Below are 57,671 nucleotides of genomic sequence, written 5' to 3'. Positions count from 1 at the left end.
TTGTCAATGTTTGATCAGATATAGTTATTTATATCTTGTTTTTATACTCTGGTTTTCAGGGAAAAGTAACTTTACGGAGAAATTATTACATAAAATAGAAGTAGGTAATTTGCCTATTCGCGTTTATTCTTTGTAATTTCTAGCTTAGTATCCCAAAGAAAATCTGCTTATGGCTGTATTGCTACAACTTGCTCCTGATTTTTGGGAGGTGGGTGACCTTACTTTTTTGGAGCCCTGGGTACCTGGAAGTATACAACGGGTTTTCTACATCTATGGCGCTGGTGACATCCAGCGCGCAGGGCATGGGCATTACGAGACCTTTCACGCCGTTGTTTGTCTACGGGGGAGTTGCCGGATTGGCATTGCCAACGGATTTCAGGAAATAGAATATTCACTTCATTCTCCGCAGCAATGCCTGGTTCTTCGGCCTGAAGACTGGCATTTTGTCGATTCTTTTTCGGAAGATGCGATTATGATTGTCTTGTCTAATACGACCTACAGCGCGGCCGATTACTTCGTAGAAAAGCCTGTATTGCAAGTGAAAGCGTCGGAGATCTGCCTAAGCTCTACCAATGAGTTAGCCGTTTGAAAAGTAAGTACTATTGCTCAAAAACTTAGTTCACAGTAATAACGTCTGCCGAAGCCTCGATTATGCGCTGAATATCTACGGGAACAGCTGAAAAGAAATCCGTAGATGTGCGGCTTTCAATTTGATCAACGGACGTCCGAAAGTTGGTCCAGGAGGTATTCCCTGATGCATTGTTATTCGGAATCCAGACTGCAATCGTACGGGCTGCCGCGCTGACTCGTTTAAGATCCTGCGTACCAACAGGAAGGACAAGCACTACTTTCCATAACGCCTGGGGCACTGCAATTTTTCCTTTGGCAATTGATTGGGCCGTTCCCTGGTCGCCCGTGCCCCCCTGGCCGGAGCCGCCTGCGTAAATGTAAAGCTCATACCCGTCATTGAGTAATTTGCGGCAGTAGTTTTCAAAACCCGCCCAGGGACCCCGCACCACGGCTGGCGCAGCCGGAAGAACATTCGTCATCAGATAGGTTGGTGCAAGGTCAGCAGCCAGGCTATCGCGGTCGGAAGGCGGACAAAGCATCAGCCGCTCAAAACCGTTATTGGTGTAATCCGTAGGTAGAACGCTCGGCCAGCCACTGGGAAGGGCCGGATCGGCGGCCAGGGTTCCGTTCAGCAAATGATGTCCTTTCCAGGCTTTCGACAAATGCCAGGCTACCCAGTTTGGCGTTCCTGTACTCTTGTTGTAAGAAAGAACAAGGCTGCTTTTCTTCATCAAATAATTGCGTTCACTGCTGGGGTCAGTGCTGGCATTGGTTGGATTGCCCAGCGCCAAGACATCATCCCGACTCGGAAGGAGCGAATCTGGCGTATCGGGAATGCCGGTGGGGTCAACCTGCGTGCGTTTGCAAGCACCAAAGAAGCTAATTACCAACAAAGTCAGAACGAAAGTACGGTGGGCATTTTTCATGGATAGATTGGCATAGAAGTTACATTTCCCTAACGACAGGGGCTGTTGCAAAGTATATCCCGAAATCCGGCTGTTCTCATTTAAGTTTCTATTTTGATAAAGTGGTTACTCTTCGTAAATCATTTTTCGCGTCATTCCACCATCAACGACGAAATTCTGGCCGGTTATAAACGAGTTTTCGTCAGCGAGCAGGAAAAGGATCATGCGGGCAATATCGTCGGCCTGTCCAACGCGCCCGGCAGGGTGTTGCTGGTGATCTTTTGGGCGTAATTTTTCTGGTTCAGGATTGCCTGCTTTCTGGGCTGAAACGTCGATCCAGCCGGGGCTAATGCAGTTGGCGCGTACGTCCGGCCCCAGGCTAACGGCCAGGGCGTGCGTCAAGGCAAGCAGGCCACCTTTAGAAGCGGAATAGGCAAACGTGTCTGGCTCCGATTGAAAAGCCCGCGTGGAAGAAATATTGATGATGCTGCCTCGATTTCTGGCGAGTTCCGAAGCGGTTAGTTTAGCGCCCAGAAAAGCCCCCGTCAGGTTAATGCCGATGCTTTTGTTCCAGTCGTCAAGCGTAAACTGGTCAATGGGTTTCCGAACCATAATTCCGGCATTGTTGATCAGGTGATTGACCTGGCCAAATTGCTTCAGCGTTAATTTCAGGGCATTTTGAACCGAATTTTCGTCGGCAATATCGCATTCGATAAGGGCAACCTGGTCGGTATTGGTTGTCAGAAACGTGCGCATTTCGTCGAGGGCTGCCGAATCCGAATCCCAAACGGAAACCTGGTAGCCGTGCGTGAGCAGATAATTGGTTGTTACGCGCCCAATCCCCTGAGCGCCACCGGTAATGATTACAGTTTGCATAATTGTGTGCGTAGAAGCTGAAAAAGATGGAACATCGACGCGAATGTTTTGTTAGGTTTTTAGTTCATCCACTCAAGCACTAGGATCGAAAATCCTTTTTATTGTGCATGCTTAAAATTGCCTTTGACCCCATTTACAAGCATCCTTTACCCGATGGCCCTAACGGAGAGCCCCATCGGTTTCCCATGATCAAATACGAGCTGATTCCCGAGCAGTTGCTCTACGAAGGAACCTGCACGCCCGCCAACTTTTTCAGCCCTGCGCCGGTAGAGGATCGTTGGGTTTTAGGGGTACATACCGCCGACTATGTGCATCAGCTTAAAACCTTGACTGCCTCGCCTCGAATGATGCGAAAAGTGGGCTTTCCCCTGTCGGAGGGGCTGGTTCAGCGCGAGTGGATCATCACCCAGGGCACCATCGATTGCAGCTTGCTGGCGATGCAGCACGGGGTTGCGCTGAATGTGGCGGGCGGGACCCATCACGCTTATTCCGATCGGGGAGAAGGTTTTTGCCTGCTGAATGATGTAGCCGTTGCGTCGTATTACCTGCTGGAAAATAAATTGGTCCGGAAGATCATGATTGTGGATCTGGACGTACACCAAGGCAATGGCACCGCCGTTATTTTTCAGGACGAGCCGAGGGTGTTTACATTTAGTATGCACGGGAAAGACAACTACCCACTGCACAAAGAGCACTCGGATTTAGACGTCGAAATACCGACTGGTACGACTGATTCTGTTTACCTGGAAACCTTGTATGAAACACTGCCCCGTCTGTTGAAAGAGCAAAAGCCCGATTTTCTGTTTTATATTTCCGGCGTTGATATTTTGGAAACCGATAAACTAGGCAAGTTGAAAGTGTCTATGGAAGGTTGTAAACAGCGTGATCAGTTTGTATTTGAGCAAGCGAAACAACATGGGCTACCCATTGCGGTATCGATGGGCGGGGGGTATTCTACCCGCATTGCCGACATTGTGGAAGCGCATTGCAACACATACCGTCTGGCAGAACAGCTTTTTTTCTAATAAACATTTTGGGAGATAATCGATTGATCATAAACGATCTTCCTGCTTACTTATGAAAACTTCCTTTTTTCTGGCAAGCCTGTTTTTATGGGCCACTATTACGCAAGCGCAAACACCTGAAACACAGCGTCGCCTGCGCCGCGTCGAAACCCGTACCACCACAACTGCGCTTTATAAACAGCGAGACACGGTGGTCGCCATGCTTAAAAACAGAATGGCCCTGCTGAACCGGGACAGTGCTTTGCTACCCGGAATTTCGACAGATTTTAACCGATATTTTGCCGATAGCGCTAAAATCATTAACAACGGCACGGCGCTATCGCCCGCTGACTACCAACGAATAGCGAGTGCGGTAAAAGCCCAGAATTATAAGTTGAAAAACCTGCGTATTGAGGAAAAAAAGGCGACAGCCACGGAGCAGTATGAGTATGCCGAAACAGTTCCGGCGGGTAGTACCGCAAACCGAAAAACGGTTACGCTTAACTCTGACCTGAGCATGGCTTCTGATAGCAGCTGGCGCATTACTCAAATGCGCGTTACCACCAAATAAACATTATCGATAGGCCACTATGAGCCGCTACCATTTTAGCATTGATTGGGGAGAAACATTTACTGATTTTGTATTAGTTAATGAAGAAGGACAGCTTTCCATCAAAAAAGTGGCCGCTACCTTTCGGGATTCTACCGCTACCCTAACGGAAGAAATCACTCATTTTCTGGAACAGTACAGCATCGCGATGGCGGATATTGAAGCCGTAGTGATGGGCTTGAATGTCCAAATTCCTGCCGAAGAGGCGCTGGAATGCCTGCAACACCTCCATGAGCAATTGCAAGAGCTGGGTTGGCCGTTTCCCATGCAGTTTGTTACCAACGACGGCGAAATCGTTGACCTGGAAGGGGCGCTCAAAGACATCAAGCGAATCATAAAACCCGGTCGGGTAGGTTGCCTAGCGGTCGGTAAGTTCTATGGCTCGCTGGTCAACGAAAAGAAACTGATTCTTCTGAAAATGGGGGGCTCCTACACGCACCTTACGTTGCTGGATGGCGAAACCCAAATGCGCACGCTGGGCGTTGGGGGCAACAATTTTGTGGGCGTTGATGTAGATGGCTCGCTAGCCGTGATGATGGAGCATGCCGACCACGAGACCGGTCCCGCCTGCTTCGGACGGGGCGGCTCGCGACCAACCCTAACTGACGTGGACCTGATTCTGGGCTTTCTCAACAAAAGCTATTTTCTGAATGGCCGCATTCGGCTGGATATTGACGCGGCGCGGCAAGCCATGGAAGAACACATTGGCAAGCCGCTGGGCATGAAGGTAGAAGAAGCAGCCATGCGCCTAAGCCAGGGAATTGATCGGTACGTTGCTAAGAACATTCGGAAGTTAGTCTCTGATCGGGCCTTTGACTGGTCGGCTTATGGTCTGGTGGCTTTCGGCGGCGCTGGCCCCGTACACGCGCTGGATATTGCCAGCCAGCTAGGCGTCCAGAAAGTAATTATTCCGGGGGCGGCGGGCGTTTCGACGGCTTTGGGGTATTTACTGATCTATTTCGATAAAACGTCAAAGAAAGAAGTCATCAACACGCTGCAACGCTCCAATCCGGCAACGCGTTCCAATGATCAGGATTTTGTGGCTTTGAAGGGCTATCGGTCGGTGTATTACGAAGAAGACCTGACCCCTTGTTCGTGTCCTATTTACGACCGGGCTCGCATTCAACCCGACGACCGGCTGTCTGGACCAGGCATCATCGAAGAACCCGATACAACCATTGTCATTCGCGAAAAAAGTTACGTTCAGATGGACCAGTACCGGAATTTACTGGTTGAAATGCGGGCGTAGAGCCTTTACCGTCAATCGTTACAAACTATTGACGGTAAAGGACGCGATGCATTCATAATGCTTGGAACGACTTTGCGTAACCGGAGCCGCAAAAACGCGCAACGTGCCGCGCCCCTGAGCGGAGACGTTCAGACGAATCAGGTGCAGATCATCCGTGCGGGTAACCGAAATAGGAATATCGACACCTTTGGTTTGACCAAATCGGCTAATTGTGCAGAGGTAGTCAATCGCATTCGGGTTCTGAAACGTCAATTGCGTCTGACGATTGATCGTAATCTGGCCATTTTTGGGAAAATCGGGGCTGTAACCCATGGCAAAATAAGGGGCGTACAGCTTGGGAAAGCGATCAAATTCGGGCTTACTGACGGGCTGGGCAAGAAGCTGCCAACGCGGATCGGTCGGGAAATGCTGCGAAACAAACTGATCGGGAGGCGTCAGAAAATAAAAATCATTGCTGGATTGGCCTTCTTCAGCCGTTGACACGGCCCAGGCCAAATCAAGGAGGTACCATTCGTTATCAATGCGTACGGCATTCCATTCGTGATCAACCACGGCAACGGGTAAGCCCGACTCCTTGTCATCCGTTCGCGCATAGCCGCGGATGCTGGCTGCATCGACGCCTGCTCGTTTAAGTAAATACTTGAATAAGAGTGCGTAACCAGTGCAAAGCCCTTTGCGCTTTTGCAGGACCCGGGTCGCGTATTCTTTCTCGGAATAATATTTTTGGCGGTAAGCGCTGTTGGCAGCCGCTAGGTCATATTGAATATGGGAAACCATCCAGGCGTAAATAACCCGAACTTTATCCATATCCGTCCGGGCGGGAGCGGTCAGGTAATCAGACAAGGTATTGATGCTTCGGGCATACGAATCCGGCGTGGTTCGGGCGTAGGCATCAATGCGGCTGTACTCATCGTTAGTACGTCCTTCCGGGCGCATTCCGACGGTTGAAATCAGCACAAGTACGAGGGTGAAAAATCGGCGGCACATAGTCGTAAACACTCGACCATAAAACTGAAATAAAAGCCGATTTATTGCTTACTGCCTGTATTTTATACCACGCGTGCTTCGTAACACACCCGATGGATGAAGCTAAGTTTCTGCATGACGAGGGGAGGAATAACAAACGGATACAAGTCCGAATGCCCCATGCTGCGGTTCAGGCTGTTCATGGCAAAACACAGGGGTAACCACAAGCTGATGAGCATCTCGAAATTTTCGGGATCATAAGGGTCAATCTTAACCTCTGAGCTCAAAATGGTCCGTTCTTCAATAATTCGGGGATGAACGCTCAAGCCAAAGTCGTAGGCCGTTTCGAGGGTGTCCAGGATGTGCATGTAGTGCGCCCAGGTTTCCGCCCAGTCTTCCCAGGGGTGCGCACTGGCGTAGGCACTGATAAAATGCTGATTCCAGCCTCTAGCTGGCCCTTTTCGGTAATGCTGTTTCAGCGCCTCGGCGTAATTTTGCCGCTCGTCCCCAAACAATTCCCGACAGGCAGTCAAATGGTCGGAATGGTCAATGAGCTGATCCCAGTAATAATGTCCTACCTCGTGGCGGAAGTGCCCCAGTACGGTGCGATAAGGTTCGTCCATGGCCCGACGAGCCATTTCCCGCTCAATATCGTCCGCTTCGGCAATGTTAATGGTTATCAAACCTCGGCTATGACCGGTCAGGATGCGGGGCGAATGTCCGGGATTTTCGTCGGCCAGAAAATCAAACGAGAGCCCTTTGTCGGGATCGGTGGTTTTACTCACCAAAGGCAGTTTCATGCGCCTTAAGGTGTAAACCAGCCGGTGTTTTGCGACTTCGATAACGCGCCAGCGTTGCAGGTATTCCGCCTTGCTTAGGTTCGGAATGGTGCGGTTTAGCGTGCAGGCTTTACAATAGGGCGTCTGGCTGCCATCGGCAACCAGCCAGTTGCAGACACCGTATTGATGATTGGCGCAGTAGCGGTAAAGAAAGGGACCTTGGTTGTAGATGCGAAACGTATCCGGTCCTGCTACCTCAAGCGGGAGCAACTGCAATTGCTGGGACACGAAGCCCAACGGATACTTGCACCGCTCGCAAAAACCATTCTCGAAAAAGAGCAGTTGTCCGCAGTGCGTGCATTTGAAGAGTTTCATAGAAAGGTTCAGGAGTAACTCGGCTTTAAGCAGATGATAACCCCTAAAAAGTGTGTTCTATTTAACGATTAACGAGTAAAATAGTTCCGGTTTTCTTGCTCGTGGAACAAAAGGAAAGGTAGACTTGGATTGCAATTTAGTTGGGAGATCGGTCGCAAACTGCGTAACTTTAGGGCTCTGTAAGCAACAGTTACTTGTCTGATTTTTTGAATGACTGAGCACCAATATCGTTCGCATCCAGCCTACGCTAATTCTGATTTAACGGAGTTATTAAATCTGCATACGTTTAAGCCCCTTCGGAAAGCATCGCCCAAAATTATGCAGTACGGGACGACCTTTCACCAGCTTTTGCTAGAGCCGCACCGGCCAGTCAACTGGCAGTTGCACACGGCAACGGAAGGCAAAAACCTGCGGGCACTGGCTGAGTCGGTGCGTGAGCGAACCACGGATTTATTGACGGATCTGACCGTCGAAAAGCCCCTTTTCTGGGAATGCACGCTAACAGGCTTACCCCTCAAGGCAAAGCCCGACGGGGTGCGCCCCGGTTTAATTGTGGATGTAAAAACAACTTCCTCAAGGTCCAGCGAGGAGTTTTTTCATAAATTTCAGTTCTATGGCTACGACCGGCAGGCTGCCTTTTACTTCCTAGCCGAACCTACCGCCGAAACCTTTCTGTTTTTGGGCGTGCAAAAGTCCAAGCCGCACAACGTTTATGAGATGTGGTTTAAAAAGAATGATCCATTTATTGAAACGGGAACCCGAAAGATTGAGCGACTGCTAAAATTAGCGCATCAGGAGAGCCAGCGGGTGGAAGGCTGGCGCCCGTCGTCGTGGCAGAGAACCAATCAGTAGAGATACAGTAAATATTTTTAAGAATCTCACGCGAGCTTTGTAGTTTTGGTTTCGTATTACTGTTTATAAGCAGATTTCTATGGTACAAAATGATGAATTAATCCGCATCATCGATCTATTGAATACAACCTACGAGGGAGAAGAGGCATGGCATGGTCCTTCGCTGGTAGAAGCCATTCGGGGCGTAACTCCAGATATGGCTGGCCGACGGATTACGCCCAACACGCACTCCATCGCCGAATTGGTGTTTCACATAACTAGCTGGCGGATTTTCTGCGTCAAAAAGATGCAGGGCGATAAAGATTTTGACATCAAATCGCCGGAGAAAAATTTCGGTTCATTTCAGCAGATTGACGACTTCGAATGGGAAGCCCTGCAAATGGAATTAAGCCTTAGTCAGGAAGAATTAGTTAACGAGCTGGATAAACGCGACGACGACGAGTTTCTGGAAGACATCGTGCCAGGCCGGGATTATACGTATTACGACATGCTGCACGGCCTGATCAACCACGATACGTATCACAGCGGACAAATCTCGATTCTTAAAAAAGCCCTGTTTTACAAAGGCGTTGACCGTCATTCCGACGAGGACGATGAGTACGGCTCTCGCTACGGCAGTAGCCTGGGTTTGGATGATTATTGATGTAAATGCAGAATGCGTGAATGATAGCGTGAGCAAATTTAGTGGGCTGCGCTAGGATTCACGCATTCAAATTTCTTTTATTGGATTGAATCACTGGCTTGTAAAATCAGAACCAGACGCCTATTCCTGGAATAAATTTGTGCAGGAAGGCAAAGCCGTTTGGGATGGCGTCCGCAATTACCAGGCGCGTAACAACCTGATGGCCATGAAAACAGGCGATCAGGTATTGTTTTACCATAGTGTTATAGGAAAAGAAGTAGTAGGCGTCGCTAAAGTGTGCCGGGAAGCCTACCCGGACCCAACGGCGGGTGCAAACTCAGGTACAGCGCCAACACCTTGGGTCGTGGTAGAGCTGGAACCCCTTATGCCTTTGCCGCGACCGGTAACACTGGCTCAGCTAAAAGCGGAACCTTTGCTGGCCAATCTGGCGTTGCTTCGGCAATCGCGCTTGTCGGTCATGCCCATTCGTCCCGACGAATTTGAATGCATTCTGGCGTTAGGCTGTTAATATCGTTTCCGAGTTGAGCCTTCACAGAACGGCTCGAATCCACCAAAAAATCTACGTTCATTGCAACTACTAACTCCGGCCCCCTGGCCTGAATACGAATTAATTGATACCGGCGGCTTCGAAAAGCTAGAACGTTTCGGACCGTATATTCTGAGTCGTCCGGAGCCCCAGGCGATCTGGGAAAAATCATTGCCGGATGAAGAATGGCAACGACGGGCTAAGGCCGTTTTTAAGCGCGATAAAGGCTCACAGGAAAAAGGAGAGTGGCTGACTAAGCCCGACATGAACGACCGCTGGTTTGTTCCGTACCGCCGTGAAAACCTTGAGTTGTCTTTTAAACTGTCGCTGTCTTCGTTTAAGCACGTTGGTATTTTTCCGGAACAGGCGGTTAACTGGCCGTATATTCACCAAAAAGTAAAGGCATTGCCGATGCAGACGGAGCGGCCCCGAGTGCTCAATCTGTTTGCGTATACCGGAGCAGCCTCTCTGGCGGCTCGGCAGGCGGGTGCCGACGTAACCCACGTTGACTCCGTTCGGCAGGTCATTTCCTGGTCGCGGGAGAACATGGAAGCCAGCGGACTGGATAATATTCGTTGGGTAATAGAGGATGCCATGAAGTTTGTGCGACGGGAAGCCCGGCGGGGAAACACCTACCACGGGATTATTCTGGATCCTCCCGCCTATGGACGCGGACCCGATGGAGAGAAATGGCTTCTGGAAGAGCACCTGAATGAATTGCTGAAGCTTTGCGCGGACCTACTCGAAAAAGAGCATTACTTTCTGATTATCAATTTATATTCGCTGGGTTTTTCGGCCCTTATTGTCGAGAATCTGATGCTTTCCCACTTCGGGAAACGTCCCAGCACAGAGTACGGCGAACTCTATCTGCCCGATTCCTTCGGGAAAAGATTACCGTTGGGGGTATTCTATCGGTTTTCTTCGGTATAGACCGTATATTTGAGCGGTTTTTAAAAGGGATAATGCGGTACAAAGTTTCGTTCGTAAGTGGGTTATTGATCGCCGGGATTTTATGGGGTTGTGGGGAAGATGACCGTCGTCAGGCCCGCATTCCGACTGTGCCGCAGAACTCCGCCGAAATCCGCAACCAGAAAGCACTGGAAGCCTTGACCCGGGCCATTAATCAAAGTGCACCAGCGTCGGCGTATGCGCGTCGGGCGGCGCTATATCTGGAAAATGGGCGTTTGGATGAGGCCTTGGCTGATATCAACGAAGCGCTTGATGCAGACGACGATGTAGGGCGTTATTACCTGATTCGGGCCAAAATTTTGCGTGGCCAGCGGAAAATCGCGCAGGCGTTGGAAAGTGCCCAGCGGGCGGAAGGGCTTGGCATTGAAACGCCGGATTTGTATATTGTTATGGGCGATTTGTTTCAAGAAAATCGCCAATTTGAACAAGCGCGTTTATACCTAGCAAAAGTATTGCAAATGGCTCCGTATGAGGGGGAAGCCTTCTATTTCAACGGATTAATTGCTGCTAAATACGGAGATACAACCCGCGCGCTGGCTTATTATGAGCGTGCCCTGGCGCTGAAACCCCGCTATCTGGACACCTACAGCCAGCTAACGTCGATTTACACGGCACAGGGAAATTACGAGACAGCCTTGGTTTATAACAAACGAGCATTGGCGTATTTCCCTAAAAATGCCCAGCTGTTTTATGGGCGGGGGTTAACGTTTCAACGGGCTTACCGACCTGATAGCGCCTACCAGTATTATCAACAGGCGATTCGGTTGCAACCGAACCTGTATCAGGCTCATTTTCAGGCGGGCCAAATCTGCTTGCGCTGGCGGGCTTTCGGGCAGGCTGTACGGCATTTTGAAGAAGTGCAAAACGTGAAGGCTGATTTTCCGCGTATCCGGTATTTTCTGGCAACGGCCCTGGAGTATAACAACCAACTCGATCAGGCGCTGGCGCTGTATGCGAAGGAGCAGGCCGCCAATCCGGGCGACTGGCAGGCCAGAAGCGGTGCCTGGCGAGTGCAACGAAAGCTGGCGGGAACGTATAACGTAGCGCCAGCGGGGGAGGTTGCGCTGGATGATGAACCAGCCCGGCCAGGTTCGGTCCTGGATACAACCCGCGTAAAAATTATGACCATCAAACCCCGATCCCGCTTCGGCGAGTTAGGCGATTCAACTAGAAATTAACGATTAAGATGGGGTTTGCTGTCTAAGCTTTGTATGCCTTAAAACAGTGAACTTTGTTTATTAAACTATAAAAATGATGAGTGACCAAATTCGCATTACGCTACCGGATGGCAGCGTACGAGAGTACCCCAGCGGTGTAACCAGTCTGGAGGTTGCCGCCAGTATCAGTGAGGGGCTGGCCCGGAATGTACTGGCTGCTAAAATAAACGGCACGGTGCAGGATGCCACGCGCCCCATAACAACCGATGCAACGGTAACCCTTCTCACGTGGAATGATCCGGAAGGGAAATCTACTTTCTGGCACTCGTCGGCTCACTTGATGGCCGAGGCAATGGAAGCGCTGTATCCCGGCATCAAATTTGCCATCGGGCCACCGGTCGAAAATGGATTTTATTACGATGTCGATCTGAACGGTCAGCATTTTTCGCAGGAAGACTTCAAGAAAGTCGAAACGAAAATGCTGGAACTAGCCCGGCAGAAAAACGAGTATGTACGGAAAGCCGTTCCAAAAACCGAAGCCATCGCATACTTCGAGGAAAAAGGGGACCCTTACAAAATCGAGCTTCTGGAAGGTCTGGAAGATGGCAGCATTACGTTCTATACCCAGGGTGGATTTACCGACCTTTGCCGGGGACCGCATATTCCCAATACGGGTTTCATTAAGGCGGCCAAGCTGATGAACGTGGCCGGCGCTTATTGGCGTGGTGACGAAAAAAACAAGATGCTGACCCGCATTTATGCCGTTACTTATCCAAAGCAAAAAGAGTTGGATGAGTACCTGTACCTGTTGGAGGAAGCCAAGAAACGGGATCACCGGAAATTGGGCAAAGAGCTGGAAATCTTCACGTTCTCGGAGCGCGTTGGTCAAGGTTTACCGCTTTGGTTACCCAAAGGAGCTATTCTGCGTGAGCGGCTGGAGAATTTCCTGCGTCGGGCTCAGGTCCGGGCTGGTTATCAGCCTGTTGTGACGCCACATATCGGTAGCAAGCAACTGTATGTAACTTCGGGACACTGGGAAAAATACGGTGAAGATTCGTTTAAACCCATTCATACTCCGGAAGAAGGCGAAGAGTTTTTGCTGAAGCCGATGAACTGTCCGCACCACTGCGAAATCTACAAAGCAAAACCACGTTCGTACCGGGATTTGCCACTGCGTCTGGCGGAATTTGGTACAGTTTACCGCTACGAACAATCGGGTGAGTTGCACGGCTTGACGCGGGTGCGGGGCTTTACGCAGGACGATGCGCATATTTTCTGCCGCCCGGATCAGGTAAAAGACGAGTTCAAGAAAGTAATTGACCTGGTTTTGTACGTATTCAAGTCGCTGGGTTTTGATAATTACAGTGCGCAAATCTCCCTCCGGGATCCGAATAAAGAAGGGAAATACATCGGGTCGGATGACCTTTGGGAAAAAGCCGAATCTGCCATTATCGAAGCGGCTCAGGAAAAGGGCCTGCCAACGGTAACGGAACTGGGTGAGGCCGCCTTCTACGGTCCAAAATTGGATTTTATGGTGAAGGATGCCCTGGGGCGTAAATGGCAGTTAGGCACCATCCAGGTGGATTATAACCTGCCTAACCGCTTCGAACTCGAATACACCGGTTCTGATAACCAGAAGTACCGGCCCGTGATGATTCACCGGGCACCCTTCGGGTCGCTGGAGCGTTTCATTGCTATCCTGATCGAAAATACGGCGGGTAATTTCCCGCTTTGGCTCTCACCCGACCAGATTGCGATTTTGCCAATTTCCGAGAAGTACGAGGATTACGCCAACGATGTGTTCCTAACCTTGCAGGAGCGGGACATTCGCGGGTACGTTGACTTACGCGACGAGAAAATTGGCCGCAAAATCCGGGATGCTGAAGTAGCTAAGGTACCTTTTATGCTTATTGTAGGGGAGAAGGAACAGGCCGAAGGGAAACTGTCCGTTCGCCGCAAAGGAGAAGGAGATCTTGGGGCTATGGACATTGAAGCCTTTATCGAATTATTTCAGGAACAGGTAAAGCCAATCGCTGACAGAACCGCCTGATTTTGGGTTAAAAGTGGCAACAGGGCCAAATGGAGTAGCTTTCATTTCGCCACTTGCCGCTTTTGATTTTTACCACTTAAAAAAGTTTAACGGCCTCTTTTGCGTGAAAAGAATAGATTTTTTATTTTCCCGGAAACTTTCGAAAACTTGCTGCGTTATAGGCTCGTACCCTTATTTACAACTCTAAACACAATCTATGGCATTACAGCGTAGACCAATGCGCCCACCGCGCGTGGTCGAAGAACCTTACCGGATTAACGAACGTATCCAGGCTAAACAAGTCCGCGTGGTCGGGGAAAACGTAGAGCAAGGCGTCTACGAGATCCAGCAGGCGCGTGCCTTAGCGCAGGGACAAGGACTTGATCTTGTTGAAATCTCTCCCAATGCAGTTCCTCCTGTCTGTCGAATCGTCGATTATTCGAAATTCAAATACGAGCAGAAGAAGAAACAGAAAGAGATTAAATCGAAAGCTCAGAAAGTCGTTATCAAAGAAATCCGGTTCGGCCCTAATACCGATGATCATGACTTTGATTTTAAACTGAAACACGCCATTAGCTTCCTGAAAGAAGGAGCTAAAGTAAAAGCGTATGTTCAGTTTGTCGGTCGTGCTATTGTCTTCAAAGAGCGTGGCGTTGATATTTTGCAGCGCTTCTCGAAAGGACTGGAAGAGCACGGAAAAATAGAATCAGAACCAAAGCTAGAAGGAAAGCGCATGACCATGTTTATTGCGCCCAAAGTAGTTGTGGTTAAGAAATAACAGTGCAAAATAGAAAGAGTTAGGCCGGTTGAGTAAAGAGTCTGATTTAAAAACTCTTGCTTATCCTGCTTAACTCTTGACTTTTTTGTATCTTTGCGGCCTGTTTCACGATTTTTTCAACAATTCTGTTTTACACCAATGCCTAAAGTTAAAACCAACTCAGGTGCCAAAAAGCGCTTCAAGCTAACAGGCACCGGTAAAATCAAGCGGAAGCACGCTTTCCACAGCCACATCCTGACCAAGAAGTCAACCAAGCGCAAGCGGAACCTGGTTCACAACACGCTGGTAGCTCCTGGGGATGAGCGTCGTGTTAAAGTAATGCTTAACCTGGCTTAATGGCCAGACCATCTTTGGTTACCTTGTTTCACCCGACACCTGGCTCCAAGTATAGGAAATTGATAAATATCCTGTCGCCAGCGTCAAAAAACACATTTATTTACAATGCCACGTTCAGTAAATCATGTCGCCTCACGGGCACGTCGTAAAAAAATCCTAAAACTGGCCAAAGGTTACTATGGCCGTCGTAAAAACGTTTGGACGGTAGCTAAAAACGCCGTCGAAAAAGGTCTTGGTTATTCATTCCGTGACCGTCGCCAGAAAAAACGCGATTTCCGTGGTCTATGGATTCAGCGGATCAATGCGGGTGCGCGTCAGCACGGTATTTCCTACTCAGCTTTGCTGGGAAAAATTCATGCCGCAGGTATTGAGTTAAACAGAAAAGTTTTGGCTGACTTAGCCATGAACCATCCTGAGGCTTTCAAAGCCGTTGTTGAAAAAGTGAAATAAACAGTAATTAGCAGTGGGTGATCATCAAAGCGTAGGCTTCGGTGGCTGCTCACTGCTAATTTTTTATCCCTAGCTATCCCGCCGCTACGTTTCTACTACTCTTGTTTTCAGGCCTGCCCAGCTGCCATCGGGCTTGCGGCCTAACAAAAAAACATCGATTTCAATCCGCCCGCTTCGAAATACCTGCCGGTCTGCTAGCTGACGATTCACTTCTTCCTGAAGGATTTTAAACCGGTTTAGAACGGCTTTCTCCTCTTCACCGTACCAATCCTGTTCCGTTAGAACAGGTTCCCAAAATTCATTTTCGGCGACTTCTTCCATAAAAATATCAGCTGGAATCAGCACAAGATTTTTAACCTGACTCACCGTTAAAGGAGGAGCGGCCTGGTAAGTAAATTCAATATACTCAATGGGTTCGTCGGATTCGCTGGGGTAATACAGCCCATTTGTCAATTCTTCCCAGGGCATTTTTTTGTCAGATGTCTCCAGATTCATGTGTTACAATTTAAGAAATGCGGCGTCTTACTACTATTTAACAATATGGCAATCCTGTAGTTATCAAAGTAACTGACAAATGTAATTCGGTCAAGTGAATAGCTAATTCTCATTTTTAACTAAACAATCTTATGCTTGATATATTGATGAATCTGGTACGCCAGAATACGGGTGGTTCAGGGCTAACCGGGTCTGCGATTCCAAATGGACAGAGTGAGGATGCAGTAAAGACGGTCTCCAATGGCATTTTGGGTGGTTTGCAACAGCAAGTGACGAGTGGAAACCTGGGCGGCCTGATTAGCATGTTTACCGGAAAAGGAGGGAGCGTCGAGCAAAATCCGGTAACCGGGCAAGTATCAAACCACGTTGGCGACCAGCTTCAGCAGCGCTTTGGCATCTCGACCCAGCAGGCAATGTCCATTGCTGCTGCAATTGTGCCGATTGTACTAAGTAAACTTGTACATAAATCCAATGATCCACAGGATTCCAGCGTAAGCACAGGAGATATAATGGGTAACCTGACAGGTAAGCAAGGCGTCGACTGGGCAAGCATGGCCGGTTCGGTAATGGCCGATGGAAAATTAGACATGAATGACCTAACCCGCTTGGCGGGCAACTTCATGGGCGGTGGCAGCAGCTCATCCAAAGAACCAGAGAAACAAAGTGGCGGCTTAGGCGGCTTATTGGGCGGTATGTTTGGTCGCTAAATCACTGCAAATTTATTGATAATCAGAAGACGGAGGAATCCGTCTTTTTTTATGCCCAATCGAATGGAGTTTTAAAACATTTTGGAGAACAGTTTGTAATATAGGGATATTCGTTACAAATAAACTACTCGAAACATGGCTGAAAAATCAGAACTCAATGGCTCCCGGGAGACCCTTGTCAATACAACCCGTAAAACAGGTGTTGCTAAATTCCCCTTCTGGTGTGGGCTGGGAATCATGAGTTTGGGGTTGATAACAGGTTGTACAGACCACCAGTCAAATCCACCGACAACCGCCACCGTAACAATCGTTAATACAGCGGGAACGACCATTGGAACAGCACGTCTGTCCGAAGCAAACAACGGCGAAGTAACCATTGTGGTTGAGGCGAGTGGGTTGCCCGTTGGGGCACACGGTATGCATTTTCACCAGTTTGGCGTAGCCGATCCTAAAGCTTCGCCTCCTTTCTCAACGTCGGGTGAGCACTACAATCCAACGAGTAAACAACACGGTCTTCACAACCCGAATGGCCCCCATGCGGCTGATTTACCGAATCTGGTAGCGGATGCCCAGGGGAACGCAAAGATGACCACCAAGACAAAGCTAATTTCGTTATCACCGGGACCAACCACCTTATTTGACGCCGATGGAAGTTCACTGATTATTCATGCTAATGGTGATGATCAGACTACGGATCCTTCTGGAAACAGCGGTGGACGCATTGCCGGGGGCGTTATTGAACGGTAGACATACCTAGTTGATTACAAAAAGAGCAGTCAAACCTGCTCTTTTTTGCGTTAGTGACAGTTCAAGCAGCAAGCTGATAGCCATTTGGTCAGCTTTTCCTGTCAATCTGTCACAGAAAAAGGCTTTTTAAGTGGCTGGCACATCCCTTGCTAAACTAGAAGTATTGTCAGCATAACCCTTTAAAAAGCATTTAGCAAATAAATATAGTATGGGAAAGATTATTGGAATTGACTTAGGAACAACCAACTCGTGTGTGGCCGTAATGGAAGGAAACGAGCCAGTGGTAATTCCAAACAGTGAAGGTCGTCGGACTACCCCCTCAGTCGTTGCGTTTATGGATAATGGTAACGGCGAACGTAAGGTGGGTGACCCGGCTAAACGGCAAGCGATCACGAACCCAACGAACACGATCTCCTCGATCAAACGGTTCATGGGGAAGCGATTCAATGAAGTACAAAATGAAATCAAAACGATTTCTTATTCGGTAGAACGTGGCCCAAATGATACGCCGCGCGTCCGGATTGGAGATCGCCAATATACACCCCAGGAACTTTCGGCGCTGGTTCTACAAAAAATGAAGCAGACCGCTGAAGACTACCTGGGACAAACCGTCACGGAAGCAGTTATCACCGTTCCGGCTTACTTTAACGATGCAGAACGTCAGGCAACCAAAGAAGCCGGACAAATTGCGGGTCTGGATGTAAAACGGATCATCAACGAGCCAACCGCCGCCGCGCTGGCTTATGGTCTGGACAAAACACACCAGGACATGAAAATTGCCGTCTTTGACTTAGGCGGTGGTACATTTGATATTTCTATTCTTGAATTAGGTGATGGCGTGTTCGAAGTTAAATCAACCGACGGTGATACGCACTTAGGTGGTGATGACTTTGACCAGGTAATCATTAACTGGCTCGCTCAGGAATTCAAGAACGACGAAAACATTGACCTGCGTCAGGATCCGATGGCGTTGCAACGCCTGAAAGAAGCGGCCGAAAAAGCGAAGATCGAGTTATCAAGCTCGTCGTCAACGGAAATCAACTTACCGTATATCATGCCGGTAAATGGGATTCCGAAGCACTTGGTTCGGACATTAAGCCGCGCTAAATTTGAGCAACTGGCTGATTCACTGATTCAACGCAGCTTGGAACCTTGCCGCCGGGCCCTGAAAAATTCTGGATTGTCGGCAAGCCAGATTGACGAAATCATTCTGGTTGGTGGTTCAACCCGGATTCCAAAAGTACAGGAAGAAGTAGAAAAACTGTTTGGTAAAAAGCCTTCTAAAAACGTAAACCCGGATGAGGCAGTAGCCGTAGGTGCTGCGGTTCAGGGTGGTGTCTTAACGGGTGAAGTAAAAGACGTTCTTCTGCTAGACGTTATTCCGCTGTCACTGGGTATTGAAACCATGGGCGGTGTGTTTACGAAGCTGATCGACGCAAACACGACAATTCCAACCAAGAAATCGGAAGTATTCTCAACGGCATCGGATAGCCAGCCAAGCGTGGAAATTCATATCCTGCAAGGCGAACGTCCAATGGCTACGCAGAACCGTTCACTAGGCCGCTTCCACCTGGATGGTATTCCACCAGCTCCGCGGGGCGTACCGCAAGTCGAGGTAACGTTCGACATTGATGCAAACGGTATCCTGCACGTAACGGCTCGTGACAAAGGCACAAACAAAGAGCAGAAAATTCGGATTGAGGCTTCCAGCGGATTAAGCGATGCTGAAATCAACCGGATGCGTGAAGAAGCAAAAGCCAACGAAGAAGCTGACAAAGCGGAAAAAGAAAAAATTGAGAAGGTGAATCAGGCTGACTCGATGATTTTCCAAACCGAAAAGCAGCTAAAAGAATACGGCGACAAACTGTCTGATGCAAATAAGTCCGCTATCGAAAGTGCGCTGACTGGCTTGCGCTCAGCCCACGCTTCCCGCGACGTTGCGGCCATCGAGTCGGCCATGGCAACGATCACTGAAGCCTGGAACGCTGCTTCGCAAGATATTTACAACACAGGTGCTCAAGGTGCCGCTCCGGGTGGTGATCCCTTTACGGGTGGACAGCCGAACGGTGGCGGTCAGACTAACAGCAGCCAGGATGGCAATGTGTCAGACGTACCTTACGAAGAAGTAAAATAAGTAACCTGAATGATAGTAGGCCCCGGCAGCAATGTCGGGGCTTTTTTTGTGCGTTTACGAATAAGACGAGTCGGGCCAATTACAGGAAAGGATAAATTCAGCCGTAAGACAAGGAAAGAAAAGAAAGAACGTTTAATTTCGTGGCTGAGTAGACGTTGAATTTATTGATTTCATGCTTGAAAGAGTAATAAATTCCGCCGTCAGCTTTCTTAACCACCGTCTGTATGAACAAAGTTTTTGCTGCTCTCGTAACACTCGCTGTTGCTGCGTCACCGTCATTGGCTCAATACGCAACTTCGGATATTCGGCAAGTGGCCTTCACAACGGGACGAACGGCGGCCGAAACGACCTTGTCAATTGGAAAGTCTTTTTTGGGGAAACCATACGTGGCCCATACACTCGATCAGGGGAATGCCGAACAATTGCTCGTTGATTTTCAGCAATTTGATTGCACAACGTACGTGGAAACGGTACTTGCCCTGGCGCTCACTGCCCAAAAACCAGCTGAACAAGTCACTTCAGAAAGCCAGGCGTTTCTTTTTCGTGACCAGCTAACGCAACTTCGCTATCGGGATGGAGTAGTCAATGGATACGCCAGTCGGCTGCATTACTTTTCGGACTGGCTGAAAAATAATGAGAAGAAAGGATTGATTCAGGATGTTACGCAAAAGATAGGAGGGATCAAGGTGTCAAAGCCAATCACGTATATGACATCCAGTACGTGGAAGTACCCGCAGCTCAGTGACCCGGAGGTTTACAAACAAATTGATCAGGTTCAACAAGATATTAGTAAACAACCTTTCTGGTTTATTCCCAAAGCAAAAATTAAAGCCATCGAAGCCAATCTTCAGGATGGTGACATCATCATGCTGACAGCGGCTCGCCCCGGTCTGGACATGAAACACGTTGGTTTTGCGATCTGGCAAACCGATGCCAAGGGAGAACGGCACGTCTATTTACTCCATGCTTCTTCCGAATACGGCGAAGTGATGATTACTGAGCAACCACTAACCAGCTACGTTTTATGGAACAAGCGACTATCGGGTATCCGGGTAGCTCGCTTAAGCCAAACCAACCAGCCGCAGGTGCTGCGGGCCATGCGTTAATTACTTCAAAATAACCAGTTGGCCTTTGTAATCCATGCCTTTAAAGCCCGTTTTGATGTGGTATTGGTAAACGCCCGGTGTGGCTTGTGAGCCTTGAGAAATACCATCCCACGGATTACTATAGCCTTTGGAAAAATAAATTACTTCACCCCAGCGGTTCAGGATGGCTATTTCGCAATCTGCATAGCTGCTTATGTTGCGAATTTCCCACGTGTCGTTGATACCGTCGCCATTGGGTGAAAACGCTTCGGGAATGAATAAACGATCCACTACTTCGACTTGTACAGTGGCGGTAGCTGTGCAACTGCCCGACGACGTTGCTACCACTTTGTAAGACGTTGAAGTAGCGGGCGATGCGATGGGAGTTGCGCTGCGCGGATCGCTCAGGTCTGTTGGTGGCGACCAGATATAATCAGCCTGCGAAACGTTTACGTTAGCTTCCAGGCGCACCTTTTCGCCTTTCATAACGACGTAAGAGGGCTGCGCGTTAAGTTCCAGCGCTGGAGATACGATAGCCCAACGCGAAACTTCGCTGCGACAGCCGTTGCTTCCCGTATAAGAATAAAAAATCTCGTGACGACCTGTACCGGCCACCGTAGGGTTAAAGTTGGTTCCTTGAACCCCTGTGCCTCGGAAGCGTCCGCCTAACGGCCAGCCCTGCAAGGCAACGAGTTCCGTGGAAGAGGCACACAAGGTCAATATGGAATCAAGCTGAACCTGCGGCTTACTGAGTTGCGTAAGACTGGCAGTAGCCGAAACCGAACAACCTTCTGGCGTAGTTACCCGCACAAAGTAAGTGCCTCCTTGCTTCACGGAAATCTGGTTAGCGGAAAGAGAAACCGGAAAAGGTGTCTCGTTAACCGACCAGTTGTATTTAAAATTAGCGCCTAAAGCGGTTGATAGCCGCACCGAATCGCCTTCACAAAACTGCGGGGAGGAAGCCTGTATGCGAATGCTAGGAGGCGATACGGTACGAACGCGTAACGTGTCGCTAGACGTGCAACTGGCCGTTGAGCTTTGAATCTGGGCGGTGTAAAGACCCGATTGGTTAATTTTGACCTGCGGTTTTGTTTCTCCAGCAATCACTTGCCCATTTAACAGCCAGCTATATCCCTGAATAGCGTTGGAAGTGCCCGTAGAAGCGGTCAGCGTAAGCGTGTCTCCGTCGCATACCGGAAACGCGCGGGAGGCTGTAATGGTTACTTTAGGACCTGCTTCCAGTTGCACCTTAACCTCTTCGGAGATTGTATCGCCCGCGCATTGGCCCGAAAAACTTTTAATAACTGTATAAGTGCCCGATTCTTTAACAACCAGAATGGCCCGGTTTTCACCCGCTATATTGGTGCCGTTTAACTGCCATTGGAAAGCCCATTCCGGGCGGTTTTCAACGGCTAACGTCAAAGGGCTACTGCTGCACCAGTTGACCTGCCGAACGGGTTTTGCATCCTGAGTGATGATGGCAGGCGGGGGCGTATTCTGGGAGCAATCGACAACGGGTAATTGAAAGTCCCGGCGAATCGAGCCAATCCGGACCCCATTTCGGTATTCATCCACTTGAACTGTAAAGACATAAAGCCCAATGTCGGATGCCCGAACGCTGATCCGTCCGGTACTGCCATCTACTCTCAGCGGCGAAGGTCCGGGAATCATGTTTGAGACGCCAATGCCTTTGGCAAAAGTGACTGGAAGGTAAGCCGGAGCCGCTGGGTTACGGGTGGTTGCCTCAGGATTGCGGGTAGACCAGGGCTCAACCAACGAATAACGAAGCTGGTCGCCGTCGGCGTCCGTGGCCTGAAAGTTCATGCTAAATGCGTCATTGATGCAGATATAAGCACCGTTTGGCTGGGAAAACTCGGGGGATGAATTTTTGAAAAAAGCCCCATTCTGCGTCATGGCCGGAAACTCAAGGTAAAAGACCATACCCGCCTGACCAGCTCCCGCCAGGTTGGAAATATCGTTATCGCGGCAACAGCGCGTCCAGGATATGTAATAGCCCTCCGGTTCGGCATAGTTGCTGATATTGAATTGATGATCCGTTCCGTAGCGATATCGAATGATGTTCAATTGCCGAAGCTTGGAGCAGGCTTCGTTGCCGTAAACCAAAGGCGTATAATCCAGCCGGTTGAGGGTGATGACTTCAATACGACGGTGATTTTTTTTGCTAAAAACCTGAAGGCTAATGTTAACATCAATCGAATCGGCGGAGTAGACGGCGCCGTTCAAAAACTGGTTGAGCTCAATTCGGAATTGGCCGGGTCGGCTCAGCGCTTTCATCGAGATATCTCCGCCATGGATATGCCGCGCCTGTGCTGAAGCGGCAAGCAGTAGCAGGAAAACGGTCAGAAGACGCGTTAATCTAGACATGTAAGTAAACGTTCAGCAAATAGATTTAATCAATCCTTCCTTCTCTGTTCTTCTTTTCTATTTTACTAAGTGTTCTTTGCCAGCTGTCAAAATTCTCGCTAATCTGACTCTGTTTTAGTACTGCAACAAGGACAAGCCCGTAACCAGTAAGCCTATCTAATTTATACTTATTTTATGACTTATTTATACGAAACTTAGCGAGAGGTTTGGCAGTATTGAGTGCATTCCGGCAGTTATAACGCCAAACCTCTCTGTTTATGCATTTTTTTAATTAAACCGACCAATTAAGGGAATTTTGGAAACTTGCTAAAATCGGGTTTGCGTTTTTCCAGAAAGGCATTTTTCCCTTCTTTGGCTTCTTCAGATAAGTAATAAAGCAGGGTGGCATCACCGGCAAGTTGCTGAATACCAGCCTGTCCATCTAGTTCTGCATTGAAGGCTGCTTTTAACATTCGCAGCGCAATCGGGCTTTTCTCCAGCATCTTCTGGCACCATTCGATGGTCGTATCTTCCAGTTGGTCAAGCGGCACGACTTTGTTAACCAAGCCCATATCCAGCGCTTCCTGGGCGTTGTATTGATCGCACAAAAACCAGATCTCGCGGGCTTTTTTCTGACCAACCACCCGGGCCAGATACGAAGCGCCAAAGCCGCCGTCGAAGCTGCCTACTTTCGGGCCAGTCTGACCAAAACGCGCATTTTCAGCGGCAATCGAGATGTCACAAATAACGTGCAGAACATGACCGCCCCCAATGGCCCAGCCAGCAACCATGGCTACCACCGGCTTCGGAATCCGCCGAATCTGCATTTGCAAATCCAGGACGTTTAAGCGCGGAACCTGGTCTTCACCGACGTAGCCACCGTGGCCCCGCACCGACTGGTCGCCGCCACTGCAAAAAGCCTCGCCACCTTCGCCCGTTAAAATCACAACGCCTACACGCTCATCCTGACGCGCCAGCTCCATGGCTTCGCTCATCTCTTTGACCGTCAGCGGTGTAAAAGCATTGTGTTTATGCGGACGGTTGATGCTGATCTTGGCAATTCCGTCGTAGTATTGAAATAAAATCTCGCGGTACTCCTTAATGGTTTCCCAAGGGTATTTACTTTGCATGGTTTTATTCTTCAGTAAAATCAGATTGGTGATAAGTAACGTCCCACGTATGATCAGCCAGCATCCTTACCGTCGCCACACAGCGGTGATACGGAAACGTGCGTCCCCATTCGAGTGGGCCGATCATGGATAAGACATCAGTGCCATTTTTCTTTTCGTATAGAAAATACGTATGGTTAATAATTGGTTCAAAATTCATCTGGGCCGAATAGATGCGCTCCGAAACTTCAACGCGGTTCCGAATTAGGCCGGCCTGTTCGGCCAGCAATTGCATCTGGCGGTGAAGCTGCGCTAATTGCAAATCCGTTTGCTCACGCATGGCGGTCACAGCCCGACCTTTAATCTTGCCTTTATCTTCCGGACGAATGATTGCGCTCCCTGCTGAATGTGCGTACTCAAGCAAACCCGGCCGGTCGGTCACTTTATCGGGAGAGATCGGATTTTCAAACGGTTCCTCTTCCATAATCTAAAAACGTCCCCGGTGGGGTTAGTGTTTATTATAACAAAAATCCATCCAAAAGTAGCTTTTAAACGCATTGGAAAGGATACCCAATCAAAATTAATAGCAGGATAAAACCTATTGGAAAAGCATTATGGCGGATCAAATAGAGCCTAATAGACTGATACTGGACTGCCAACAGCCAGCAAAATGGCCTCCGGCAAAAACAGAATATGAGCAACAGGCGTTAGCTTTTTGCCAGTCCTGGGTAGCGGGACAAGAGTCATTTGTGCTAAAAACTTCTGGATCCACCGGCACCCCAAAGCCTATCTCGCTAAATAGACAGCAGATGCGGGCGAGTGCACAGTTGACAGGACTCACCTTTGGATTGCAGGCCGGTGACGAGGCGTTGGTCTGTCTGAATGTTCAGTACATTGCCGGGATCATGATGCTGGTTCGGGGCATGGAACTTGGACTTCGGTTGACTGTGGTGGAACCCGTTGCCCAGCCATTGGAAGGGCTCCAGAACCCTGTTTTTGATTTTGCCGCTTTTGTCCCCCTTCAATTGCAAACCATATTGACTCAATCCCCGGAATCAAGGCCCATTCTGGACCGGATGAAAGCAATCCTGGTGGGTGGCGCTGCCGTGAGTCCCAGTTTGGCGGAGCAGCTACAAACGCTTAAAGTACCCGTTTACAGTACTTACGGAATGACCGAAACGGTATCGCACATTGCCATTCGGCGGGTCAATGGCCCCGAAGCCAGCGACGTTTTTTCAGTTTTGAATGGGGTGGAGGTAGGCGTAGACGAGCGATCTTGCCTGCATATAACCGCCGCCGCAACCAATTTTCAGCGCCAACAAACCAACGATGTTGTGGAGTTGCTGGAACAGAAAGAAGATCGTTTTACCGCTTTCCGTCTCATTGGCCGCGCTGATTCAATTATCAACAGCGGTGGCGTGAAAATACAGCCCGAACTGATTGAACGCGTTGTGGCTGACGCATTGACGCGCTCGGGTGATTCCCGTCGGTTGTTTATTGCGGGGCTACCGGATGAGCGGTTAGGACAGCGCGTGGTACTGGTTACAGAAGGCCCCCCGTTGGCCGAAGAAGCAATCCGTGTTATCCAGGAGCAAACCCGATCGGAGTTAGGCGCTTATTTTGTGCCTAAAGCAGTGCTGGCGGTTCCGGTTTTTGCTGAAACGCCCACCGGAAAAATAGATAAAAAAGAAATCCTGCGCATCCTATCGCAAAAGGAGCAGGAAGAGGCGTAACTTTGCAGTTTGCAATCTCAATTTATGGCAGGACATACGTTTAAATCGCTACAAATTCGTTACCAGACGGCGCAGGTATTGCCACCTCCTTTTGCGCATTTCTATACATTGACGCTGAATCCAGCGCCGGGAGAAGAGCTTTCTGCTGACTTTTCCATCACGTACACTGATCGGGAGGATCTGGATGAGGACGAAATCATTGCCGAAGGATTTACCGCTGACGATAACTTCAGTTGGGCAGGTAAATTGCCGTCAGTATGGCTGAAAACCGTGTCGAAGCTGGTCGATAAAACAGATCTTCAGACGTTTAGTGAAGAAGAGTTGGACGAAGATGAGCCTTATCTTCAATTAATTCTCAAAACCGATAAAGGCGAGAAAACCGGCGAACCAACGCATCTGGAAGAGTGGGCCTATCTGGCGCAGGAACTAATTCAGGCCATTTATGAAACATCGGGTAAAGAGCGGCCTTTCGAGCTCATTTGCGTTGATATTCGTCGGGAAGGAACTGCTGAACTGAATCTTGTGGCTTCATTTGCCCGCCGGGAAATAACGGTAAAAGTGGTTCAGGATGGTAAGAATCGGAGCCGGTCGTTGCCTTGGACGGATTTAACGCCGCTCATGGAGAAGGTTTACGCTGTTCAGTATTTATACGAGGAAGCAGTCCCCAAGCCTTCACGCCGGGAAGGACAATACCTGAATTTAGGCGAAGAGCAGTGGTTCGAGCTGGGTAAAGCAGTCGTACCTATCGACGATGACGATGCCGTGACTAAACTAAGCAAGGTTTTACGCCAACTGACGACGGCCTAGAATTGCTATTTCTGATTCAGCTTTTCCAGAATGAGGCGCAGGTATTGCTGGATCTTTTCCAGGTCCTGCTCCATCAGTAGCTGCTTTAACTGAACCACCGCCAGCGTTTCGTGCAGCGTTTCAAGCGTGATGTCAGTGGATGCTTCTTCAGACTCCGGGGCACGTTCGCCCAGACGGATGACATCGGTAGGTGGGGGTTGAATCAGCCGGGGACCTAGTGCCGGTTCTGTATCCAAATCCAGTTTGAGCGCATGAAGCGTCAGCACCACGCGGCGGGTGCTGTCCAGTGTACCCCGGTCGAGCAAAACCCGCTGAATGTCGTTTTGCCCGGAACGTGTCCGGAAAAAATCGTCCCGTTCGGCCAGGCGCTTCTTGATAGCGCGGGCACCGAGTGATTTTTTATAAGTACTGAATAAGCCACGCCAATAGGAAATATCGCCCTGGGGGTCGTAGTCGGGGGGTATTTCTTTTTCATCGATCATGGCTACCAAAGGTTATTTTTTGATTCGTTCGAGTTCAAAATGCAATTCATCGACCAAGCTTCGGAGTCGGTCGAGCGGGGGAGCTGGTTCGGGAAGTTGCTGACTAACAAAAGCTTTCACCTCCCACACTTCCTGAACATCCCGAATGGAAACTTCCCGGCTGGGAATAGCAGGTTGGTCGGCAGTGAGCAACAAGGTTCCTTTCGCCTTCACTTGATTAAACAGGCGGCGACAGATAATGCCCTGATGCTGAACGAGCAGGATGTACATTTTTCCGTCAATAATCTCATACCAGTTTCGGACAAATTGCCCAATCAGCAAAGCCCCCGGAAACGCAAATTCTTCCCCCGCCTCAAAAGCTCGGTAATGGCCAGTAGGCAACAAGGGTAACTGCAACGTTGGGAGCCGGTTCAGGAAGTCAACGTGTTGATAGCGTTGCAGGTATTCGCCAAACTGCGCATGCCGAACGAAGGGAATAGGGCTTTGCGAGAACGTTTCCTCGGGCATGGACCGCGCGTTATTTTGCCGCGAGCCTGTTGATTGGGAGCCTTCAAATGCATTGTTGAACGAAGGTGGAGCCGGCGGCGGGTAGGCTGCTGGCTGGTGCGTAAAACCAGAACCAGAAGTAACGGGGCGCGGTGTAACCCGTTGGGCCACCAGACGCACCGTTTCCGGTTCCCGGCTGGATGTACCGAACTCGGGGATCAAGTCCGGCCGTCGCGGGCTTTCTTTGGGAAGTTCATGTACCCGATTTGGTTCAGGAGCCTGATAATATTTATCCAGAACGGTAGAAAGCGGTTTGGGGCCCGAATCGGCCGTGTCGCGTAGGAGCGGAGAAGGGGTTGCGCCGTGGGAATCGGAGCCGCCCCGATCCAGCGGAAGGCTCAAGTCAGGCGTCTCCCGAATTTTCCGCAGATCGTTTTTTAGCAATAAATCAACTGTGGTATTAAAGGCACGAGCAATAGACATCAAATTGTCCAGATTCGGATTGGCGCGGGCTTCTTCATAGGCACCCAGCAACGAACGCTTGATGCCAATTCGACGGGCAAACTGCTCTTGAGTGAGGCCATTTAGCCGACGTAAGTATTTAATATTGTTGCTGACGAGACTCATGCAAAGGTGTTTTGTCAAAAATATTAGCAAAATGCCGTATTTCACAATATACGGGCTTTCCTTTTTACATACAGTACGCTAATTTTTGCATTTTTGACGTAAAATATTGACTAATGTATTGTTGCGATGGATAGCCTTTCCCAAGACAAGCTGACAAAATTTCATATTCAGGCTATTTTTAGCGCCCAACGCGACCAGGCTGCTTCGGTAGCTCAGACCACAGCGGCACAGCGGATCGAAAAGCTAAAGCAGTTACGGGCGTATATCCTCAATCATCTTGATGACATACAAAATGCATTGTACGCTGACTTCAAGAAACCGGCATCCGAAGTGCTGATCGGGGAAATCAGCGCCTTAACGGGCGAACTGAATCACACCATCAAACACCTGAAACAATGGATGAAGCCGCAACGGGTTCCAACCACCCTGAGCTTTGTGGGCACATCCAGTCAGATTTATTATGAGCCAAAAGGCGTGGTTCTGATTATCTCGCCCTGGAACTACCCGTTTGCGCTGGCCATTAAGCCCCTGATTTCGGCAATCGCTGCCGGAAACGTAGCCGTGATAAAACCGTCGGAGCTAACGCCGCATACCTCCGCCGAAATTCGAAAAATGCTCGAATTTTTGTTCCCGAAAGAAGAGGTGGCGGTGGTAGAAGGCGACGCAGAAGTGGCTCAGGTGCTGCTGGAGCTTCCGTTTAATCACATCTTTTTCACGGGTAGTACAGCTGTTGGAAAGCTGGTGATGGCGGCGGCGGCAAAACATCTGGCCTCCGTGACGCTGGAATTGGGTGGTAAATCGCCCTGCATCGTGGACCAGACCGCAGATGTGCGGGCAACAGCCCAGCGGGTAGCTTGGGGAAAGTGCATCAATAACGGCCAAACCTGCATTGCTCCTGATTATCTGCTGGTGCATCAGTCGGTAAAAGGACCCTTTATGGAGGCTTACCAACAAGCCATTCAGCAAATGTATAACCCCGATGGCAAAGGCATCGAGGCGTCGGAAAGCTACGCCCGAATTGTGAATCAGCGACACTACCAACGCCTTCGGGCTCTGCTGGACGATGCGCTTAGCAAAGGAGCGCGAATTACGCAGGGCGGAATGACCAACGAGGCCGATTGCTTTGTGGAACCCACGGTACTAGAAAATGTGAACGACTCCATGCAGCTCATGCAGGAAGAGATTTTTGGCCCGTTGTTGCCGGTAATTCCATACGAAACCAAGGAAGATGTGATTCAGCACATTAGCCAGCGGGGGAAGCCACTGGCGCTGTACATCCACAGCCGCCACGAGCCGACCATTCAGTATTTTCTGAAAAACACCACGGCAGGGGACACCGTAATCAATGAAGTGTTGATGCATTTTGCCAATCCGGAATTGCCGTTTGGAGGTGTTAACGGGAGCGGTATCGGAAAGTCAAATGGCTTTTTTGGATTCCAAGAATTCTCCAATGCCCGGGGCGTGATGCGTCGCCAGTTTGGGACGTTGAAATTCATTTATCCACCTTACACGGCCAAGGTAAAAAAATTGATTGGCTACATGACGAGGTATTTGTAAGCCAGTACATAAAAAGGATTATTTGTTAGGCAAAATGAATGTGTAGTCCTTAAAAAGGCTAAAAGTTTGTATACTGCACTTTTAAATTCTCATTGCTTCGTATGCGCCATTGGTTGACTGCCGCCTTGCTGGTCAGTGCTTTAAGTGTTCAAGCTCAGCTTTTGATGGAGTCGGAGCAAAATCCGACCCGTTTAAAATGGTATACGCTGCGGAGTCCGCATTTCAAATTGCTTTACCCCGAGGGCATGGATTCGACGGCTAACCAAACGATCAGCCGCCTCGAACACGTTTATGAGCCAGTTAGTAAATCGTTAGGTCGTCGCCCGCGCCGTTTGCCCGTACTGCTGCAAAACCAGACAACGGTCAGCAATGGATTTGTCACGCTCTTGCCCCGGCGAAGTGAGTTTTTTACCACGCCTCCCCAGGCTCCTTTTTTATCGGGTACTCTCAATTGGCTCGATCAGTTGGCTTTGCACGAATACCGCCACGTGGTTCAGTATGAAAAAGGCTTAACGGGGATTTCCGGAGTTCTGTATCACCTGTTTGGAAATGCAACGCTCGCCGGAATTTCGATTGGTATGCCCGACTGGTTTGCCGAAGGCGACGCCGTGGGCGCGGAAACCGTTTTGAGTCGAAGCGGGCGGGGGCGTATTCCAGAATTTGACATGGGTTTCCGGGCCAATTTGCTGGCTGGTCGGCGATTCAGTTACCCCAAAGCGGTGGCTGGATCGTACCGCGATAATGTGCCAAACCATTATGTATCGGGTTATTTTCTGACGACCAAGCTGAAGCGCGAACACGGAGCCGACGCCTGGAGCAAAATTCTGACCTATTACTATAACTTTCCCTTTTATCCGTTTTCTTTCTCAAACGCGGTGAAACGAACTACGGGCTACCGGGTCGAAACCTTATATCGCCGCACCATTGATGAACTGACGGAAGATTGGCAAAACCAGCAACGTGAATTAAAACTGACCGAAGCGACTCCCTACGCAACGGATCAAAACCGCAGCTTTACCAATTACCGCTACCCGCAATTTATTGACGGTAAAAAGATAATTGCCCTTAAATCTGGCTTGGGTGATATTGAGCAACTGGTATTGCTGTCGCCAGATGGTTCAGAGCAACGCCTTCATTTTCAGGGTTTGTTCAATAATCCAGATCAATTGTCGGCTGCCAATGGAAAAATCGTCTGGATTGAGTATACGCCCGATCTGCGCTGGGGGCAGCGCATTTTTTCCGACATCAAAAGGCTCGATGTGGCTACGGGAAAAGTAGACCGGCTTACCACCCGCCAACGGTACACCACCGTTTCCTTGTCGCCCGATGGCAGCAAGCTCATTGCTACTCGGAGCGAGGAAGATGGCCGGACACGGCTGGTCGTTCTGGACGCTACGTCCGGGCAGGAAATTCGGACGCTGAATAACACACTAAATGCATTTTATCAGCATCCCCGCTGGAAAGAAGATAACCGTACGATTGTCGTAGTTCGACTGGCAGCCAAGGGAAAAGCGCTGGAAGAAATCAATACCGAAACCAGTGAAAGACGGCTTTTAACGCCCGAGGGAAACGAAAACCTAAGCCATCCGCAGCCCTGGCGGGAGTGGGTATTTTATAACTCCCCGCGCTCGGGAATCGATAATATCTACGCCGTCAATACCCGCAATGGGGAACAGTTTCAGGTAACCTCCCGTCCATTGGGGGCGTTCCATGCGGCTGTTTCGTCGGACGGAACTAAGCTGGCTTTTCATGATTTTTCGGTCGATGGGCACCGGGTTGTTTCCATGCCGTTGGAGCCGAAGCAGTGGCGGCCAATTCGGGAAATACGTGACCAGTCGATTCGGTATTTTGGGCCTATTGTTAAGCAGGACGCCGGAATCGTCGATTTTGACACGGTAAATACCGGAACAGCGGTCACTAAGAAGCGCTACAATCGACTGGCCAATGTAGTCAATATTTACAGCTGGGGGCCTCTGGCCAATTCGGATGGGCAAACCTTGACGCTGGGCGTTCAATCGCTTGATTTGTTGGGGACTACCTCGCTGGCGGCGGCTTATGTGCGAAATGCTAACGAACGAACCAACGGCTTCCGGGCCGATTTGAGTTACCGGGCTCTGTATCCAATTATTGATGTTGGATTGGCGGTTGGTCAGCGTCGTACATCGGCCTACACCGACCGTCGCGAGCCGCTGGATTCGTTGCAAAGTGATCTGTGGAATTATACGCAGCTAACGGCTGGGCTGCGTTTACCGCTGCGCCTGACCCGCTCCCGTTTTCAGCAAAATGCGAGTTTGTCGGCCTATTACAATTACCAGGGTGTACGCGGCTATGAATTACCCGTTCGATTTTACAGCGAAGTGGGCGGAAGTGCGCTGCACTACATGAATTATGGAGCGAGCTATGATCTGCTGATGAAGCAAAGCAAGCGCGATGTAGCACCGCGCTGGGGCCTTGCTCTGAGTGGCTCTTTGCGCAACACGCCTTTTTCGCCGGGGCTTCGGGCGCAGAACTGGGCCGTGAACGGAAGCGTGTTTTTACCCGGCATCGGCAAGCATCACTCCCTGCGGTTCCGGGGAGGCTACCAGCAGCAATGGGGCCTGACCGACGCCAATCCGCAGCATCTTTACCGTTTTTCAGGAGCGGTATTTTATCCGCGTAGCGTTCCTTACGTGGCCTACGACCGACTGCAAACGGCCAGCGCTGAATACCGCCTCCCGCTTTTGAATCCGCATTGGGCCATTGGCCGCTGGATCTACATTCAACGCATTAAGGGGATGGTTTTTACGGATGTAGCCCGGGGAGAAAGCCGCTTACCGCTTCAGAATGGCCAGTTTCGGAACGTACTAAATAACGAGCAGGTCGTAGGCGCGGACGTATCGTTTGTGTTCAATCCGCTGCGTTTGCGGACCAATTTGGAAGCGGGGGTCCGCACGATCTACAACGTAAAGACGGCTCGCTGGAACGTGGATTTGCTGGTCGTTGATATTGGATTTTGAGTGAAGAACGAAGGGTTTGAAGCGATTCATTCTTCACTCAAACCACTTAGCTATAGATCTCTCCCTGCGCCGCTTTGATGGTATTCTGCATCAACGAACAGATCGTCATCAGGCCAACACCACCCGGAACGGGGGTAATGAAGCTGGTTTTGGGAGCCACCTCGTCAAACTTAACGTCGCCTTTCAGGGCAAAACCGCTTTTTTTCGTCGGATCGGGAACCGTCTCCAAACCCACGTCAATCACAACGGCCCCTTCTTTAACCATGTCGGCGGTGATGAATTCGGGTTTTCCCAAGGCTGCGACCAGAATGTCGGCAGTACGTGTGATTTCGGCCAGATTTTGGGTGCGGCTGTGGGTCAGGGTTACGGTGCAATTGCCGGGATACGTATTGCGTTGCATCAAAATGCTCATGGGTAAACCCACGATCTGGCTGCGGCCAACAACTACGCAATGCTTTCCGGCGGTTTCAATCTCGTAGCGCTTGAGCATTTCCAGAATACCCTGTGGCGTTGCCGAAACGTAGGCGGGCAGCCCTTTCGCCATGCGCCCAATGTTAATGGGGTGAAAACCATCCACGTCCTTGGCCGGATGAATCGTTTCCATTACTTTATCCGCCGAAATATGCGCCGGTAGCGGAAGCTGAACAATAAGTCCGTCCATGTCAGGATTGTTGTTTACTTCTTCTACTTTGGCCAGCAGCTCAGCCTCGGACACTGTGTCGTCGAAACGAATCAGCGTGGACTTCATGCCAATTTCTTCGCAATTCTTCATTTTGCTGGAAACATAGGTTTCGCTACGTCCCAGATTACCCACCAGAATAGCGACAAGGTGTGGTATTTTACCGCCTCGCTCGCGGATTTGGGCCACTTCCGTGGCAATTTCCTGCTTGATCTGCTTCGAAAGGAATTTACCGTCTAAAAGCTGCATGATATATTGAATGCCTTGTTTTTCAGTGATTTAAAAATACTCGTTGCCTGTTTTTCGAAAACGAGCACAAATATTGATAAAAAATGGGTCATTCAGGTATTCTAATCGCATTTTAACGAGCTTTGGCAATCTACCTCAATTCAATCATCGTAAATGTTGAGGTAAACAATAAAGTCTCCTGATAATGGAAATCGTGGAGCAAGTCGATGGGAAGAATTGAAGGAGTTTTATTAGTTCCAGAAGCCCTTACACATTTAATTGGCGCCAGTAATTACACCTGGGTTTACTTTTGGAACAACGAAAAGCGGATTGTGGCCCGGAATCTAGGGGCATTTGAAAAGAGCCTGCCTTTATTCATTCGAACCCATAAAACGGTATTGGTAAATCCAGCCTACATTGTCAAGGTGTGCCCACCCGGGGGCAGTAAAAAACCCGGTTCCATTATTCTGAAAAATGGGACCGAACTACCGGTTAGCAGACGACGCTGGGCTGTTCTGGCGGAGCAATTTTCAAACCTGGCTAATTCTGCGGATTCATCGTTGGTTATCTAATGGAGTTCGTACTGAACAGAATGGGCTTCCCAAATGGCAGGAGCTTCCAGCCGGGAAATCATTCGCTGGTGCGCCGCCCGAGGAACCACATATTCCCGATTGCGATTCTGATGGAGCAAGCGTTGATACGGTACTTCCAGGTAAATCAGCCGGATTCGGGCGCCGTAAGGGACAAATAAATCAATGAGTTGCTGCCGGGTCAGCCGCGTGAGGTTGGTGGCATTCCAGACAAAAGAGATTTGTTTGCGTAGCAGGGATTTTGCCTCTTCTTTGGCAAGATAGACTACATAGCTGTTGCCTTCCTGGTCGGTTGGGTCAATGTTAAGTTTACGGCGATAGCCATCCAGACTAATCATGTGCCAATCGGCCAGGTGACGATTAATGTATGTGTCCTTGCCTGCTCCGGGCAAACCCGACATCAAAATCACTTCGCAAACGGAATCGTCGGCTGGCTCGTAATTCGGGTCGGTGGTGTCTGTGTGAAAAAACCAGAAACGGCTTAATCCAGACGAAAAAGTACGGGGAACGCCCCAGCATTGATTTTCACGGCAACAAGCCTCGAAGAGGTCAATTCGGCGCAGTAGCTCGGTTTGATTGGCACTAATTCGGCCCCGCGCGTTGGCACGGGCCAGCATCGCCAGCCATTCCGTATTGACTTCCAGGCTTACCTGTAACAAGGTTTTCAAGAAGTCCTGTTTGTCAAAAATCCAGAACGGCACGTCGTGGTAGCGCACCAGGTTGGCAATTTGCTCCCGGATGGCAAACGGGGTAGGGCGATTGCGATAAAGAAGCTGCCGGACGGTTGTTTCGCCGCGTCGCGCATGGCCTCGCGAGGTGATCGAGCCATCGGCTTCAATCAGGGTCGTTGAACGCTTTTCGACATCGTGCAACAGAGCAGCTGTCCAGAGAATTTCCTGGTCTTCGGCCGCCAGATGCTGATATTCCAGAGCGTTTGTCAGCTCTTTCAGGACCAGTTGCGTATGCGTAGCCACATCGCCTTCAGCGTGGTGACGGGCGTCCTGCGGAACTCCGTGCATGTCGCGGATTTCAGGATACTGATTCGCTAACGCCTCCCATTCTTTGTGTTTTGAAAATGTCCACATCTATAACCTATGCGCTTCCTGTACGGGATAAATGGTTTAAACGTTCTTAAGCCCGACAACTACAGGGTTGTTAACCAACAAATCGAGTCTTAGTTCATTCCTGAGAATAATAGCACTAGAAGTCGGGTCCTGGTTTTCTGTGAACGGAACGGCTAATCTCTTGAAATAGTTGATCTACCTTTTACGTAACTAAAAAAACAGCGGCTGCAATGAACTTTATTGTTATTTATATTGTGTACAATATAGTTGTGTAAAATTAAATAGAAGATGTCTGAACTGCTGAAACTAGAGAACCAGGTTTGCTTCCCGGTGTATTCATTAGCCAAAGAGATCGTGAACCACTACCGACCTTTGCTTGAAGAAATGGATGTGACCTATCCGCAATATCTGGTAATGCTAGTACTCTGGGAACATCAGGAGCAGACCGTTTCCCAGATAGGCGAAAAAGTCAGTCTGGACAGCGGAACACTAACGCCGCTCCTAAAGCGTCTGGAACAGAAAGGCTTGGTAAGTAGAGTAAGAAGCTCGGAAGACGAACGAGTTGTTCAGATAAAATTAACGGAACAGGGAAAAGCTTTGCAGGAAAAAGCAGCTTTAGTTCCCGAACAATTGGCCAACAGCATGAAGGCTTCAGTTGCGGAGCTGATACAACTTAAGAAATTAATAGACCAGATATTAGCCAACATCAAATAAAGACCATGAAAACATTGTATGCCATTGAAGCCACGGCCACCGGAGGAAGAAACGGGCGCGTAAAAAGCGAAAACGGAGTTATTGATCTGGAAGTAAGACACCCTAAAGCGCTGGGTGGTGCCAATGACAATTACGCAAATCCTGAGATGCTCTTTGCGGCGGGTTATTCGGCTTGCTTCGACAGTGCGCTGAGCCGCGTGATCAAACTAGCAAAGGTGAATGCAGGAGAAACCACTGTAACGGCAAAAGTAGGAATAGGACAACTCGATAATGGCGGGTTTGGTCTGGAAGTGGCCCTGCATGCCAACATTCCCGGGGTTTCGCTGGAAGAAGCACAAGCGTTGGTTGAGAAAGCGCATGAAGTATGCCCGTATTCCAATGCTACTCGGGGAAACATAGACGTTACGCTAACCGTATCGAATAATTAACTAAGACAAATGACGTAGACGGCAGCCACTGGGCTTCCCGCCTTGGCAGTCGTCCTGTTTGTCTCTATTACCAATTAAAAAAATGTCATTAATTAAAGATTTAAACTGGAGGCATGCCGTAAAAGCGTATGACTCCACTAAAAAAGTAAGTCAGGAAAACATCGATAAAGTTATCGAATCAGCGAGACTGGCCCCGACTTCTTCAGGACTTCAGCCGTTCCGGCTTATTGTGGTGGAAGACCAGGCAATTAAAGAAAAATTGGCTGCCGGAGCTTTGAATCCCGATTGCATGCGTGACTGCTCGCATGTTCTCATTTTTGCGGCTTGGGACCGCTATACGGAGGAGCGCATCGATGAGGTGTACGATTATACAACGGAAGAAAGGGGTTTGCCGAAAGGCCGGTTCAACTCATACACCAGCCAGCTGAAATCCATCTACATGAATCAGGCTGCCGAAGAGAATTTCGCCCATACTGCCAGACAGACCTATATTGCTTTAGGTTTGGCTTTGGCTCAGGCCGCGGAACTGCGCGTGGATACGACTCCCGTAGAAGGGTTCGATAACGCCTTGGTAGACGAGGTGCTGGAACTGCGTAAACACAACTTGAAAAGCGTTTCGCTGATCTACGTTGGGTATGCCAATCCAGAAAAAGATTGGGTGGCTCCCATGAAAAAAGTACGGATTCCCAAAGAAGAATTTGTTCTGGAATTTTAAGTTAATCAATACAAAAATCCCCCTAGTTAGAAAGAGCATTCCTAACTAGGGGGATTTTAGCGTTTTTTATCGGAGTTACAGTACACAAAAGCACTGACTACGGCATCTACTCAACGTGCTCTGGAGTTAACGGTGTGGCTCTGTCGAAGGAGTCCTTTTTTATCTGTTGGTAGGTAGCTTTTCCTTGCATTTAACCAACTCAGGAAATCAGTTGCTCCACTAATCGCGTGAGCCCTGTCGTGGCGGGTTCGGGAATGAAAGTAATATTTTTCCGGCTTATTCCCTCAGGTATATTTGGATCTACCAGATAAATGGGAACACTGGTGGGTACATAATGAATCAGGCCAGCGGCGGGATAAACGGCCAGGGAGGTGCCAACGACAATGAAAATATCCGCCTCTTCAGAAATCTCCATCGCGGGTTCGATCATGGGCACCATTTCGCCAAACCAAACAATGTGGGGGCGGAGCTGAGAGCCTTTTTCGCACAGATCGCCGCGCTTGAGTTCCCAGCCATCCATCTCGTACACCAATGTTTCATCCACCGTACTCCGGGATTTGAACAATTCGCCGTGTAGATGAAGCACGTTGGATGAGCCCGCTTTTTCGTGCAGGTTATCGACGTTTTGCGTAATGATGGTTACGTCGTATTTTTCTTCCAGCTTGACCAAGGCGTAGTGACCCGCGTTGGGTTCGACGCTGAGCGCCTGCTTCCGCCGCTGGTTGTAAAATTCCAGCACCAGATCAGGATTACGCTGCCAGGCTTCGGGTGTGGCCACATCTTCAATGCGGTATTCTTCCCAAAGCCCATTGGAGTCCCGAAAGGTCCGTATTCCACTTTCTGCGCTAATGCCCGCGCCCGAAAGAACAACAATCTTTTTCATGGCCGAAAAGGTACAAAAATAAAGGATTGACCAAACGAAAAAGCCACGTCGAGTTAACTTGACGTGGCTTTTATTGATTTACGGAACGATTACTTTTTCTTGGCGGGAGCCTTTTTGGCTGCGCTGCTTGCCCGTTTGGCGGGAGCTTTCGCGGCCTTGGCTTTTTCCGGTTTTTCGCCGGAAGCTTTGTCTGCCGTTGCCGTATCGCCCCCTAACTTCAAACAATCTTCCAGCGTCAGGGAAGCCGGATCGGTATCTTTCGGAATTTTTACGTTCCGTTTACCAATGGCAATATAAGGCCCATACATACCCTTCATGACTTTCACGCTGGGGTTTTCCGGGAACTCCTTGATGTATTTATTGGCTTCGGTTTCGCGTTTCTGGAGAATCAGTTCAATCGCCCTGTCCAGGGTCAAATTATTTAGAAATTCACCCTTAGGTAAGGAAATGTATTTGTCCTCAAACTTAATGTATGGCCCGAAACGTCCCTTGCCCGTAGCCACCAATTTACCTTCAAACTCGCCTAAGGCTTCACTCGATGCCTCAGCGCGTTTCTGCTGAATAAGCTCCGTGGCCCGCTCAGCGGAAATGGTATATGGATCGTCCTCTTTGGTCAGGGAAACATATTTGTCATCGTGCTTGACGTATGGCCCGAACTTGCCAATGCCAATGGTCATGGGTTTGTCTTCGAAAAAGCCTACTTCGCGCGGCAAGGCAAACAATTCCAGCGCATCTTCCAGCGAAACCGACTCAATTAGCTGGTCTTTCCGCAGGTTGGCAAACTGGGGTTTTTCCTCGTCGTTGGCATCGCCGATCTGCACGTAAGCGCCGTAGCGACCCATGCGGGCGGAGACAGGTTTGCCTGTTTTAGGATCAATGCCCAATTCGCGCACGCCAGCGGCCTGTTTCAGAGAGACAGTTGTACCGGCAACATCCGTTACTTTGGCATGAAAGCCGCCGTAAAAATTGCCGATCATGTCTTGCCAGCTCAGTTTGCCACCCGCAATCTCGTCAAAATCCTTCTCGACCGTTGCCGTGAATTTGTAATCCACTACGTCCGTGAAAAACTCAACCAGAAAATCGTTGACCACAATTCCCATGTTGGTAGGGAAGAGCTTGGATTTTTCTGAACCGAATGTTTCTTTGCCAACGGTCTCCGAAATCTGCTTGGCCTTAAGAATGAGTTCGTTATAACTTCTTTCCTGACCAGCTTTATCCTGCTTGACAACGTATTCCCGCTTGATAATGGTAGAAATTGTCGGTGCATAGGTAGATGGCCGACCAATTCCCATTTCTTCGAGTTTCTTCACCAGACTGGCTTCAGTATAACGCGGAGCCGGGCGGGTAAACTTCTCGGTGGCTTTTAGGTTGTCCAGATTAAGCGACTGGCCGATGTTAAGCGGGGGCAACATGCTCTTGCTTTCTTCGTCTTCATCGTCGGTCGATTCCATGTATACCTTCAGGAACCCGTCGAATCGGATCACTTCACCCTGCGCAATGAGTTCTTCAGGGGTAGTCGAAATCGCGATAGTAGCCGTAGTGCGTTCCAGTTGCGCATCCGCCATTTGGGAAGCAATGGCCCGTTTCCAGATCAGTTCATAAAGCCGCTGCTCATTCCGATCACCGCTGGCCTTACGGGTCGAGAAATCGGTTGGACGAATGGCTTCGTGGGCTTCCTGTGCCGAGTCTGATTTCGTTTTGTATTGGCGGGTATGGATATATTTTTCGCCAAACTCGCTCTGAATCTCCGCTTTTGCCTTGTCGATGGCTTCCTGCGAAAGACTCGTTGAGTCCGTACGCATGTACGAAATCTTACCGGCTTCGTACAGTTTTTGCGCCAGGGTCATGGTTTGCGAAACCGAAAACGACAGTTTCCGCGACGCTTCCTGCTGAAGCGTAGAGGTTGTAAACGGCGGAGCTGGTGACTTCTTAGCCGGTTTCGTTTCGAGGTTGCGGATCGTGAAGATGGCTTCGCGACACTTTTCGAGAAAAGCGCGCGCTTCATCTTTGGTGGCAAAGTTTTTCGGCAATTCAGCCTGCAAGACCTTACCACCGTCGACGATAAACTGCGCCGCAATTTTATAGCTTGATTTGGTTTTGAACGAGTCAACGTCCCGCTCGCGCTCCACAATTAGCCGTACCGCCACCGATTGCACGCGTCCCGCTGACAGGGCGTGGCTTCCGGCTTTGATTTTACGCCATAAAACGGGAGAAAGCTCAAAACCAACGAGCCGGTCTAGGATGCGGCGGGCCTGTTGGGCATTCACCAGATCAATATCAATTTTCCGGGGCGATTGGATAGCGTTCTGGATGGCGGTTTTTGTAATTTCCCGAAAAACAATCCGTTTGGTATCGTCCCGTAAGCCTAGTGCTTCTTTCAAGTGCCAGGAAATGGCTTCTCCTTCGCGGTCGTCATCCGTGGCGAGCCAAATTTCTTCCGACTCTTTCGCTATCTTTTTTAATTCGCTAATAACCTGACGTTTTTCCGGCGAAATTTCATACACAGGACGAAAGCCATTTTTTACATCGATGGCCATATCATCCTTGGGCAAATCGCGGACGTGACCGAAGCTCGACTTAACGGTAAAATCTTTACCCAGGTAGCCTTCTATGGTTTTCGCCTTCGCTGGCGACTCCACGATTACCAGGTTTTTAGGCATAATGAGTTAGGTTGGTGTAATAAATTTATAGAGCTGAACCCCGCAGTTGGGCCAATGCCTACCGGGCGCCACACGCCAAATATAGACGCAAAAGACGCAACTTATGCAAAAAGTTTAATGTAACGGCTGGGTAATGCTCGGTAAGTATGATGGCACGGGATGTTTTTAAGTAACAGTTTATGGGGGGCTAACGTTCGCTTTTTTTGCCCGAAAATGGCGATTATCCGCTAAAATACAAAGAAACCTAGTTGACTCACGCTGACCGATGTAAGTGGCTGGCAGAGTCACTTGATTGGGCGAACAAAGTTGCCGGAATTGGTTATTCAGCGATAATACGAATGATTACTCTAAATCGATTCCAAATAAGGAAGATAAAATTTTGCGGGTTTTAATTTCGCCCGAAAAACATCTATTTTTGGCACGCCAATCGAAAGATTCGTTTGAACGAAACTCATTCTTCGATTGCCAGTGTTGTCTTTGTAGAAGCGATTTGTTTCTAACTCTATTATTACCGAAATATTTTCCAGACTGTCTATGGCTTTTGATTTAAACATGATTCAGCGCGTCTACGCCAACCTTGGCGAGCGCGTCGAAGCAGCCCGGCAGGTGGTGGGCCACCCACTGACGCTGTCGGAGAAAATTCTATATGCTCACCTGCACGAAGGCGTAGCGACCAAGGCCTATACCCGCGGTAAAGATTACGTGGATTTCGCCCCGGACCGTGTTGCGATGCAGGATGCTACGGCGCAAATGGCGTTGTTGCAGTTTATGCAGGCTGGCAAGCCACAGGTAGCTGTTCCGTCAACCGTTCACTGCGATCACCTGATCCAGGCAGAAGTGGGTGCGGCGCAGGATTTGGCAAATGCCAACAATAAAAACAAAGAGGTTTACGACTTCTTGTCGTCGATCTCCGATAAATACGGAATTGGTTTCTGGAAACCCGGTGCTGGTATCATCCACCAGGTGGTTCTGGAAAACTACGCTTTCCCCGGCGGAATGATGATTGGTACCGACTCACACACGCCTAACGCGGGTGGTCTGGGTATGATTGCCATTGGCGTTGGTGGAGCAGATGCCTGCGACGTGATGGCCGGTTTGTCCTGGGAGCTGAAAATGCCGAAACTGATCGGTGTGAAGCTGACCGGCAAACTGTCTGGCTGGGCATCGGCAAAAGACGTTATTCTGCGTGTAGCGGGTATCCTGACCGTAAAAGGGGGAACCGGCTGTATCGTTGAATACTTCGGAGAAGGGGCAGAAAGCCTGTCGGCAACGGGTAAAGCAACCATTGGTAATATGGGTGCTGAAATCGGAGCGACCACGTCGGTTTTCGCCTACGATGAGAAAATGGCTGATTACCTGAAAAGCACCGAGCGGGCTGATATCGCCACTGCAGCCGATGCCGTTAAGCAACACCTGCGCTCGGATGACGAAGTATACGCCGATCCGGCAAAATACTACGACCAACTGATCGAGATCAACCTGTCGGAACTAGAGCCGCATATCAACGGTCCTTATACGCCGGATTTGGCTTGGCCGCTCTCTAAATTTGCGCAGGCCGTTAAAGAAAATGGCTGGCCCGAAAAACTGGATGTTGGTCTGATCGGTTCTTGTACGAACTCTTCGTACGAAGACATTACTCGGGCGGCGTCGGTGGCTGAACAGGCGATCAACAAAAACCTGAAAACCCAATCGGAATATACAGTAACACCTGGTTCTGAGCTGGTTCGCTATACAACCGAACGCGACGGCCTGCTGGATACGTTCGAGAAAATCGGTGGCGTTGTATTGGCTAACGCCTGTGGTCCTTGTATCGGACAGTGGGCTCGTCACATCGACGATCCGAATCGCCAGAACTCAATCATCACCTCGTTCAACCGGAACTTCGCGAAACGGAACGACGGTCTGGCTTCGACGCACGCCTTTGTGGCTTCGCCAGAAATCGTGACGGCTTTGGCCATCGCGGGTAGCCTGACGTTCAACCCAATGACGGATACGCTCAAAAATGAGTCGGGCGAGGACGTAAAACTGGAAGAGCCTAAAGGAATCGAATTGCCAATCAAAGGATTTGCGGTAGAAGACGCAGGTTATCAGGCTCCGGCCGAAGATGGTAGCAGCGTTAACGTACTGGTTAGTCCAACGTCGGATCGCTTGCAATTGCTGGAACCGTTTGCTGCCTGGGAAGGCACAGATCTAACGGGTCTGAAGCTGTTGATCAAAGCAAAAGGAAAGTGTACGACCGACCACATTTCGATGGCGGGACCGTGGTTGAAATACCGGGGTCACCTCGACAACATTTCGAATAACATGTTGATTGGAGCGGTTAACTTCTATAACGAAAAAACCAATACCGTAAAGAACCAATTGACGGGCGAACTCGGCGAAGTTCCTGCTACACAGCGGGCTTACAAAGCGGCGGGTATTGGTTCGATTGTGGTTGGGGATGAAAACTACGGTGAAGGTTCTTCGCGTGAACACGCGGCCATGGAGCCACGCTTCCTGGGTGTTCGTGCCATTCTGGTGAAATCTTTCGCCCGGATTCACGAAACAAACCTGAAAAAGCAAGGAATGCTGGCCCTGACATTCGCTGATACGGATGATTACAATGATATTCGTGAAGACGATAGCATTGATATCCTTGGCTTGACAGAGTTTGCTCCTGGTAAGCCTCTGACGATCCGGTTAAACCACGCTGATGGCACAAGCGAAGAGTTCCTGGCGAATCATACGTATAATGAAACGCAGATCGAGTGGTTTAAAGCTGGTTCGGCCCTGAACCTGATCAAACTGCGCGAAAACGCTTAATAAGACCGTTAAGGTTTATTAATGATAAAATCCCTGATTGTGAGCTACGAAGCTGGCAGTCAGGGATTTTTATTTTGAATGACTGGAGCGAGTCAGGTTTATTTCAGTCCAATTTCGTCTACCCGCACATCGTCTTTATCCTCAACCCGCAGGCTGAGCAAGCCCGCCAGAATCATGGCAATTCCTCCAACAATCAAAGCATAAATGGGTTCCGCATTGAAAAAAACCTTGACGATAAATCCAAGTAAAGCCGCGGCTACCAGTTGCGGAATGGTAATGAAAAAGTTAAATACGCCCATATAATACCCCATTTTATGCGCTGGCAGGCTACCCGCCAGCATGGCGTACGGAACGGAAAGAATGCTGGCCCAGGCGATGCCTACGCCAACCATCGATAGCAGCAACAGGTTTGGATCGTGGATAAAATAGAAAGAAAGCATACCCAAACCGCCCGCACACAGGCAAATCAAGTGGGCTACGCGGCGGCTGGTCCAACGCGCCAGGACGGGTATTCCAAAAGCGACTAGTGCGGCAATTCCGTTGTAAATGGCGAAGCAAACGCCCACCCAGTCGGCACCGTCGTTGTAGAGCTTGGAGGTGGTATCGGTTGTTCCGTAAATATGACTGGTAACGGCGGCGGTGGTATAAATCCACATGGCGAAAAGCGAAAACCAGGAGAAAAATTGCACCACGGCCAATTGACGCATGGTGGGCGGCATATTTTCCAAATCGTTGACAATGGTAACGAAACTGTTGCGGTAATTCCCGCTCTGCTGCAATAAACCTGCGCCAATAAACAGCAACCCAACGACCGCAATCATTCCCGAAAAAATCAGTAATTGCTTGTCGAGCCCCTGGTTGAGAAACCAAAAGGTCAAGGCTGCCCCGATGAGGAAGCCAATCAAACCGTTGCGAACTTGGCGGCGACCTGTACGTTGATAAAGGTCTTGACTAATGTCGTGCTGTAATTCAACTACTTCCCCGTGTTCTTCAAATTGAGTCAACTGTTCCGGGGTGTATTCCCTGGAAGTCGCTACGGTCCAGATAACGGCCAACAGAAACACGACTCCTCCCAAGTAAAAGGACCATTTTACGGAATCGGGGATGATTCCTTGGCCCGCTTCGTTTGAGATGCCGAACCAGTTCGTGAAGATGTAAGGCAACGCGGAGGCGACAACAGCGCCAAGACCAATAAAGAAACTCTGCATGGCAAAGCCCGTTGTGCGTTGGGCCGAGGGCAGGTTGTCACCCACAAAAGCCCGAAACGGCTCCATCGAAATATTAATGGAAGCGTCCATGAGCCAGAGGGTTACCGCCGCCACCCAGAGCACGGGCGAATTGGGCATCAGAAAAAGAGCACCCGTAGCCAGAATAGCACCCGCCAGAAAGTAAGGCCGCCGGCGACCCAGGCGGGTCCAGGTGCGGTCGCTGAAATAGCCAATAATCGGCTGGACAATCAGGCCGGTCAAGGGAGCGGCTACCCATAAAACAGGAATTTCGTCCACATTGGCACCGAGGGTTTCAAAGATCCGGCTTACGTTGGCATTCTGAAGGGCAAAGCCAAATTGAATGCCTAAAAATCCGAAACTCATGTTCCAGATTTGCCAGAAGCTCAGGAGTGGCTTTTGGCCGCGCCCTTGGGCCGGGAGAGTGGTGGAAGGAGAAACTGCTTTCATGGGTTGGTTTAGGAATGAACGGTTGGGGATTGGGCAACGTGAGCGGCCCAATCCCCGGACTCATTTGATTTCCAGCACCAGTACGCTCAACGGTGGTAATTCGACCGGAACGCTTTCGCTGGCGGCGGCTTTTATCTTGGTTTTGGTTCGGAAAATATCCGTGAATGTGTACGTTTTGGTGGCGTCCAGCTTAAGAAATTCCCACACACCAGCAGGAATCTGAATCTGGGTTTTCGCCGTTTTCTCTTTGTCGAAATTGCAGACAATCAGCAATTTTTGCGAAGCCGAATGCCGCAGGTAGCTGAATAGTCGGTGCTGGTCGTAGCCCGGACTCTGGCCATTGTTCTGGAGATACTGCAAATCATAAAAACCGCCGTTCTGAATGGCGTCGCTGGTGTTCACCAATTGATTCAATTGTTGATAAAACTTCCGCAGCGCTTTTTGATCAGCAGACAGCTTTCCTCCGTCAAATTTCCCTTTGTTGACCCAAGCCTGGTAGTCAGGAATACCCCAATAATCGAAAATGGTGGTGCGCCCGTCTTCGCCCTGGAATCCTTCGGCCTGGGTGGGATTAACGCCTAATTCCTGCCCAAAATAGATCATCAGCGGTCCGGTATGCAAGGTGGCCGAGAGGGTCATCGCGGGAACGGCGGTCCAGGGGTCATTCGCAAAAAAGCGAGAGGCAATGCGTTGCTCATCGTGATTCTCGAGGAAGCGAAGCATGTGATTCGCATAATCGCCGGATTCCTGTTGCCAAACGCGCGTGATGTCTTCGGTAGTGCCTTTGCCTTCCATCAACCGCCGAAGCGCGTCGTACAAGCCAACTTTATCGTAGAGGTAATCGAATTTTCCCGTAAAGATGTAATTGCGGTACTGCGCTGGATTGTAAATCTCGGCAATAAAAATAATACCCGGCTTACTGGCTTTAATTTGCGGAATGGCCCAGCCCCAAAACTCGACCGGCACCATTTCGGCCATGTCGCAGCGGAAACCATCGACGCCTTTTTTCGCCCAGTAAAGCAAAATATCCCGCATTTTGAGCCAGGTCGAGGGAATCGGGTCAAAATGGTTTTGGCGGTTATGCTGGTAATCGACGCCGTAATTTAACTTGATGGTTTCGAACCAGTCGTTGATGCTTGGCTGGGCTGTGAAAACGTCGTTTCCCGTGGCTTTGGCCGGGTTTTCTACGTAATTCGTGTCGGCCTTAACCGGAATATCTACGCCATTAGGAACCTGAAAAGGCTCTCCCAGCAGGTAATAGAAATTGTTTTGAGCATCAAAAGCCTTGGTGGTATCATCGCCCTGGCCGAGGTCTTTCACGCCTTTGGGCTTGGCATCCGAATAATATTGCCGGGCCACGTGGTTGGGAATGAAGTCAATTAGTACTTTCAGACCGTTGTCGTGCGACCGCTTTACCAGGGCTTCAAACTCCTGCATACGCGCCTTGGCATCGACGGCCAGATCAGGATTGACATCGTAATAATCCTTGATGGCGTAAGGTGAGCCCGCCCGACCTTTCACCACGGCTGGGTGATCCTTGCGAATCCCAAAGCTGGAATAGTCGGTCATCAGCGCATGTTCGATAACACCCGTATACCAAACGTGCGAAATACCGAACGTTTTGAGGTTTTGCAGGGCTTTATCCGTGATGTCGTTGAACTTGCCAATCCCGTTTTCTTCCAGGCTTCCCCACGGTTTATTGGTTGTTTTTTGGTTGCCAAACAGGCGGGTAAAAATTTGGTAGATGACTAATTTGTCGGTCGTTGTTTCAGGTACACTCATGTTGCTAGGGGAGTCAGTAAAGTGGCTCGTCATGCCAAGCATACCAAGGGTCAATAAGCTAAACCCAAACGCACGGCGACTTATTGGAGACGAGTCAATTGCTGAAAAATCCATTTTTTCTACCAGCCTAACAAAATTAGCGGAGTGAAGTCTTAAATCTACAAGATAAATACATATAAATACTTTATTTTGCCATATTTAAAGGTCATTTATTACGTCGGCTATTTCTTATGATTCGATTTATTGGTTGGTTATGCCTGGTAAGTTATATAACAGTAGCGGGGGCCTTGGCGCAAACCGGCGCACCACCTGCGATCCAGCGTATTGAGCCAACGAACTGGTGGGTAGGCATGAAGCAAACAACTTTACAGCTGCTGGTTTACGGACCCCAGGCGGGAACAATGACCTATAGCATTAATTATCCGGGCGTTCAACTCGTAAAAACCCACCAGGTTGAAAATCCCAACTATGCTTTTCTGGATTTAACCATAGCGCCAACGACCAAAGCGGGCACCTTGCAGATTGTCGGTAAAGCAGCCGGAAAAAGCCTTTCGCGGGCTTACGAACTAAAAGCACGTTCGCGGGAGCCCAAAGGGCAGGGGGTTAACTCGGCGGATTTTATTTACCTGCTCATGCCCGACCGCTTCGCCAATGGTAACCCGTCGAACGATAAATTTGACGACATGCTCGACAAACAGGCCGATACCAAAAGTCCGTACCTGCGTCACGGAGGCGATCTGCAAGGGGTGATGGAGCATCTGGATTACCTTCAGGAACTGGGCGTTACTACCTTGTGGATGACGCCGGTAATCGAAAATGACGAAGCGCTCAAGCAAGAGGCACCCGACCGGATGCAGGCGGGCTACCACGGTTACCATTTTACGGACCATTACCGGATTGATCGTCGGTTTGGCGGAGCGGACGCCTACGTAAAACTGTCGAAAGCCTTGCACCAGCGCGGCATGAAGCTCGTTCAGGATGCGGTGTACAATCACGTAAGCAACGACCACTGGATGTTCAAAGACCAGCCCACCAAGGATTGGTTTAACCAGTGGCCGGCCTATACCAGCAGTTCGCATAAGGAGCAGTCGCTGTATGATCCGTATGCCGCTGAAAGTGATCGTAATTTGCAGTTGAACGGCTGGTTCACTCCCTTTTTACCCGATTTAAACCAGCGGAATCCGTTCCTGGCCAACTACTTGATTCAGCATGCCATCTGGTCCACGGAAACGTTTAATCTGGATGGTTGGCGCGTCGATACGTATAAATACAACGACCTGGATTTTCTGAATCGCTGCAACCAGGCCCTGCTTAGAGAGTATCCCAACATGTTTATTTTTGGAGAATCCTGGGTGGGGAATCCAGTCGCACAGGCCTTTTTCGTGAAAAACAACATCAAATTTGACTTCGCGTCGAATCAGCCCGGTGGGTTGGATTTTGTCTTTTTCGGGGCGGCTCTGGATGCGCTCAAACAGAATTTTAGCTGGGATGATGGCGTCAACCGGCTGTACAACACCTTCGCGCAGGATGCGGTGTATGCTGATCCCATGAAACTAGTAACGTTTCTGGACAACCACGACACGGATCGATATCTGTCGATGATCGGGGAGGATTTCAATAAGTACAAAATGGGTTTGACGTGGCTGCTGACGGCTCGCGGGATTCCGTCAATCTATTACGGGACGGAGGTGTTGATGAAAAATTTCAAAAATCCGTCCGATGCGGAAGTGCGGCGCGATTTTCCCGGTGGCTTTAAAGACAGTCCCGAAAACAAATTTCTGGCTTCGGGCCGGGCCGGAAAAGAAGCCGATGCCTTTAATCTGGTGAAAAAGTTGGCCATTTATCGGAAAAATACGCCGACACTACACTCCGGGAAATTAATGCAGTATGTGCCGCAGGATGGGGTGTATGTCTATTTTCGGTACGACGCGAACAAAACAATTCTGATTGCGACTAACTCAATGGATCAGGAAAAAAGCATGGAGACCAGTCGGTTTTCGGAGCGGATGAAAGGCTACAGCCAGGCCCGGAATATTTTGAATGATGAAGTACTGCGGGATCTTAAAACGATAAAGTTGCCCGCTAAAACAGTTATGGTGCTCGAACTGGCTAAATAATGGCCTGTTTTTATGAAATTACGGGTAATCTGGAGAAACATTGGTTTTTTCGCGGTTATATGAGAGATTGATCCTTATTCGTGTCCTAAATTTTAACTATGAATCAACCAAAAGCCTTTCTATTTGACCTGGATGGAGTAATTGTCGATACGGCCATTTATCATTACCAGGCCTGGCGCCGGATGGCCAATTCGCTGGGTTTTGATATTTCTGAAGAATTTAATGAAGGGCTAAAAGGAGTTAGCCGTGTCGAATCGCTGGAGCTTATTCTGGCGCATGGCAATGTCCAATTATCGGAGGAACGCAAAGCGGAACTAGCCACCCAGAAAAACGACTGGTATCTGGAACTGGTAAGTCTGATGACCCCGGCTAATGTTCTGCCGGGCGTAACGGAGTTATTCGCTGAGATAAAAGCGGCGGGCATTAAAACGGCCTTGGGTTCGGTCAGTAAAAATGCGAAATTGATTTTGGCCCGGATTTGGATGCTGGATGACTTTGATGCGATCATTGATGGGAATAAAATCCAGCGGGGAAAACCCGATCCGGAGGTGTTTCTGAAAGGGGCCGAGGAACTGGGCGTTCTACCGACGGATTGCCTGGTTTTTGAAGATGCCGTGGCCGGAATAGAAGCGGCTAAACGGGCCGGGATGCGCACGATTGGCGTGGGTACGCCAGATGTGTTGACCCAAGCTGATGTGGTTTTTCCTTCGCTGAAAGGGCTGACCATCGAGAAAATTAGGTCGAGTTTGTAATTTATAGCGGCTAAATTGATTTTAGTGGGTCGATTTAGAAAAAGTACCGCCGATCCACCTGAACTCGAACGATTTATGCATAAACTTGAGACTGCCCGTGAATTGCAGCACCGTTTACAAACTGTTCTAACCACCGTTGAGCGGGAATTTAGTCTGCTCAATGACAATCAGTTGAATTGGAAACAAGCGCCTGGTCGTTGGAGTATCACAGAATGTTTGCAGCACTTGAACCTGGCTGAGCGCTATTACATCCGGAATATCCAAAAGAAAGCCGACGACCTAGGCCTGATTCAAACGGCACCCGTTGATCAGGAATTTACGTCCGATTGGGTGGGGCGGGCAATGTTATACATCGTAGACCCCAAAACAAAGATGAAGTTTCCCGCTCCGCCCATGATGCGGCCCCGGAAGGATTTAGAACCTAGACCGGTGATGACGCAATTTGTTGAATTGCAACAACTGCTCCGTGAGCTGCTTGACCGGGCTATTTACTATGACTGGAATACCACAAAACTTCCTACCTTATTTGGCAATTGGCTAAAAGTTAGACTGGGAGATGCTTTGCTGATGTTGGTTGCTCATACCGAGCGACACATGGCGCAGGCCATGCGGGTGAAAGCCGATCCTGCGTTTCCTGGTTTTAATTAAATTTCGCACTGCATTATAAATCACCTATTGATGAAACAATACCTTCAACATGATCCGTGGTGCATCATTGAAAACGGATTTCACCGCGATTACAACGAGATTACGGAGAGTGTAATGAGCCTTGGAAATGGCCGTATGGGCCAACGAGGCAATTTTGAGGAAGGATTCTCTGGTAAAACCCTGCTTGGAAATTACGTTGCGGGCGTCTATTATCCTGACAAAACCCGCGTAGGCTGGTGGAAAAATGGCTACCCCAATTACTTCGCAAAAGTATTAAACGCCGCCAACTGGATCGGGATCGACGTTGAAATTGAATACGAAAAGCTGGATTTAAATCTGTGTGAGGTTCATGATTTCCGCCGGGTACTGAACATGCAGGAAGGCTATCTGGAACGTAACTTCGTGGCCACTCTGAAAAGTGGGCGGCAGTTGCAGGTAAGCGCCAAGCGGTTCTGCTCTATTGTCGATGATGAATCTGGTGCCATTCGGTTCAGCATTACGCCGCTGAATTTTGACGGTAAAGTTACCCTTACGCCATATATCAACGGAGATGTAAGCAACCGGGATTCCAACTACGACGAAAAGTTCTGGGACGAAGTGCGGAAAGAAACGGGTTACGGCGAGGCTTATATTGAAATGCGAACCCGGAAAACGGCGTTTCACGTCTGTACGGGCATGATGGTAGAAATTATGCAGGATGGACAGCGGATTGATTTTCAGTCGCAACCTATTCGGCAGGAAAAATACGTGGCTAACCGAATGACACTTGATTGCAAGCAGGGTCAGGAAACGGTGGTCTACAAATATGCGGCTAATCTTTCGTCGATGAATTATGATCCAGATCGTCTGGTGCCTTTAACGCGCGATTACCTTAAACGCATCGTTGGCAAAGGCTTTGATCGGATGCTCTACGAGCAAAAACAAGCCTGGGCGGACAAGTGGAAAACAAATGACATCACCATTGGCGGAGATGATGAAAGTGCTATAGCGGCGGCTCAGGGCATTCGCTTCAATATTTTCCACTTAAACCAAACCTATACAGGAGAAGACGAGCGCCTGAATATTGGACCAAAGGGTTTTACGGGTGAGAAATACGGCGGCTCAACTTACTGGGATACCGAAGCGTATTGCCTGCCTTTTTATCTGTCTACGGCTGATCAGAAGGTAGCGCGTAATCTGCTGCTTTATCGTTACAAGCAATTGGACAAGGCCATTGAAAATGCCCAAAAGCTGGGTTTTCGGGCCGGGGCGGCGCTTTATCCGATGGTGACCATGAATGGAGAAGAATGCCATAATGAATGGGAAATTACCTTTGAGGAGATTCACCGGAACGGAGCGATAGCCTACGCCATTTATGATTACGTTCGTTACACCGGCGATGAGCAATACTTGGTTGATTACGGCCTGGAGGTACTGATTGCCATCAGTCGTTTCTGGAGCCAGCGGGTCAACTGGTCGGAAGCAAAGCAGCAATATGTCATGCTGGGCGTCACGGGACCGAATGAGTACGAGAATAACGTAAATAACAACTGGTACACCAACTACATTGCGGCCTGGACGCTCCGCTACACGATGGAAAGCGTCGAGAAGGTGAAAGCGCTGAATCCGGAAAGGTTTACGGCTTTATGCGACAAGCTGCACTTTCGGGAAGAGAAAGAAGTAAGCAAGACAAAGCAGATTGTTGAAAAAATGCATTTTCCGTATGATGAACAGCGGGAGCTATTTCTTCAGCAGGACGGCTTTCTGGACAAAGAGCTGCTAACGGTCGATCAACTGCCAAGTGGCCAGCGACCCATCAACCAGCATTGGTCATGGGATCGAATTCTGCGTTCGTGCTTCATCAAACAGGCTGATGTCTTGCAGGGAATGTACTTCTTTGAGGACGATTTTGATGCGGAAACTGTGCAGCGCCATTTTGACTTTTATGAGCCAATGACAGTTCACGAGTCGTCTCTATCGCCTTGCGTGCATTCAGTGTTAGCGTCTAAATTGGGTCTGAGGGATAAAGCCTACGAAATGTACCTGCGGACGGCCCGCCTTGATCTTGACGACTACAACAACGATACCGAAGACGGATTGCATATTACATCCATGGCAGGCACCTGGTTGTCGGTTGTTAAAGGTTTTGGGGGGCTAAGGGTAAAAGAGGATTCGCTGCTCTTAGCGCCTTATTGTCCCGAGCAATGGCAGTCTTTGTCTTTCAAAGTGCGGTTTAGAAATGCACTGATTCAGGTAACCGTAACCCAGACCGAAGTGAGTATTCAGAATTTTTCGCAGCAATCCATTCGAATCGTCCTTTTTGAGGAATCTGTGACCATTGAAGGAAGCGGTCTTAAGGTTGTTGAATTGGAAAAGGAAGCTTAATTCAAAAATTACGCAAAAAAGGGAGCCTTGAAGCTCCCTTTTTTTATGAGTAGAAAGTAGATATCAATTATTGAATATAGATTTAAAGTTAGTGCGTTTTTTTAAGAAAAAATTAACTCCCAAGGCCATAGAATACCACTTGTCTTCAGAATTATTTTTGTGATATTCGCCTGATACTGAGGCTTCTCGATAGTTTTCCCGATCTAAGGTTGCATCCAGCTTGTCTGTGTAAATGTAATTATACCGGAATTCGCCAAAGATGTTCAGGCGTTGAGTAAGTGGAAAACCCAACCGAAACCCTAGCGGAATGGCTAATTCGTGGGTTTGTTTAACACCAGGATTACCCCGCACATTAACGCCATCTTTAGTGCGGTAGCTACCTGCATCATTTGAAGTACGGAGCAGTTCGTCCGTAGTAAGATCGAATGCCTGCGCCTTGAAATAGATAAGACCAGCCCCAGCATAGATGTTAAGACTTAGTGCGGTATTGACATTGAATAACCGCAAAGGATCTACCGCAATAACAGCAGCCCCTTGCTGAAAAGTGGCTTTGGAGCGGGCATTAAAAAACTCCTCCTGCTCAGCTTTGAAAGTGCCAAAATCAGCCTGAACTCCAACACTCAACCCACGGGCAAAAGGATAGAAAACTCCTACGCCACCGCTATACGTGCTAACAATTGAACCTAAGTCAGCAGATAACCAGGAAGGGCCACCATATAGCGTAATGTTGACCGGATCAACATTGCTATCTTCCAAATCTGGCTTTCTCGCTTCTCTGTTCGAGGTGGCGTTATCCTTATTGGGAGCTACTTTAATCGTTTGTCCATGAGCCAATAAGGAACTGGATAGCCCAAGGGCTATCAAAAAGGTTTTAGTTTTCATGACGGTATGGAATGGTTATCAACTATAAATAAAAATTCACCTTGTAAGAGCTTAACTAACGAGCCTTTTTTGCCCCTTTTATTAGGATGGTTTTTATTATTAGCTGTCTGTTTATTAATACAAGTATAAGCTCTTTTTGATTATACAAAGAACTTACAGAAACGAAATTTTCATCTTTTTTTTATGTACTGGTAATTTTAAGGTTTTTGTCTTGGAAATAATAGGTATATGTCTACTAAGGTTAGTGTTAAATAGTAAACAGTGGATGGTATTAGCGCCCAAAGAAGTACATTAATCCCACAGTAATGCCTAGCCATTTATCGTGTGAATTCTTTCCATAATGGTTCCCTTCTGTTTGAGCAGGGCCATTATCCATTGTCTTATTATTGCCATCTAATGTAGCATCCAACTTATCGCTTCGAACAATGTTGTACCGGATGTCCCCGATAACGTGCACCTGTTTTGACATGGGGCTACTTATGCGCAGTCCCATAGGAAAAACAAACTCATGGGTATTTTTTATGCCAGATTTACCCCGGGCTTCTATTCCATCGCGGGAACGATGGCTGCGGTGATCGTTGGTTACGCGCTGAAGCTCATGGGTTGTCAGGTCGAAAGCCGAAGCGTTAAAATAAATAAGGCCTCCGCCTGCGTATAAATTTAATGCGCTCAACCCTTGCCCTTTGCCAAAGAGACGAAGCAAATTGACGTTTCCAAGTACTGAAGTTTGGAAAAAAGAACCCTGAGAATAAGAATTATAGAAGTCCATCTGCTGCGCTTTTAACTTCCCAATGTCAAAAGCGAGGTCTGCCGATACAACTTTTGAAAAGGGTATAATCAAATTAGCGCCCCCCATCCAGGAAGAACGCAGTTCACTTAAATCTCCAATGAGAAGGGCTGGGCCACCACGAAGGCAAAAACTGGCTGGCTGATCTGTATCTTTCTTTTTGGAAGCTGGTTGAGCTAATAAAAGGCCGCTTGATAGGGCAAAAACAAGTAAAAAATTAATAAAGTAAAGTTGCTTTTTCATAGAGAAGTAATAATAAACATATGCTATTTTTGGTCGGTCTGGACAATAAGAGTCTGGCAGCGAAATGCAATTCCGCCGTAAACGAATAACTACTCTATACGATGACACCAGAGCAGTTAAAGAGAATTGAACGATTAGACTTATTTCGCCGGGAAGGTGTGTTGACCGAAGTGGAATACATCCGGCTAAAGGCAACTATTTTAGGGCGGACAACTTCCGGTAACAAAAGCCATTGTTTCCGGTCTGATCGACGTATATTGCTGTATGTTATCGCGGGATTGGTTGTACTGGGCGCTTTGATTGAAGCGGTTTATCCGACAAAGAGAGGTGCCGAAAATAAAAAGACAGTCCTCGTAAATAGGCATAAAGAATGAATAAATCATTGTATTGTTGTGTTTACGGTGGTATTATCGAATGTGAATCTACTAATAATCAGACAAAAATATACTATTATTCAGATAGAAAATAATTATCATAAAGCCGACAGTGGTTTCAATCGAGTAGCTACCTGGTACGACAAACTGGCCTCTCTGGTATTCGGTAACGTCCTCAAAACTGCCCAGACGACCTTTATACCAAAGATTCCTCAAGACGCGGTAATTGTCGTTCTTGGCGGCGGGTCAGGCTGGTTGTTATCTGTTTTATTAGACGAATGCCTTCCCCGAAAAGTCATCTATATTGATGCTTCTTTTCGAATGATTTCTTTAGCTCAACAAAGAGTAGAGAACGACCCACGCGTGGAATTTCGGGTCGGTAACGAGCAGGATGTGCGATTGGATGATAGGGCTGATGTCGTGATTACGCCCTTTATACTAGACTTGTTTACTCAAAGTCGTTTGGAAACAGCTATACTTCCTAAGCTCAATAACGCACTAAAGGTGGGGGGGCTTTGGCTTAGTACCGACTTTATGAATCCCAATTTTTTGTGGCAGCGGCTTTTGTTGCGCGCCATGTACCGCTTTTTTCGGCTAACAGCGGGCATTGAAGCTCGGCGATTAGCGAACTGGTATGAGCTATTAAACAAAGATTTTACCCGCCTTGATGAAGCCAGTTACTGGAACGGATTTATCAAGGCGGGTTTGTGGAAAAAGCCCTGATCGAGCAAGGGTCATTGTACGCTTATTTTTTTTCAGATGTATAACCAGCTTCGGTTTGAATAGCTTCCAAGGCAGCAGCCAGATACACCAAGGGCGCATTCCAATTAATGGCAATTTCGTTTGACGCGTACGAGCAGGCGGCATCAATAAACATCTCATCGGCAGAAGTCGCCGTATAACCTGCGCATTTGTCCTGGCGGGGGGCATTTCCATTAGGGCCACCTGAGAGAAGACCGGGTACGGGAGCTGTAATGCCGTCGGCCACCGACGGGCGGTGGTGCGGATTCATAATGGGTTTGCTGCCAAAGCCAGTCACGAAGGAGTAGCCGGTAGCGTTGCGACCCAGCAAATAATCCAGGTTAGACAAAGCAGATTGAAGGTATTTTTGGGCGTTAGGCGTGCGTCGGTCCACCAGTCGATAAGCCTGAATCAAGGCGATGCCCTGGTTGGCGGCTACGGAGCTACTGCCCCAGATATAATCACTGGCTGATTTACCCATGACGGTCTGATAAGCCTGCCGATCAGCGCCTTGAATGAGATTATCGGCAAAACCAACCAACCGTTTTTTTAAATCAGGAAAGTCTTTCTGAGCTAGCGGGGTAAGCGTAGTTGTTAGTCGGGCTAAGGTGTAATAGCCCAGCAAACGAACCTGGGGCCAACTGGGAAGTGGCATTTGCGTGTCAGGAAATAGATTAACGGCGGTGTAATAAGCCTCATTTTTCGTCGTGGCGTATAATTCAGCCGCTGCCCAAATCCATTCATCGCTGGCGTCCCGATCTTCGTAGCTGCCGGTAACAACATCCGGATCAAACTGCTGATTCATTTCATTCTGGCGGTAAAAAAGCGCCGGATTCTTTTTAGACCATTCCCAGGCTTTTACGGCGGCAGTCAGGCAGGAGTCAGCCAGACCCGGTAACGCTTGTTTATAGCTGCCGAAGACACGGCTGGCCTGCGCCATGACAGCGGCAAAATCAAGCGTTGCAGTAATGCTTTTCTGCACCACATACCGGTCTTTGGTTGCTTTGTCCGGCATAATCATTCCGTCGAAACTAGGATTTGTGAGCTTGTGATAAACCCCGCCATCCGTAGGGTCCTGCATGGCTAGCATCCAGCGCAGATTCCAAAGGACCTCGTCCAGCAAATCTGGAACTTGATTGCTCGATTCTGGGATATTGGTGGTAAAAGATTGAAAATAAGTCGGGAAATCCTCGTACAAAGACAAGAGGGTTCCCACAGTAATCCCCGAATTGACAATATACTTGTTGTAATCCCCGGCATCGTACCAACCTCTGGGGGCTGAGATAACGGTGCCTGCTGGACGATTCGCTGAAGCAGCTGACGGATGAATTAAAATGCGCGTATCAGGGTGGCCCGCTGGCCGGCTCCATTGACCCGCAAATTCAGGGGTTAAATCCGTAGAAACCCGTTGGTAATAATAGCTTTTTATGGCTCCTATAGCCAGCGGACGGTGTACATTTGCCTTTACGAAAAAAGGATATGAATACCCTGTTTCAGGAACGACGAGGACGTAAGTGCCAGGCGTTTGAAAGGTAGAAAAATCGGCAATGCGCGTCTTTTTGCCCGAAAGAGCCAGACGCGTTTCACTTAATTTACCCGTAAATAAAACCTTCTTCCGATCGGGCGTAGTGAGCTGGAAAGACCCTCCACTGGCATCCCCAAGTACAACAGCCATTTTAGGGCCTTTTGGGTAAAATCCAACCTGATTTAATCGAATTGCTTCCGATGCTTGCTGGCTAAATACTTGATTTGTTTTTAAGCCTAAGACCAATAAAATGACTGCAAGAAAGGCTTTTCGAGTAGCAAACATAACTAAGAAATTGAGGGAGAACGGAGGAATAAAAGAGAGCACCCACTTTTATTACTGGGTGCTCTCTTTGCCTATTTCACTACTTTAAGAATGCCCTGCATGAGCGTGTGGTGCCCTGGAAAAGTGCAGAGGTATTGATAATCACCCGGTTCTTTGGGCGCTACAAAATAGATCGCTTCGCTGGTTTCGGGTTGCAAAATATTAGTGTGGAACAGCACATTAGGCGAGTTTGGCACATACTGCATTTTAGGGCCATTGAGGTTGAGTTTCAACGCCGCTTCTCCAACTGGATTGGCAGTGGCAGGTTTCACAATAACGCAGTTATGCAG

At 49.0% G+C, this 57,671-nt stretch carries 51 protein-coding genes (1 of these 51 only partly in view); 31 read left to right on the top strand and 20 right to left on the bottom strand.

What is annotated here, in order from left to right; all coding sequences use genetic code 11:
• Nucleotides 1-169: 169 nt before the first annotated feature.
• A complete protein-coding gene (locus L0Y31_RS16135) occupies nt 170-589 on the top strand; it encodes a sugar 3,4-ketoisomerase (protein ID WP_234734113.1) in 420 nt (139 codons plus the stop codon).
• 25 nt (nt 590-614) lie between these two features.
• Here the strand turns inward: L0Y31_RS16135 and L0Y31_RS16130 are convergent, their stop codons facing one another.
• Entirely contained in the window at nt 615-1,496 is an 882-nt protein-coding gene (locus tag L0Y31_RS16130; RefSeq protein WP_234734112.1) for a DNA/RNA non-specific endonuclease, read from the bottom strand.
• Between the two features lie 105 nt (nt 1,497-1,601).
• Entirely contained in the window at nt 1,602-2,351 is a 750-nt protein-coding gene (locus L0Y31_RS16125) for an SDR family oxidoreductase (protein WP_234734111.1), read from the bottom strand.
• A gap of 107 nt (nt 2,352-2,458) precedes the next feature.
• Here L0Y31_RS16125 and L0Y31_RS16120 point away from each other — a divergent pair, with 107 nt between their 5' ends.
• Genes L0Y31_RS16120 through L0Y31_RS16110 form a run of 3 tightly spaced genes read left to right on the top strand, consistent with a single transcriptional unit; the run spans nt 2,459 to nt 5,214 of the window.
• Entirely contained in the window at nt 2,459-3,376 is a 918-nt protein-coding gene (locus L0Y31_RS16120; RefSeq protein ID WP_234734110.1) for a histone deacetylase family protein, read from the top strand.
• A 52-nt stretch (nt 3,377-3,428) separates the two neighbouring features.
• Entirely contained in the window at nt 3,429-3,926 is a 498-nt protein-coding gene (locus tag L0Y31_RS16115; protein WP_234734109.1) for a hypothetical protein, read from the top strand.
• Between the two features lie 19 nt (nt 3,927-3,945).
• Nucleotides 3,946-5,214, top strand: coding sequence for a hydantoinase/oxoprolinase family protein (locus L0Y31_RS16110; RefSeq protein WP_234734108.1), 1,269 nt, complete (start codon nt 3,946-3,948; stop codon nt 5,212-5,214).
• A gap of 18 nt (nt 5,215-5,232) precedes the next feature.
• Here L0Y31_RS16110 and L0Y31_RS16105 read toward each other — a convergent pair whose 3' ends face one another.
• Nucleotides 5,233-6,171 (bottom strand): transglutaminase domain-containing protein, encoded by a 939-nt coding sequence (locus tag L0Y31_RS16105; RefSeq protein WP_234734107.1) that lies wholly within the window; start codon nt 6,169-6,171, stop codon nt 5,233-5,235.
• A gap of 92 nt (nt 6,172-6,263) precedes the next feature.
• The gene (locus L0Y31_RS16100) at nt 6,264-7,334 is read right to left on the bottom strand and encodes a zinc-binding metallopeptidase family protein (protein ID WP_234734106.1); all 1,071 of its coding nucleotides are present in this window, start codon (nt 7,332-7,334) and stop codon (nt 6,264-6,266) included.
• A 210-nt stretch (nt 7,335-7,544) separates the two neighbouring features.
• Here L0Y31_RS16100 and L0Y31_RS16095 point away from each other — a divergent pair, with 210 nt between their 5' ends.
• The 9 genes from L0Y31_RS16095 (at nt 7,545) to rplT (ending at nt 15,074) form a co-directional block, all read left to right on the top strand.
• The gene (locus L0Y31_RS16095; protein ID WP_234734105.1) at nt 7,545-8,186 is read left to right on the top strand and encodes a PD-(D/E)XK nuclease-like domain-containing protein; all 642 of its coding nucleotides are present in this window, start codon (nt 7,545-7,547) and stop codon (nt 8,184-8,186) included.
• A 79-nt stretch (nt 8,187-8,265) separates the two neighbouring features.
• A complete protein-coding gene (locus L0Y31_RS16090; RefSeq protein WP_234734104.1) occupies nt 8,266-8,829 on the top strand; it encodes a DinB family protein in 564 nt (187 codons plus the stop codon).
• Nucleotides 8,830-8,914: 85 nt separating this feature from the next.
• Nucleotides 8,915-9,337, top strand: coding sequence for an EVE domain-containing protein (locus L0Y31_RS16085; RefSeq protein ID WP_234734103.1), 423 nt, complete (start codon nt 8,915-8,917; stop codon nt 9,335-9,337).
• A 60-nt stretch (nt 9,338-9,397) separates the two neighbouring features.
• Nucleotides 9,398-10,285, top strand: a complete 888-nt coding sequence (locus tag L0Y31_RS16080) for a class I SAM-dependent methyltransferase (RefSeq protein ID WP_234734102.1) — start codon at nt 9,398-9,400, stop codon at nt 10,283-10,285.
• A 32-nt stretch (nt 10,286-10,317) separates the two neighbouring features.
• On the top strand, nt 10,318-11,502 hold the full coding sequence (locus L0Y31_RS16075; protein WP_234734101.1) for a tetratricopeptide repeat protein: 1,185 nt from the start codon (nt 10,318-10,320) through the stop codon (nt 11,500-11,502).
• A gap of 73 nt (nt 11,503-11,575) precedes the next feature.
• Nucleotides 11,576-13,531: a threonine--tRNA ligase gene (gene thrS, locus L0Y31_RS16070; RefSeq protein WP_407084039.1), complete on the top strand. Its 1,956-nt coding sequence runs from the start codon at nt 11,576-11,578 to the stop codon at nt 13,529-13,531.
• A 196-nt stretch (nt 13,532-13,727) separates the two neighbouring features.
• Nucleotides 13,728-14,288 (top strand): translation initiation factor IF-3, encoded by a 561-nt coding sequence (infC, locus tag L0Y31_RS16065; RefSeq protein ID WP_234734100.1) that lies wholly within the window; start codon nt 13,728-13,730, stop codon nt 14,286-14,288.
• 138 nt (nt 14,289-14,426) lie between these two features.
• Nucleotides 14,427-14,624: a 50S ribosomal protein L35 gene (rpmI, locus tag L0Y31_RS16060; protein ID WP_234734099.1), complete on the top strand. Its 198-nt coding sequence runs from the start codon at nt 14,427-14,429 to the stop codon at nt 14,622-14,624.
• Between the two features lie 105 nt (nt 14,625-14,729).
• A complete protein-coding gene (gene rplT, locus L0Y31_RS16055; protein WP_234734098.1) occupies nt 14,730-15,074 on the top strand; it encodes a 50S ribosomal protein L20 in 345 nt (114 codons plus the stop codon).
• Between the two features lie 84 nt (nt 15,075-15,158).
• Here the strand turns inward: rplT and L0Y31_RS16050 are convergent, their stop codons facing one another.
• Nucleotides 15,159-15,569 (bottom strand): nuclease A inhibitor family protein, encoded by a 411-nt coding sequence (locus tag L0Y31_RS16050; protein ID WP_234734097.1) that lies wholly within the window; start codon nt 15,567-15,569, stop codon nt 15,159-15,161.
• Nucleotides 15,570-15,700: 131 nt separating this feature from the next.
• Here L0Y31_RS16050 and L0Y31_RS16045 point away from each other — a divergent pair, with 131 nt between their 5' ends.
• The 4 genes from L0Y31_RS16045 to L0Y31_RS16030 all read left to right on the top strand — a co-directional run bounded on the left by L0Y31_RS16045 (nt 15,701) and on the right by L0Y31_RS16030 (nt 20,263).
• Entirely contained in the window at nt 15,701-16,276 is a 576-nt protein-coding gene (locus tag L0Y31_RS16045) for a DUF937 domain-containing protein (protein WP_234734096.1), read from the top strand.
• Nucleotides 16,277-16,411: 135 nt separating this feature from the next.
• Nucleotides 16,412-17,023 carry a superoxide dismutase family protein gene (locus L0Y31_RS16040; RefSeq protein ID WP_234734095.1) on the top strand — a complete coding sequence of 204 codons (612 nt, stop codon included), beginning with the start codon at nt 16,412-16,414 and terminating at the stop codon, nt 17,021-17,023.
• Between the two features lie 208 nt (nt 17,024-17,231).
• Nucleotides 17,232-19,157 carry a molecular chaperone DnaK gene (gene dnaK, locus L0Y31_RS16035; RefSeq protein WP_234734094.1) on the top strand — a complete coding sequence of 642 codons (1,926 nt, stop codon included), beginning with the start codon at nt 17,232-17,234 and terminating at the stop codon, nt 19,155-19,157.
• Nucleotides 19,158-19,381: 224 nt separating this feature from the next.
• The gene (locus L0Y31_RS16030; protein WP_234734093.1) at nt 19,382-20,263 is read left to right on the top strand and encodes an N-acetylmuramoyl-L-alanine amidase-like domain-containing protein; all 882 of its coding nucleotides are present in this window, start codon (nt 19,382-19,384) and stop codon (nt 20,261-20,263) included.
• On the opposite strand, the gene L0Y31_RS16025 is transcribed toward L0Y31_RS16030, so the two are convergent.
• The 3 genes from L0Y31_RS16025 to L0Y31_RS16015 all read right to left on the bottom strand — a co-directional run bounded on the left by L0Y31_RS16025 (nt 20,264) and on the right by L0Y31_RS16015 (nt 24,199).
• Nucleotides 20,264-22,627 (bottom strand): gliding motility-associated C-terminal domain-containing protein, encoded by a 2,364-nt coding sequence (locus tag L0Y31_RS16025; protein WP_234734092.1) that lies wholly within the window; start codon nt 22,625-22,627, stop codon nt 20,264-20,266. It lies immediately after the preceding gene.
• 284 nt (nt 22,628-22,911) lie between these two features.
• Nucleotides 22,912-23,736 carry a 1,4-dihydroxy-2-naphthoyl-CoA synthase gene (menB, locus tag L0Y31_RS16020; protein WP_234734091.1) on the bottom strand — a complete coding sequence of 275 codons (825 nt, stop codon included), beginning with the start codon at nt 23,734-23,736 and terminating at the stop codon, nt 22,912-22,914.
• Between the two features lie 4 nt (nt 23,737-23,740).
• Nucleotides 23,741-24,199, bottom strand: coding sequence for a DUF2452 domain-containing protein (locus tag L0Y31_RS16015; RefSeq protein WP_234734090.1), 459 nt, complete (start codon nt 24,197-24,199; stop codon nt 23,741-23,743).
• 130 nt (nt 24,200-24,329) lie between these two features.
• On the opposite strand from L0Y31_RS16015, the gene L0Y31_RS16010 reads away from it, so the two are divergent.
• Complete coding sequence (locus L0Y31_RS16010) at nt 24,330-25,448, top strand: AMP-binding protein (protein WP_234734089.1); 1,119 nt, start codon at nt 24,330-24,332, stop codon at nt 25,446-25,448.
• 24 nt (nt 25,449-25,472) lie between these two features.
• Nucleotides 25,473-26,255, top strand: a complete 783-nt coding sequence (locus L0Y31_RS16005; protein ID WP_234734088.1) for a hypothetical protein — start codon at nt 25,473-25,475, stop codon at nt 26,253-26,255.
• Between the two features lie 5 nt (nt 26,256-26,260).
• Here L0Y31_RS16005 and L0Y31_RS16000 read toward each other — a convergent pair whose 3' ends face one another.
• The gene (locus L0Y31_RS16000) at nt 26,261-26,737 is read right to left on the bottom strand and encodes a hypothetical protein (protein WP_234734087.1); all 477 of its coding nucleotides are present in this window, start codon (nt 26,735-26,737) and stop codon (nt 26,261-26,263) included.
• 12 nt (nt 26,738-26,749) lie between these two features.
• Nucleotides 26,750-27,850: a helix-turn-helix transcriptional regulator gene (locus L0Y31_RS15995; RefSeq protein ID WP_234734086.1), complete on the bottom strand. Its 1,101-nt coding sequence runs from the start codon at nt 27,848-27,850 to the stop codon at nt 26,750-26,752.
• 126 nt (nt 27,851-27,976) lie between these two features.
• Here L0Y31_RS15995 and L0Y31_RS15990 point away from each other — a divergent pair, with 126 nt between their 5' ends.
• Nucleotides 27,977-29,407: an aldehyde dehydrogenase family protein gene (locus tag L0Y31_RS15990; RefSeq protein WP_234734085.1), complete on the top strand. Its 1,431-nt coding sequence runs from the start codon at nt 27,977-27,979 to the stop codon at nt 29,405-29,407.
• A gap of 101 nt (nt 29,408-29,508) precedes the next feature.
• Nucleotides 29,509-32,403 carry a TolB-like translocation protein gene (locus L0Y31_RS15985; RefSeq protein WP_234734084.1) on the top strand — a complete coding sequence of 965 codons (2,895 nt, stop codon included), beginning with the start codon at nt 29,509-29,511 and terminating at the stop codon, nt 32,401-32,403.
• A 46-nt stretch (nt 32,404-32,449) separates the two neighbouring features.
• Here L0Y31_RS15985 and L0Y31_RS15980 read toward each other — a convergent pair whose 3' ends face one another.
• The gene (locus L0Y31_RS15980) at nt 32,450-33,331 is read right to left on the bottom strand and encodes a bifunctional 5,10-methylenetetrahydrofolate dehydrogenase/5,10-methenyltetrahydrofolate cyclohydrolase (RefSeq protein WP_234734083.1); all 882 of its coding nucleotides are present in this window, start codon (nt 33,329-33,331) and stop codon (nt 32,450-32,452) included.
• 206 nt (nt 33,332-33,537) lie between these two features.
• On the opposite strand from L0Y31_RS15980, the gene L0Y31_RS15975 reads away from it, so the two are divergent.
• Nucleotides 33,538-33,882 carry a LytTR family DNA-binding domain-containing protein gene (locus L0Y31_RS15975; RefSeq protein WP_234734082.1) on the top strand — a complete coding sequence of 115 codons (345 nt, stop codon included), beginning with the start codon at nt 33,538-33,540 and terminating at the stop codon, nt 33,880-33,882.
• Here the strand turns inward: L0Y31_RS15975 and L0Y31_RS15970 are convergent.
• On the bottom strand, nt 33,879-34,985 hold the full coding sequence (locus L0Y31_RS15970) for an ATP-binding protein (RefSeq protein WP_234734081.1): 1,107 nt from the start codon (nt 34,983-34,985) through the stop codon (nt 33,879-33,881). The two genes, L0Y31_RS15975 and L0Y31_RS15970, sit on opposite strands and share 4 nt — an antisense overlap.
• 267 nt (nt 34,986-35,252) lie before the next feature.
• Between L0Y31_RS15970 and L0Y31_RS15965 the strand changes: the two genes are divergently transcribed.
• The 3 genes from L0Y31_RS15965 (at nt 35,253) to L0Y31_RS15955 (ending at nt 36,821) form a co-directional block, all read left to right on the top strand.
• Entirely contained in the window at nt 35,253-35,678 is a 426-nt protein-coding gene (locus tag L0Y31_RS15965) for a MarR family winged helix-turn-helix transcriptional regulator (protein WP_234734080.1), read from the top strand.
• A 5-nt stretch (nt 35,679-35,683) separates the two neighbouring features.
• A complete protein-coding gene (locus tag L0Y31_RS15960; RefSeq protein WP_305067602.1) occupies nt 35,684-36,106 on the top strand; it encodes an organic hydroperoxide resistance protein in 423 nt (140 codons plus the stop codon).
• 82 nt (nt 36,107-36,188) lie between these two features.
• Nucleotides 36,189-36,821, top strand: a complete 633-nt coding sequence (locus L0Y31_RS15955) for a nitroreductase family protein (RefSeq protein ID WP_234734079.1) — start codon at nt 36,189-36,191, stop codon at nt 36,819-36,821.
• A gap of 199 nt (nt 36,822-37,020) precedes the next feature.
• Here L0Y31_RS15955 and L0Y31_RS15950 read toward each other — a convergent pair whose 3' ends face one another.
• Both L0Y31_RS15950 and topA read right to left on the bottom strand, forming a co-directional pair.
• The gene (locus L0Y31_RS15950) at nt 37,021-37,704 is read right to left on the bottom strand and encodes an SIR2 family NAD-dependent protein deacylase (protein ID WP_234734078.1); all 684 of its coding nucleotides are present in this window, start codon (nt 37,702-37,704) and stop codon (nt 37,021-37,023) included.
• An 89-nt stretch (nt 37,705-37,793) separates the two neighbouring features.
• Entirely contained in the window at nt 37,794-40,364 is a 2,571-nt protein-coding gene (topA, locus tag L0Y31_RS15945; RefSeq protein WP_234734077.1) for a type I DNA topoisomerase, read from the bottom strand.
• Nucleotides 40,365-40,898: 534 nt separating this feature from the next.
• On the opposite strand from topA, the gene L0Y31_RS15940 reads away from it, so the two are divergent.
• Nucleotides 40,899-43,166 carry an aconitate hydratase gene (locus L0Y31_RS15940; RefSeq protein ID WP_234734076.1) on the top strand — a complete coding sequence of 756 codons (2,268 nt, stop codon included), beginning with the start codon at nt 40,899-40,901 and terminating at the stop codon, nt 43,164-43,166.
• Between the two features lie 98 nt (nt 43,167-43,264).
• Here the strand turns inward: L0Y31_RS15940 and L0Y31_RS15935 are convergent, their stop codons facing one another.
• The gene (locus L0Y31_RS15935) at nt 43,265-44,842 is read right to left on the bottom strand and encodes an MFS transporter (protein ID WP_234734075.1); all 1,578 of its coding nucleotides are present in this window, start codon (nt 44,840-44,842) and stop codon (nt 43,265-43,267) included.
• A 60-nt stretch (nt 44,843-44,902) separates the two neighbouring features.
• On the bottom strand, nt 44,903-46,657 hold the full coding sequence (locus L0Y31_RS15930; RefSeq protein ID WP_234737185.1) for an alpha-amylase family glycosyl hydrolase: 1,755 nt from the start codon (nt 46,655-46,657) through the stop codon (nt 44,903-44,905).
• Between the two features lie 197 nt (nt 46,658-46,854).
• Between L0Y31_RS15930 and L0Y31_RS15925 the strand changes: the two genes are divergently transcribed.
• The 4 genes from L0Y31_RS15925 to L0Y31_RS15910 all read left to right on the top strand — a co-directional run bounded on the left by L0Y31_RS15925 (nt 46,855) and on the right by L0Y31_RS15910 (nt 52,505).
• Nucleotides 46,855-48,741 carry a glycoside hydrolase family 13 protein gene (locus L0Y31_RS15925; RefSeq protein WP_234734074.1) on the top strand — a complete coding sequence of 629 codons (1,887 nt, stop codon included), beginning with the start codon at nt 46,855-46,857 and terminating at the stop codon, nt 48,739-48,741.
• Between the two features lie 98 nt (nt 48,742-48,839).
• Nucleotides 48,840-49,493: a beta-phosphoglucomutase gene (pgmB, locus tag L0Y31_RS15920; protein ID WP_234734073.1), complete on the top strand. Its 654-nt coding sequence runs from the start codon at nt 48,840-48,842 to the stop codon at nt 49,491-49,493.
• Nucleotides 49,494-49,568: 75 nt separating this feature from the next.
• The gene (locus L0Y31_RS15915; protein ID WP_234734072.1) at nt 49,569-50,141 is read left to right on the top strand and encodes a DinB family protein; all 573 of its coding nucleotides are present in this window, start codon (nt 49,569-49,571) and stop codon (nt 50,139-50,141) included.
• A gap of 30 nt (nt 50,142-50,171) precedes the next feature.
• A complete protein-coding gene (locus L0Y31_RS15910; protein WP_234734071.1) occupies nt 50,172-52,505 on the top strand; it encodes a glycoside hydrolase family 65 protein in 2,334 nt (777 codons plus the stop codon).
• A gap of 63 nt (nt 52,506-52,568) precedes the next feature.
• On the opposite strand, the gene L0Y31_RS15905 is transcribed toward L0Y31_RS15910, so the two are convergent.
• Entirely contained in the window at nt 52,569-53,387 is an 819-nt protein-coding gene (locus tag L0Y31_RS15905) for a hypothetical protein (protein ID WP_234734070.1), read from the bottom strand.
• A gap of 271 nt (nt 53,388-53,658) precedes the next feature.
• Nucleotides 53,659-54,417: a hypothetical protein gene (locus L0Y31_RS15900; RefSeq protein ID WP_234734069.1), complete on the bottom strand. Its 759-nt coding sequence runs from the start codon at nt 54,415-54,417 to the stop codon at nt 53,659-53,661.
• A 392-nt stretch (nt 54,418-54,809) separates the two neighbouring features.
• Between L0Y31_RS15900 and L0Y31_RS15895 the strand changes: the two genes are divergently transcribed.
• Entirely contained in the window at nt 54,810-55,514 is a 705-nt protein-coding gene (locus L0Y31_RS15895; protein ID WP_234734068.1) for a class I SAM-dependent methyltransferase, read from the top strand.
• Nucleotides 55,515-55,536: 22 nt separating this feature from the next.
• Here L0Y31_RS15895 and L0Y31_RS15890 read toward each other — a convergent pair whose 3' ends face one another.
• Together L0Y31_RS15890 and L0Y31_RS15885 are read right to left on the bottom strand one after the other, a co-directional pair.
• Nucleotides 55,537-57,342 (bottom strand): glycoside hydrolase family 9 protein, encoded by a 1,806-nt coding sequence (locus L0Y31_RS15890; protein ID WP_255772862.1) that lies wholly within the window; start codon nt 57,340-57,342, stop codon nt 55,537-55,539.
• A gap of 71 nt (nt 57,343-57,413) precedes the next feature.
• Nucleotides 57,414-57,671, bottom strand: partial view of a plastocyanin/azurin family copper-binding protein gene (locus L0Y31_RS15885; RefSeq protein WP_234734066.1) — the end only. 1,743 nt of this gene lie beyond the right edge of the window; 258 of the gene's 2,001 nt are visible here — the last part of the coding sequence; the start codon falls outside the window, past its right edge; the stop codon is at nt 57,414-57,416.

The organism is Tellurirhabdus bombi, from assembly GCF_021484805.1.
GTDB classification, from domain to species: Bacteria; Bacteroidota; Bacteroidia; order Cytophagales; family Spirosomataceae; genus Tellurirhabdus; species Tellurirhabdus bombi.
Note: the sequence above shows the minus strand (reverse complement) of the source record. Positions and strands in the feature narration are given on the sequence as shown.

Coding starts and splice junctions, on each gene's coding strand:
- L0Y31_RS16135 (WP_234734113.1), top strand. CDS start 170: ATGGCTGTATTGCTACAACTTGCTCCTGATTTTTGGGAGGTGGGTGAC.
- L0Y31_RS16130 (WP_234734112.1), bottom strand. CDS start 1,496: ATGAAAAATGCCCACCGTACTTTCGTTCTGACTTTGTTGGTAATTAGC.
- L0Y31_RS16125 (WP_234734111.1), bottom strand. CDS start 2,351: ATGCAAACTGTAATCATTACCGGTGGCGCTCAGGGGATTGGGCGCGTA.
- L0Y31_RS16120 (WP_234734110.1), top strand. CDS start 2,459: ATGCTTAAAATTGCCTTTGACCCCATTTACAAGCATCCTTTACCCGAT.
- L0Y31_RS16115 (WP_234734109.1), top strand. CDS start 3,429: ATGAAAACTTCCTTTTTTCTGGCAAGCCTGTTTTTATGGGCCACTATT.
- L0Y31_RS16110 (WP_234734108.1), top strand. CDS start 3,946: ATGAGCCGCTACCATTTTAGCATTGATTGGGGAGAAACATTTACTGAT.
- L0Y31_RS16100 (WP_234734106.1), bottom strand. CDS start 7,334: ATGAAACTCTTCAAATGCACGCACTGCGGACAACTGCTCTTTTTCGAG.
- L0Y31_RS16095 (WP_234734105.1), top strand. CDS start 7,545: ATGACTGAGCACCAATATCGTTCGCATCCAGCCTACGCTAATTCTGAT.
- L0Y31_RS16090 (WP_234734104.1), top strand. CDS start 8,266: ATGGTACAAAATGATGAATTAATCCGCATCATCGATCTATTGAATACA.
- L0Y31_RS16075 (WP_234734101.1), top strand. CDS start 10,318: ATGCGGTACAAAGTTTCGTTCGTAAGTGGGTTATTGATCGCCGGGATT.
- thrS (WP_407084039.1), top strand. CDS start 11,576: ATGATGAGTGACCAAATTCGCATTACGCTACCGGATGGCAGCGTACGA.
- infC (WP_234734100.1), top strand. CDS start 13,728: ATGGCATTACAGCGTAGACCAATGCGCCCACCGCGCGTGGTCGAAGAA.
- rpmI (WP_234734099.1), top strand. CDS start 14,427: ATGCCTAAAGTTAAAACCAACTCAGGTGCCAAAAAGCGCTTCAAGCTA.
- rplT (WP_234734098.1), top strand. CDS start 14,730: ATGCCACGTTCAGTAAATCATGTCGCCTCACGGGCACGTCGTAAAAAA.
- L0Y31_RS16050 (WP_234734097.1), bottom strand. CDS start 15,569: ATGAATCTGGAGACATCTGACAAAAAAATGCCCTGGGAAGAATTGACA.
- L0Y31_RS16045 (WP_234734096.1), top strand. CDS start 15,701: ATGCTTGATATATTGATGAATCTGGTACGCCAGAATACGGGTGGTTCA.
- L0Y31_RS16040 (WP_234734095.1), top strand. CDS start 16,412: ATGGCTGAAAAATCAGAACTCAATGGCTCCCGGGAGACCCTTGTCAAT.
- dnaK (WP_234734094.1), top strand. CDS start 17,232: ATGGGAAAGATTATTGGAATTGACTTAGGAACAACCAACTCGTGTGTG.
- L0Y31_RS16030 (WP_234734093.1), top strand. CDS start 19,382: ATGAACAAAGTTTTTGCTGCTCTCGTAACACTCGCTGTTGCTGCGTCA.
- L0Y31_RS16025 (WP_234734092.1), bottom strand. CDS start 22,627: ATGTCTAGATTAACGCGTCTTCTGACCGTTTTCCTGCTACTGCTTGCC.
- menB (WP_234734091.1), bottom strand. CDS start 23,736: ATGCAAAGTAAATACCCTTGGGAAACCATTAAGGAGTACCGCGAGATT.
- L0Y31_RS16015 (WP_234734090.1), bottom strand. CDS start 24,199: ATGGAAGAGGAACCGTTTGAAAATCCGATCTCTCCCGATAAAGTGACC.
- L0Y31_RS16010 (WP_234734089.1), top strand. CDS start 24,330: ATGGCGGATCAAATAGAGCCTAATAGACTGATACTGGACTGCCAACAG.
- L0Y31_RS16005 (WP_234734088.1), top strand. CDS start 25,473: ATGGCAGGACATACGTTTAAATCGCTACAAATTCGTTACCAGACGGCG.
- L0Y31_RS16000 (WP_234734087.1), bottom strand. CDS start 26,737: ATGATCGATGAAAAAGAAATACCCCCCGACTACGACCCCCAGGGCGAT.
- L0Y31_RS15995 (WP_234734086.1), bottom strand. CDS start 27,850: ATGAGTCTCGTCAGCAACAATATTAAATACTTACGTCGGCTAAATGGC.
- L0Y31_RS15990 (WP_234734085.1), top strand. CDS start 27,977: ATGGATAGCCTTTCCCAAGACAAGCTGACAAAATTTCATATTCAGGCT.
- L0Y31_RS15985 (WP_234734084.1), top strand. CDS start 29,509: ATGCGCCATTGGTTGACTGCCGCCTTGCTGGTCAGTGCTTTAAGTGTT.
- L0Y31_RS15980 (WP_234734083.1), bottom strand. CDS start 33,331: ATGCAGCTTTTAGACGGTAAATTCCTTTCGAAGCAGATCAAGCAGGAA.
- L0Y31_RS15975 (WP_234734082.1), top strand. CDS start 33,538: ATGGGAAGAATTGAAGGAGTTTTATTAGTTCCAGAAGCCCTTACACAT.
- L0Y31_RS15970 (WP_234734081.1), bottom strand. CDS start 34,985: ATGTGGACATTTTCAAAACACAAAGAATGGGAGGCGTTAGCGAATCAG.
- L0Y31_RS15965 (WP_234734080.1), top strand. CDS start 35,253: ATGTCTGAACTGCTGAAACTAGAGAACCAGGTTTGCTTCCCGGTGTAT.
- L0Y31_RS15960 (WP_305067602.1), top strand. CDS start 35,684: ATGAAAACATTGTATGCCATTGAAGCCACGGCCACCGGAGGAAGAAAC.
- L0Y31_RS15955 (WP_234734079.1), top strand. CDS start 36,189: ATGTCATTAATTAAAGATTTAAACTGGAGGCATGCCGTAAAAGCGTAT.
- L0Y31_RS15950 (WP_234734078.1), bottom strand. CDS start 37,704: ATGAAAAAGATTGTTGTTCTTTCGGGCGCGGGCATTAGCGCAGAAAGT.
- topA (WP_234734077.1), bottom strand. CDS start 40,364: ATGCCTAAAAACCTGGTAATCGTGGAGTCGCCAGCGAAGGCGAAAACC.
- L0Y31_RS15940 (WP_234734076.1), top strand. CDS start 40,899: ATGGCTTTTGATTTAAACATGATTCAGCGCGTCTACGCCAACCTTGGC.
- L0Y31_RS15935 (WP_234734075.1), bottom strand. CDS start 44,842: ATGAAAGCAGTTTCTCCTTCCACCACTCTCCCGGCCCAAGGGCGCGGC.
- L0Y31_RS15930 (WP_234737185.1), bottom strand. CDS start 46,657: ATGACGAGCCACTTTACTGACTCCCCTAGCAACATGAGTGTACCTGAA.
- L0Y31_RS15925 (WP_234734074.1), top strand. CDS start 46,855: ATGATTCGATTTATTGGTTGGTTATGCCTGGTAAGTTATATAACAGTA.
- pgmB (WP_234734073.1), top strand. CDS start 48,840: ATGAATCAACCAAAAGCCTTTCTATTTGACCTGGATGGAGTAATTGTC.
- L0Y31_RS15915 (WP_234734072.1), top strand. CDS start 49,569: ATGCATAAACTTGAGACTGCCCGTGAATTGCAGCACCGTTTACAAACT.
- L0Y31_RS15910 (WP_234734071.1), top strand. CDS start 50,172: ATGAAACAATACCTTCAACATGATCCGTGGTGCATCATTGAAAACGGA.
- L0Y31_RS15905 (WP_234734070.1), bottom strand. CDS start 53,387: ATGAAAACTAAAACCTTTTTGATAGCCCTTGGGCTATCCAGTTCCTTA.
- L0Y31_RS15900 (WP_234734069.1), bottom strand. CDS start 54,417: ATGAAAAAGCAACTTTACTTTATTAATTTTTTACTTGTTTTTGCCCTA.
- L0Y31_RS15890 (WP_255772862.1), bottom strand. CDS start 57,342: ATGTTTGCTACTCGAAAAGCCTTTCTTGCAGTCATTTTATTGGTCTTA.